The organism is Bradyrhizobium sp. WD16, assembly GCF_024181725.1.
Classification (GTDB): Bacteria; Pseudomonadota; Alphaproteobacteria; order Rhizobiales; family Xanthobacteraceae; genus Bradyrhizobium_A.
On sequence record NZ_CP028908.1, the window covers coordinates 5,163,629 to 5,217,761 of the forward strand.

The following is a 54,133-nucleotide window of genomic DNA, read 5'->3' on the forward strand; positions in this document are numbered from 1 at the left end:
GGCGCGATGGAGTCCACGCCCGCGCCTGCCTCACGTGACAAGACCGGCGACGCCTGCTGGGCGCCGCCGGTCGGATGTCGGAATGAGCGCGAACTGCGCTGGTCGCGCGCAGCGCGGCTCAGGCCGCGGTGAAGCGGCCTTCCGCCGCGATCTCGGCAAGCGTCCGGCGCGGACTGGGCTGTTCGCGCGCCTGCAACCCTTCCGGCAGTTGCGACTTGTCGCCGGGCTTGCCGATGGCGATCGCGGCCTCGACGCGATAGCCGGCCGGCAGCCCAAGCACCTCGGCCGCCTTGGCGAAATCGACGCCGACCATGGCGTGGGCCTGCAGGCCGAGACGCACCGCCTGCAGCGCCAGTGACGCCCACGCCGCGCCGGCATCGAAGGAATGGCTGTAGGACGGCACGTCCTTGTCGGCTCCGGGCGGACGCATCAGCGGATTGGAGGCGACGAAGACGAGCGCCGCGGCGTTCTTCGCCCAGCTCTGGTTGAACTCGTTGAGCAGGCCGAGAAAGGTCGGCCAGTGGCCGGTGCCGCGCCGGGCGTAAGCGAAGCGCCAGGGCTGCGAATTGTAGGAGGATGGCGCCCAGCGGGCGGCCTCGAGCAGGGTCAGAAGCTCGCTCTCGGAAATCGGCTGATCGAGGAACGCGCGCGGCGACCAGCGCTCGAGAAACAGGGGATCGATCGGATGCGCGGCCGCGCGGGAATTGGCGTTTGTGCTCATTGCGTCATCTTCTTCGGTTGGGATGCATGCGGAAGGCATGCGGGCCTGGGCCCGGCGCGCTCTACTTGATGCGGCACCATGGCACAGGCAAGTAGGCTCACGTCAGTGCCTTGGTCACCCGACGGTGACTTCGACCGGCACGAATGTCATCGCCTCGCGCGACCCATTCCCTGCCCCAGCGCCTCGTCTGCGCCCGAGCCGCGGGTCAGATTTTCGGGCCAAACGCCATAGCGCGCCGCGAGGGCACGGGCCGCTTCGCGCATGTAGGCTCGCAGCTCCGGCGGATCGAGCACTTCCGCCTCGGCGCCAAGGCGGAGCAATTCGGCAGCGGCGTGCCACACCGTGGTTCCGACCGGAATCGTGGCAACGCGCCAGCCGTCGTCATCGGCGGCGTCGGCGATCTGCGTACCCGCCCTGACGTAAGGCGCGCTCAGCGCCTCGAGCAGCCTGACCCCACGGGGCGACAGCCGTACCGTCGCGCGATTGGGATGCAGTTCCGCCTCCAGCCGCTCGGTATTGGCGCGCCAATAGGCGCCGAGATCGAAATCCGGCGGCCGTCCGAAGTGCCGCTCCAGCACCTTGCAGTCGAGGATCCGCGCGATGCGGTAGGTGCGGACGTCACCATCGACCTGCCCGGCGAGATACCAGCTGCCGCTCTTGAGGACGAGGCCGAGCGGCGCCACCTCGCGCTGCTTCTCCGCCCGCCAGCTCTGATAGCGGATCTCGATGAGGTTCTGGCTCCACACCGCTCCGGCCACCGCCCGCAAATGCGCCGGCTCTTCCGCCGCGTCGAACCAGGCCGGCGCATCGAGATGGAAACGCGCCTGCATGCGGTCGGCCCCCGCCCGCAGATCCTGTGGCAAGGCGGCCATCAGCTTGGTTTGGGCGGTGGCCATGACCGCTTCCAGGCCGAGCGCCGCCGCAGGACCGGCAAGTCCGGCGAGGAACAGACTTTCCGCCTCGCGCTGCGACAGGCCATTGAGCCGGACGCGGTAGCCGTCCAGCAGGCGGTAGCCGCCTTCGGCGCCCCGCTCGCTGTAGACCGGAATTCCGGACGCAGCGAGCGCATCGATGTCGCGATAGATGGTGCGCAGCGACACCTCGCAGTCGTCGGCAAGCTGCTGGGCGGTGACGCGACCGCGCGCCTGCAGCGTCGTCAGGATGGAAAGAAGCCGGCTCGCCCTCATCTGCCCCCGCCTCGCCCGGATACGGACAGTCAAGCATACCTGACACAGGATGTCAGGTATGGGGGTGTAGAAACCTGCCGCCGCCACTTCTGGCCTCCAAGGAGATCCTTCATGACCGCCACCGACCGCATCACCCTTTACTATTCGCCCCAGACCCGGGCTCTCGGAACGCGGATGCTGCTGGAGGAACTTGGCGCGCCCTACGATCTCCGCATCCTGAACATGAAGGCCGGCGAGCAGCGCCAGCCGGCCTTCCTCGCCATCAATCCGCTCGGCAAGGTGCCGACCATCCGCCACGGCGAGGCCGTGGTCACCGAGCAGGTGGCGATCTACATCTATCTCGCCGACCTGTTCCCGGAGGCGGGGCTGACGCCGGCGATCGGCGATCCGCTGCGCGGCCCGTTCCTGCGCTGGATCGCCTATTACGGCTCCTCGTTCGAGCCGGCGCTGATGGACAAGGCCTTCAAGCACGCCCCGGCCGACCGGAACCAGTCGCCCTATTCCGACTACGACACCATGCTCGGCGCGCTGGCCGCGCAACTCGCCAAGGGCCCCTATCTGCTCGGCGAGCGGATGACGGCGGCCGATGTGCTGTGGGGCGTGGCGCTCAACTGGACCATGATGTTCGGGCTGGTGCCCAAGGTGGAGCCGTTCATCAGTCATGCCGCGCGCATCACCGCGCGGCCGAGCTTCGCGCGCCTGTCCGCCGCCGACGCCGAGATGGCGGCGCAACATGCGGCGGCTGCGGCTGGTAGCGGCCACACCTGATCCAAACCACGCCAGCGCAACGCAGGCCATTTGTCTTGCGATAAGATCACGCCCCGGCGTCACCTGGAGCGCGATAGGCCAAAGTTGAGGCTATCGCGCTCCGGATGTGGTCTTTCCTCCGATCGAACGACCAGCCTTCTCGGCGACTGCGATCAGGCCTTTGACACCGAACGCAAGCTCCACATGCTTGATGCTTAGATGCGACGGGGAAAATCCCGCGCCCTCGAGCAGCTCGGCAAGGTCCTGCACTTCGAAGGTGCGATGGGTTTCCGGCCCGGCGAAGGGCCAGCTCCGCATCGTGTCACGCGATGTCGCGTAAACCACGACCCGGCCACCCGGCCGAAGCACCCGATAGACCTCCGCGATATCCTGGCCGGCCGGGTCGAAGAAATAGACCACATTGACCAGCAGGATCTTGTCGAACGTTCCATCGATCCAGGGTAACGGACTGAACGGCCCATGGACGAGCGTCATCCGCCCCCTCGCGACGGCGGTCTCGTTCAGCTCTTTGGCCTGTTGGAGCATCCGCACCGAGTGGTCCACGCCATAGACCGGACCACGGGTTCGCGCCGCAATCGACCTCAGTCCCCGCCCTGGGCCGAAGCCCAGTTCAAGCACCGTATCGCCTGGACCGATCTCCATGGCGTGGATCGCCAACCGGTTGGGCTCGTCATTGATCACCCCCATCAGCCAACCGGCAATTGCGCCGGCGAGCCCTGCCGGATGCTGCAGCTGCAGGCCGAACGCATGCCAGATCCGGCGCATCGTGCTTGTCTGGCTCCGTTCCCGCCCAAGTGCAGACAGCTTCATTTGCCAGCCTCGATCTTGGCCAGCAGTTCCTCGATCATCAGCCGGCGATTCTTCTCCCAGAGAGGACGGTCCGGGCGTTGAGGTATCTTGAGCGCCTGTTGAAAGACCGCAGCAGCTTTCTGCCGCTCGTTCTGCGAATAGAGGAAGTCACCGTAAAAATACCACGCATCCAACCCGTTCGGTGCGCGCCGGACGGCTTCCTCCAGCAACTGCCGCGCCTTTGCCTTGTCGCCGAATCCGATCGGAAAGCCGGGAACGCGGTAGTACAGGACGCCGAGACTCGTCGTTGCGCCGGCATCCAGCCTCGCGGGATCGATAGTGTAGGCCCGCTCCAGCAAATCGCGAGCACGTTTGGCCAATCCCAGCGCGCTGAACGAGCTTGCCATCGACGCGCGTTCACTGGTGATGATGCCATCCCAAATCAGGGCCTCGGGCATTTCCGGAAATTTCGCCGCGACGGCGTCCGCGTCCTGGCCAAGCGCATTCATCTGGTTTGTCTGATCATCGCCCTCGGGCACGCCGAACTTGATCGTCTCCCACGTCGTCTGGAGACGCCGCACTTCCGGCGACAGGGCATCTGCCGCAAGCGCATAAGGGGATGTGACGAGAGCGACGATGAACAAGAGTGATATCCGGACTGACAGCTTCATAGGATTCCTTCTCGTGGAAACGAGTTTCGTCTTCGGTGTTGGCTGCATTAGTGCGAAGGCGATCGCCGCGACAGCGCCCGATCGATGATCTGGGGAAAGAGCCGTTGAATCAGAACGTAGATGCGCTCCAGACCGGGCGCGTAGACGGACTCGCGGCCGCGCGCGACGGCGCGCCAGATGCGACGGGCCACGACGACCGGCGCATCGACGCCCCCGCTCGGATCGATGAACTCGGCGAGAGCGGCGATCGCAGCCGTTTGCGTCGCCCGGGGCGCGGCGTAGGTCACGTCGATGCCCGCCCTCCTCCATTCGCGGCGCAGCCCGCTCGAAAAGCCGCGCAGTGCGAACTTCGAGGCGGAATAGGCCGTAAGCCCCGGATAGGCGATATCGCCAAAAACCGAGCCGACATTGACGACCCTCGACGGTCGTGCAGCGGCCAGCAACGGCATCAAGTCGCGCGTCAGCGCCATCGGCGCGATGACATTCGTCATGAACGTCTTGATCATCGCTGTGTCATCGACCCGCTCGATGACGCCCCCTTCCATCACGCCCGCATTGTTGATGAGAACGTCGAGCGCGCTCCACCGTTCTTCGATCATCCCGACGATCCGCCTGCGATCGCCGGCATCCGTGATATCCGCCGCAATCGCGAAATGGCGGTCAGGTTCGTTCAGCAGCGCCCGCGTCGCTTCGAGCGCCGCCGCCCGCCTGCCGCACAAAGCGACGATCATTCCGCGCTGCGCCGCCTCGACGGCGAGCGCACGGCCGATTCCGGAGCCGGCTCCGGTGATCAGCACGCGCTTGCGTTCACGCGACATCGCTCAACTCCGCGCCGGTGCCGAGCTCACGAAAAATCGCGCCGTACAGGCCGTAGAACATCGACGCGTTGTCGATGATGAGGCGCTGGGTGTCGTGGTCATCGAAGCCGTCGACCAGTTCGCGAAAAAAGGCGACGTGCTCGTGGTCGAGCGAGCCGTGCGATCGGAGATAGCTGAACCCGCCCTCGCCCCCCAGGCCGATGGCCCCCTTCAACGCATCGGCGAGCTTGTCGGCCAGCAGAACCGACATTCCCTCGAGAACGTGGACGCTGCCGAGGAACGCGTACGGACTGATATGCTCGATCGCGTAGTATGCGTACGCCACCATGGTCCTGCAGGCCGGTCCGCCTCGGCCGTTGCGCACCGCATCGGCATCGCCGCCGAGGGCCCGGATATCGTCGAGGATCCACTTCTCGTGGCCACGTTCCTCCTTCATGTATTCGACCAATGCGTCCTGGTAGCGCTCGTCGGACGTGCGGGACGCTGCCAGCGCCAGCAGAGGAAAGGTGTGCTTGACGTGGTGATAGGCCTCCGCGAGAAACGCCAGATAGAGGCCGCGCGGCGCTCCAACTCTGGTCGCATGGCGAACGAGGGGAATGGACAGGAAGGCGTCGCGGCTGGTGGCCGTTTCGCGCGCGAGCAACTCATGGAATTTCATTGTCTGGCCTTTCATGTGGAAGTCGAAGATGTGACGGCTGAACCCGACGGCGCGGCGGCGCCGTCCTCGAGGAAACGCGCCATGGCTTTGCGAGCCGGGCGCCCGTTGCTGAGCAATCGATGCTTCAGAGCGTCTTCGATGCGGATGACGACGGCGGCGCGCGGTACGGCATACCGCGGCGCACCTTCGCAAAGGATCGCGCAGAGATCGATGATTTCTGCGTAACTCGCCGCGGCAAACCACTCAGCCCCTTGACGAGACGGAATGAGCAAGGCTGTCAGATGCGGCACGCCGTGACCCGCCACGGCACAGAACGCAATCCGCGGATCGGCAAGCAGCATGGTCTCGATCCATTCGGGGCTGACGTTTCTGCCGAACGCCGTCACGATCAGGCTGTCCTTGCGTCCGTGTACGGTGAGGAAGCCGTCCTGGTCGATGGCTCCGAGGTCGCCCGTCCGCCACGGCCGGGACGCCGTGCCGCCGATGTAACCATCCATGATCGAAGGCCCGTCGACGACGATCTCGCCGTCGTCGATCGACACGGCGAGGCCGCTGAGCGGTCGGCCCACCGTCCCCGGGCGACGCTCTCCCGGGCGGTTGACTGCAACCACCGAACAGCACTCCGACAAGCCGTAGCCTTCGAAGGCAGGAATACCCAAACTCCAGGCTGCGTTCGCCACCGCCGTCGGCACCGGCGCGCCTCCCACCGCGACGAGGCGAAGCGACGATGGCGCGGCCTGATCGGCAGCTTTGAGCTCCGCCACCCACTGCTTGAGCAGTTGCGGCACCAATACGCTCGCCGTCGGCCTTAGTGCGTCGAAGGCCTTGGCAATGCCGGTCGCATCGCCGCGGCCGACCCGTTCTGCCAAACCCGCATCGAAGTGCACGTGCGCCCCGAGCGCTGTCGGAATGAAGACCGAGCAGATCGTCTCCAGCAGCAGCGGCAGCGGCAGGACAGACAAATAGGAGTCGTTGGCGGAGGCCTGCGTCGCGGCAATCAGGGTAGCGGCCGACCACGCAATCTGCCCGCTCTGAAGGCGAACGCCCTTCGGCCGACCTGTGCTTCCCGACGTGTAAACGATCTGACCGAAGCCATCGACGAACTCCGGAAAGTCCGTTCCTGTCCCGCCACCGGCGATTGTGCGGGTCGGCAGCCCCGATTGCCCCACCAGCTCCGCCGTCCGCTCGGAGGCGAGGATGAACTCGACAGACGCGTCGCGAACGACATGCTCCAGCTGCGTCGCGCTGAAGAACGTCGGCAGCGGCACCACGGTCTTGCCGGCGAACGCGCAGGCGAGTTGGGCGATCACCCAGTCGATACCGTTCGGCGCGAGGATGCCGACCGTTTTGGGAGCGAGCGCGAGCTCCGACGCGAAACCAACCACCCTCGCGAAGAGCTCGCGCCGCGACAGCGCGGATTCGTCATCGCTGACCGCGATCAACTCGCCGGCCTGCGACGCATGTCCCCTGAAAAATTCAAACAGCTGACGCATTGAGTTCACCATGTTGGGCGCCGTTCCCCCTCACGCTCGGGTTCGGAACGGCATACACTTTGGGATCGGCGGCATAGTAGGTCCCCCATCGCTCGGCATTCGCGATGCGCCGGCGATCGGCGTCGCCTAGACAGCTCAATTCGATGCCTCGCCGGCTGAGCTTGTGCTGAAGTCGCCGCGTCAGCGTAAAGAACGACCAGTCAAACCCGGCTCTTTCGCCGAAAGTCGCGATGCCCTCGACAAACCGGCCGGTCGCCAGCGGCGCCCTGCTCACGAGCGTCGTCACTTCGAAGATCGCATCGCGATCGATGGCTCTGGCGGACAGAGCGCTGAGCGCCGCTTCGATCGAGCTATCGAGATAGGCCTCGGAAAAGAAACCGTCGTCCGCGAAGCGAAGCCCCGCCGCGCACTGGATGCCCTCCCGGCTGTCCACAACGGCAATCAGGTAAGTCGGAAACGCTCGCAGATCGGCGCCATATTGCGCCGCATAGATCGTCTTGATGAGCTCCTCGGCTGAATGCCTTGCGGGATCATCTTTCGTCAGAAGGATCGTATTGAGCATTCCGCCCATCCATTCCACAGATCAGATCGCACGGGGTTGTGGCCGCCGTTTGCGCCGGAACATTGTTCCAAAAGTCGCGGCCTCGTATCCGAATGTTGCTTGAGATCGGCGAGATCGCCGCCCCGCTTCAACCGGCATCCACGTCCAATATTTCAGTGCGAACGCAGATCGCGCTTCGCCGTTCGAACCGACGAGAGGACTGTGGCGCGCTGGACACCATGGGCTGTGGCGGGGCCCTGCCGTGAAGCCACGGCCAAATCGCGCATCATGAAAGTCGTGGCCAAGATGTGGCGAGGCGCGATGCAATGTGTCCGAATATTGCTGCTGCAGCCGATCCGGCTGCCAGCTCATTGAAAGTGTCCAGCGCTTGCCCTATTCACTCCGGCACGGCGTCGACAATTGCGTGACCGCTTTGAGCAACGAACCACATCTTCTGATCGTCGATGACGACCTTCAGATTCGGAAGCTTCTTGGCCGCTATCTGGCCGAACAGGGCTTTCGGGTGACCCTCGCGTCCGACACGCGCAGCCTGCAGACCGCGCTTGAATCGAATGACATCGAGCTGATCGTGCTTGACGTCATGTTGCCGGACGGCTCCGGCCTGGACATCTGCCAGAAGATGCGAGCCGATCACTCGCCCATTCCCGTCATTCTCCTCACGGCGTTGAAGGAGGATGTGGATCGAATTCTCGGCCTCGAGATGGGGGCCGATGATTACCTGGGAAAGCCCTTTAACCCGCGGGAGCTCGCCGCTCGCATTCGAGCGGTGCTTCGTCGCAAGAGCGAGGTGGCAGGGCACGCAGCCACCTCTCATGAATACCTTTTCGACGGGTTCAGACTGCAGCCGGACTTGCGGCGGGTTCTCAATCCGCGCGGCGAGCCGCTCGATCTGACCTCGGCGGAATTCGATCTCCTGCATGCCATGGTAACCAGGTCAGGGCGACTGCTCTCGCGCGAATACCTGATGGATGCCACCCGCCGCCAGGATGGCGATCGTTCGGTGGATGTGCTGCTCAGCCGCATTCGCCGCAAGCTTGGCGACATTGGCTTTGAGTTGATCAAGACCGTCCGGAACGCAGGTTACGTCTTTAGCGGTCGGGTTGAGAGGATTGGAGCGGGCGAATGACCTCGCTGAGAGCCCGCATCGTCCTGACTCTGGTTTCGTCGATCCTCTGTGTCATTCTCGTTGTTGCCGCAATAGCGTTCTCGATGCGGTGGAAACACGAATGGAGGGAGCCGAACAACTTCGCCCAATTGGGGGCCGAGCAGATATTGACCATCGCGTCATTGCTCGATGGTGAAGCGAAGGGCGGCCCCGGGCACCTGGCATCGGAGCCTGCCGCGGGGACTCCCCGACCTGATTTGTCAGGTCCGCTACAATCCGAGTTGCGCCGGGCCGGATCCGCACTTCGCGTAACGGTAACGCAGCCTGTCGGGATCACTCATCCGCTCGTATCCGTCAAATTCGACTCCGGCTGGCTCACCCTTCCGATCAAGGATCCCAACCATACAAAAGAGGTCTTGGTGTCTATCGCCGGCGGGCTATTGCTGGTCGGCGCAGGAACGATCGCCGTGGCGGTGTGGTTCGCCTTCCGCATCACGCGCAATCTCGCGGCTCTCGAACGCGTCGCCGCGACGATCGACGACGACGGCGTCGTTCCGAAGCTGCCGGAGAGCGGACCACCTGAACTGAAAGCCGTCGCGCGTGCAATCAACACGATGACGGCCCGGCTGAAGAGCGCGGCCGAAAGTCGAATGCGGCTTGTCGCCGCCGCGGGGCACGATCTACGGACCCCGATGACCCGCATGCGACTTCGTGCCGAGTTTCTCGACGAGGAAGACCGGTCGATGTGGTTGAACGATATCGAGGAACTCGAGCGCATTGCGGACAGCGCGATCCAGCTGGTGCGCGAAGAGACCCGATGTGAAAGCAGCCAGCTCGTCCGCGTCGACGAGATCATTCTTGGCGTCTGCAGCGACCTCGTTTCGATGAAAGAGCCTGTCAAGATCATGAAGATCGAGGCGGTGACAATTTCGACTCCGCGATTGGCGCTCACCCGGGCGGTCAGGAATCTCATCGTCAACGCAGCGACGCACGGCGGCGGCGCCTTTGTCACCTTGGCCCTTGAGAATACCTCCGCCTCGATTACCATCGACGACGAAGGACCTGGTATTCCCGACCACAGCATGTCACGGGTATTCGAACCGTTTTTCCGGGTCGATCCGGGACGGCGCAAGTCCGGACCGGGAGCTGGCCTTGGTCTTGCGATCGCCAAGGAAATCGTTGAGCGGCACGGCGGTCAATTGACGCTTCAGAACCGGTGGCCAAAGGGGCTCCGGCAACGAATTGTGTTTCCGGCTGGGCGCGCCGAAGCTTCTTAGCGAAGGCGGGCAAACGCGGGCGTCACGACGGAAAGTGGGGCGCACGGCGCCACCACGCATTCCGCTGTCGTCCTCCGCGCGGCTATCGCATTCACACATCGGATCCGCAGGCGAGAAAGCGCCCACTCTTTCAGCCTTTCTATCGTCATGCCCGCGCTTGTCGCGGGCATCCACGTCTTCGTCGCCCAGCATCGGCCTAATCGTTGGCGCCGTGGATCGCCGCGATCACGGCGTCGGTGACTTCGATCGTCGTGGCGCGGCCACCGACGTCGGGCGTGAGAATGCCCTTGGCGCAGACCGCCTCGACCGCCTTCATCAGCCGCGCCGCGGCAGTCGCCTCGCCGAGATGCTCGATCATCTGCGCCGCCGTCCAGAAGCTCGCCACCGGATTGGCGATGCCCTTGCCGGTGATGTCGAAGGCCGAACCGTGGATCGGTTCGAACATCGACGGAAAACGCCGTTCCGGGTCGATGTTGGCCGTGGGCGCCACCCCCAATGATCCCGCCAGCGCGCCGGCGAGATCCGACAGGATATCGGCGTGCAGATTGCTGGCGACAATGGTGTCGAGGCTCTTGGGGTTGAGCGTCATCCGCACGGTCATGGCATCGACCAGCATCTTGTCCCAGGTGACGTCCGCGAACTCCTTCGCCACCTCGGCGGCGATCTCGTCCCACATCACCATGGCGTGGCGCTGGGCGTTCGACTTGGTCACCACGGTGAGCAGCTTGCGCGGCCGCGAGCGCGCCAGCGCGAAGGCATAGCGCATGATCCGCGTGACGCCGACCCGGGTGAAGACCGAGACCTCCATGCCGACTTCCTCGGGCAGGCCGCGATGAGCCCGGCCGCCGACGCCGGAATATTCGCCTTCGGAATTCTCGCGCACGATCACCCAGTCGAGATCGCCCGGACCGACATTGCGCAACGGCGAGGAGATGCCCGGCAGGATCCGGGTCGGCCGCACATTGGCGTATTGGTCGAAGCCCTGGCAGATCGGCAGGCGCAGGCCCCACAGCGTGATGTGATCGGGCACGTCCGGCGCGCCCACCGCGCCGAAATAGATGGCGTCGAACGCCTTGAGGGTGTCCGTGCCGTCGGCGGGCATCATCACGCAGTGCTTCCTGTAGTAGTCGGAGCCCCAATCGAAAGTGGTGAAGCTGAACTTGACGTCGCCCTGCCGCGCGGCCAGCGCCTCGAGCACGCGCACGCCGGCGCCGATGACCTCGGGGCCGATGCCGTCGGCGGGAATGGTGGCGATCCGGTATTCGCGCATCGAGGAACTCCGTCAGTGCGGTGCTACGGCGCGCCGCATGGCCGGCGCGCCATGGGGCTGCTACAATCATCCGCGGCACGACGCTAGTGTCCCGTCTCCGAATTACCGCTTCGTTTGCCTCACCCTCGCACGGACATTCGGAGACATCGGGACACTAGCAAAATCAAAAAGCTAGTGTGGCTTATGTCTCGCAATTGCCTACAGGGGCTTGCCGCAAAGGGCATAGGCAATTGCGAGACGCCACACTAGCACAGAATCCGGATTCACCCCGCGCCACCGCTGCGCCAATGTGAGGCGACGATGCCCGCATCCGTCCCGATCACCACGACCGAGATGCCCGAGGGCAGCGCCCTCGCCGCGTTCGCGGCCGGGGCCGACTTCCGGGATTCCTATGCGGCGCCGCTTCACGAGAGCGATCTGTCACCAGTCGGCCTCGCCCTGCGGCTGATGAGCTCGAGCCCGAACTGGGTATCTCGCCTGATGGACCTGCGCAACGCGCTGGTGCGGCCGTTCGGGATCAAGGACACCGGGCGCCTGAGCGCGCGGACCGACCGGCCGGCGGACGCTTACAAGATCGGCGACCAGCTCGGCATCTTCAGAATCTTCGACATCGGCGCACGCGAGATCGTGCTCGGGATCGATGACCGCCATCTCGACGTCCGCGTCTCGGTGATGACGGCGAGCGGCCCGGCGCGCTACATCGTGACCACGACCGTGACGATCCACAACCTGCTCGGCCGGCTCTATATGGTACCGGTCGGGCGTATTCATCCCTTCGTGGTTCGTGCCCAGATGCGCCGGGCGCGGTTGTGACGGCCGCTACGATGCCAGGAACGCGTCGATCTGGCCGGTGAGCATCCGCTCGCCGGCCAGATCGGCTGCGATGCGTGCGTAGAGATCGGCCGCGCCTTCGAACATCTCCGATTCCGGAAAATCCCGGCCGATGAATTCGGCGATGGCGTGCATCTCCTCGACCCAGCGATAGGCCTTGGGATACATGTCGGGCAGCGTCCGTTCGAACCGCGCGAGTGTCCTGTCTCCGAATTACCGCTCCATTTGCCTCACCCTCGCACGGTAATTCGGAGACATAAGGACACTAGCAAAATCAAAGTGCTAGTGTGGCTTATGTCTCGCAATTGCCTACGAGAGGCTTGCCGCAAAGGCGGTAGGCAATTGCGAGACGCCACACTAGAAGTTGCGGCTGGCTGGCGGCGAGCTCGGCCCTCAAGGCCGGCCCCGCCCCCGCCCGCTCCGCCGCCAGCACCATGGTGGCGGCGATCGCCACCAGCCCCTTGGTGATGCCGGCGTAGGACAGCTTGAGCGCCGAGGCCGCGCCGACCGGCCCGTCGATGACGCGGACGTCGAGCCCATGGCGGCCGAGCACGGCGACCTCGGCGGCCGCTTCCCCCCGCCATGTAAAAGGTCGGGCCCGCGCCGTCCGGTCGCGGCGGCGCGCCGATGATGGCGCCGTCGACCACGCGCGTGCCGGTCGGGGCGAGACGATCGGCGATGCGGATCATGGTCGCTACGCTCACAGCGTTGCAGTCGACGAACACCGGCTTGCGGCTCGCACGCGCCAGCGGCGCGGCGAAGCGCTCGGCGAGCGCGACGGCCTCCGCCGGCGGCACGATGGAGAGAAACAGGCTCGCCTCCTCGACCAGGGACTGATCGTCGACGTGGCGCATGCCGGCGGCCTGTGCCCGGGTCCGGCTCGCCGCGCCCCGCCCTTCGAGCGAGGTCAGCACGGTAGCGCCGTTCCTTGTCAGGCGCTCGGCCACGGCGCTCCCCATCGCGCCTGCGGCAATGACGGCGATCGTAAGGGCCATCGGTCAATCCCTCGGTGGACGCTCGGCGGCATCATCCACCACCGCATGCAGTCTTCGCCAGCGCCAAGATCGCAAGGCAGATCATCGCTCTGCCCCCCTCATCGCTCCGCACGGGGCGCGAGATCACGCGACGATCGCCGCCGTCTTCGCCTCCGCGGCGCGCACCAGGTCCGCGGGGGTGAGCCTGATCTGCAGCCCGCGCTGGCCGCCATTGACGTAGACATAGGGCTCGCCGAGCGCGCTGTCGTCGACGATGGTCGGCAGCCGCCGCTTCTGGCCGAACGGGCTGACGCCGCCGACCTTGTAGCCGGTGAGGCGCTCGGCATCGCCCACCGGCATCATCGCCGCGCTCTTGCCGCCGAAGGCGCCGGCGACCTTCTTCATGCTGGCTTCCCTGTCGGAGGCCAGCACGATGCACGCCGGCTTGCCGTCGACCTTGACGATCAGGGTCTTGAGCACCCGCTGCGGCGCCTCGCCGAGCGCTTCCGCCGCCTGCAGCCCGACCCGCTCGGCGCCGGGATCGTAGTCATAGCCGCGCAACTCGAAGGCGATGGACTTGTCGCGCAGGAACAGCGTTGCCGGAGTCGATTGGGCCATGGCAGGTCTCGCCGGTGACAGCAGGACGGAAGACGATTTGCGTCCGTCCTGAATGTCATCGATGCGTCGGCCTGGCAAGTTGCCTCATGGGCCGCAAGCGTGCCCGCGACGCAACGCGAGCATGACGATGGAATGGGAGGGGGCACGGCGCCAATGCACACTCTGCCGTCACCGCCCGCGAAAGCGGGCGGCCCAGTACGCCGTCTGCGCGAGATGGAGGTCAGCATCGGCGGCATTCCCCGTCATGGCCGGGCTCGTCCCGGCCATCCACGCCTTGCTTGTCGGGATGCCGACAAAGTCGTGGATGCCCGCGTCAAGCGCGGGCATGACGACGGAGTGTGTGGCGGGCACGGCGCCGATGCATCTTCTGCCGTCACCGCCCGCGAAAGCGGGCGGCCCAGTACGCCGTCTGCGCGAGATGGAGGCCAGCATCGGCTGGCATTCCCCGTCATGGCCGGGCTCGTCCCGGCCATCCACGCCTTGCTTGTCGGGATGCCGATAAAGTCGTGGATGCCCGCGTCAAGCGCGGGCATGACGACGGAGTGTGTGGCGGGCACGGCGCCGATGCACATTCTGCCGTCACCGCCCGCGAAAGCGGACGGCCCAGTACGCCGTCTGCGCGAGATGGAGGTCAGCATCGGCGGCATTCCCCGTCATGGCCGGGCTCGTCCCGGCCATCCACGCCTTGCTTGTCGGGATGCCGACAAAGTCGTGGATGCCCGCGTCAAGCGCGGGCATGACGACGGAGTGTGTGGCGGGCACGGCGCCGATGCATCTTCTGCCGTCACCGCCCGCGAAAGCGGGCGGCCCAGTACGCCGTCTGCGCGAGATGGAGGCCAGCATCGGCTGGCATTCCCCGTCATGGCCGGGCTCGTCCCGGCCATCCACGCCTTGCTTGTCGGGATGCCGATAAAGTCGTGGATGCCCGCGACGCAACGCGGGCATGACGACGGAGTGTGTGGCGGGCACGGCGCCGATGCACATTCTGCCGTCACCGCCCGCGAAAGCCGGCCCAGTACGCCGTCTGCGCGAGGTGGAGGCCAGCATCGGCGCCATTCCCCGTCATGGCCGGGCTCGTCCCGGCCATCCACGCCTTGCTTGTCGGGATGCCGATAAAGTCGTGGATGCCCGCGACGCAACGCGAGCATGACGATGGAATGGGAGGGGGCACGGCGCCGATGCACACTCTGCCGAGGCCGCCCGCGAAAGCCGGCCCAGTACGCCGTCTGCGCGAGATGGAGGCCAGCATCGGCGGCATTCCCCGTCATGGCCGGGCTCGTCCCGGCCATCCACGCCTTGCTTGTCGGGATGCCGACAAAGTCGTGGATGCCCGCGTCAAGCGCGGGCATGACGACGGAGTGTGTGGCGGGCGCGGCGCCGACGCATCTTCTGCCGTCACCGCCCGCGAAAGCGGACGGCCCAGTACGCCGTCTGCGCGAGATGGAGGCCAGCATCGGCTGGCATTCCCCGTCATGGCCGGGCTCGTCCCGGCCATCCACGCCTTGCTTGTCGGGATGCCGATAAAGTCGTGGATGCCCGCGACGCAACGCGGGCATGACGACGGAGTGTGTGGCGGGCACGGCGCCGATGCACATTCCGCCGTCACCGCCCGCGAAAGCCGGCCCAGTACGCCGTCTGCGCGAGATGGAGGCCAGCATCGGCGGCATTCCCCGTCATGGCCGGGCTCGTCCCGGCCATCCACGCCTTGCTTGTCGGGATGCCGACAAAGTCGTGGATGCCCGCGTCAAGCGCGGGCATGACGACGGAGTGTGTGGCGGGCGCGGCGCCGACGCATCTTCTGCCGTCACCGCCCGCGAAAGCGGGCGGCCCAGTACGCCGTCTGCGCGAGATGGAGGCCAGCATCGGCGGCATTCCCCGTCATGGCCGGGCTCGTCCCGGCCATCCACGCCTTGCTTGTCGGGATGCCGATAAAGTCGTGGATGCCCGCGTCAAGCGCGGGCATGACGACGGAGTGTGTGGCGGGCGCGGCGCCGACGCATCTTCTGCCGTCACCGCCCGCGAAAGCGGGCGGCCCAGTACGCCGTCTGCGCGAGGTGGAGGCCAGCATCGGCGGCATTCCCCGTCATGGCCGGGCTCGTCCCGGCCATCCACACCTTGCTTGTCGGGATGCCGATAAAGTCGTGGATGCCCGCGTCAAGCACGGGCATGACGACGGAGTGTGTGGCGGGCACTGCACCGATGCACATTCCGCCGTCACCGCCCGCGAAAGCCGGCCCAGTACGCCGTCTGCGCGAGGTGGAGGCCAGCATCGGCGGCATTCCCCGTCATGGCCGGGCTCGTCCCGGCCATCCACGCCTTGCTTGTCGGGATGCCGATAAAGTCGTGGATGCCCGCGTCAAGCGCGGGCATGACGACGGAGTGTGTGGCGGGCACGGCGCCGATGCACATTCTGCCGTCACCGCCCGCGAAAGCCGGCCCAGTACGCCGTCTGCGCGAGATGGAGGCCAGCATCGGCGGCATTCCCCGTCATGGCCGGGCTCGTCCCGGCCATCCACGCCTTGCTTGTCGGGATGCCGATAAAGTCGTGGATGCCCGCGTCAAGCGCGGGCATGACGACGGAGTGTGTGGCGGGCACGGCGCCGATGCACATTCTGCCGTCACCGCCCGCGAAAGCCGGCCCAGTACGCCGTCTGCGCGAGATGGAGGCCAGCATCGGCGGCATTCCCCGTCATGGCCGGGCTCGTCCCGGCCATCCACGCCTTGCTTGTCGGGATGCCGATAAAGTCGTGGATGCCCGCGTCAAGCGCGGGCATGACGACGGAGTGTGTGGCGGGCACGGCGCCGATGCATCTTCTGCCGTCACCGCCCGCGATCTCCTCGCGCGTCAGAACCGGATCACCACCTTGCCGAAGTGCTGGCCCGAGGCGAGATGGGCGTAGGCCGCTTCGGCTTCGTCGAAGGCGAAGCTGCGGTCGATCACCGGCTTGAGGCCGCGGCCGGCGATGAAGCTGTTCATGGCCGCGAACTGCTCGCCGGAGCCGACATTGATGCCGTCGATGCTGGCATTGATCAGCTGCAGGCGCATCAGGTTCGATTGCGGCCCGAAGCCGGTGAAGACGCCGATCTGGGCGATATGGCCGCCGGCGCGGATGGCGCGCAGCGAGCGGTCGAAGGTGCCCGGGCCGCCAAGCTCCAGAAGGTGCGAGACGCCGAGCCCGTCGGTGAGCTTGCGGACCTCGATGTCCCAGTCCGGCGTGGTGCGGTAATTCACCGTGGCGAAGGCGCCGAGCCGCGACGCCCGCTCGCGCTTGTCGTCCGACGACGACAGCACGATGACCCGCGCGCCCAGCGCGGTCGCGATCTGCAACCCGAATAACGCGACGCCGCCGGTGCCCTGCACCAGCACGGTATCGCCCGCCGCGACGCCGCCACGCACCACCAGCGCTTGCCAGGCGGTGAGCGCCGCGCAGGGCAAGGTCGCCGCCTCGGCGAAATCGAGCGTATCGGGGACGCGCACCAGCGAGGCTTCGGGAACGGCGATGACATCGGCGAGCACGCCGTCGCTGTTGCCGCCGCCGAGCGCCGAAGGGCCATAGGCCTCGCGATATTTGCCCGCCGTCCATAGCGGATAGAACAGCGGCGCGACCCGGTCGCCGGCGCGCCACTGCGTCACTTCGCTGCCCACGGCCACCACCTCGCCGGCACCGTCGGACAGCGGGATCAGGCCGTCACGCACCTCGCCGAGCTGGCCGCGCCGCACCATGAGGTCGCGATAATTGAGGCTGGCGGCCCTGATCCGCACCAGCACCTCTCGCCCGGCAGGGCGCGGCACCGCGTCCTCCTGCCGCGTCAGACGATGACCATGCTCGGCCGGGATCAGCCGGTAGACGCGACGCCGCTCTGGCGCAGCCACGGTTGCAGTCACGGGACTCTCCTCGTTGAATTACCTAGCGATCACTATACAAATATGCGATTGCACGCCGGTCAAGCGCTTTTTATATTGATCGCTATGAAAACAGAGACCAAGCGTCCGCGCGGCCGGCCGCGCGTGCTCGACCGCGACCAGGCGCTGGAGGCGGCGCTGCAACTGTTCTGGCGCCGCGGCTACGAGGGCACGTCGGTCGCCGAATTGACCGCGGCCATGGGCGTCACCCCGCCGAGCCTCTATGCCGCGTTCGGCAGCAAGGACGCGCTCTATCGCGAGGCGCTGGACCGCTATGGCGCCTCGCATGGCGCTTTCACCAGACGCGCGCTCGCCGAGGAGCCGACCGCGCGCGCCGCGATCGAGCGCATCCTTCGCGACGCGGTCAGCGTCTATTGCGCGGGCCCGCAACCGCGCGGCTGCATGCTGGCGACCGGCGCCCTGACCTGCTCGCCCGAACACCAGGAGGTCGCCGCCGACCTCGCCCGCCGCCGCCTCGCCGGGATCGCGGCGCTGCGCGCCCGCTTCGACCGCGCCATGGCCGAGGGCGAACTCGCGCCCGCGACGGATACCGCCGCGCTCGCCGCCTATTATGGCGCGGTGATCCAGGGGATCTCGATCCAGGCGCGTGACGGCGTGCCGCGCAAGGTGCTGCAGGCGGTGGCGCGCGCGGCGCTGGAAGGCTGGCCCGGGCCGACCGGCGCGCCGGCCTGATACTGACGAACCGATGCTCGCACCGGCAGTGCAACTGCATTGCCCCGCAATGCCCCCGAGAGCGGGGCCGCGCCTGATTGTCGTGCCTGTCAATCTGCGATAGACACCGACGCCCCTCGCCGGAAGGGGCTGGCCTTATGTCCTCCGCCGCGGCGGATCCTGACGGTCGGGTCGTGACGTAAAAAAAATAGAGCAAAATCTGTGAAAGGGAGAGCATGGCGCGCAATATTCTGATCCTCGGAGCCTCGTACGGCTCGTTGCTGGGAACAAAGCTGCTGATGGCGGATCACAACGTGACCCTGGTCTGCCGCAAGAAGACCGCCGAACTGATCAATCGCGACGGCACCGAAGTTCGCATCAAGCTGCGTGACGAGGCGATGCACCGGGCGGTCTTCTCGCGCGACCTGCCCGGGACCCTGGACGCGACGACGCCCGGTGACGTCGACATTTCCCGTTATGATCTGGTTGCTCTTGCCATGCAGGAGCCGCAATACACCAACCATACCGTCCGGGCGCTGATGGTCAAAATCGCCGAGGCGAGGTTGCCTTGCCTCTCGATCATGAACATGCCGCCCCTGCCCTATCTCAAACGGATCCCGGCATTGGCGGACATGGACCTCGAGGAGGCCTATACCAATGCCCAGGTGTGGGAGCGGTTCAAGCCGGGACTGGTGACGCTCTGCTCGCCCGATCCGCAGGCCTTCCGTCCGCCGGAAGAAGCCGCGAACGTCCTGCATGTCGGCCTGCCGACGAACTTCAAGTCTGCGATCTTTGCCGATGACGAACACAACAAGCTGCTTCGGCAGCTCGAAGCGGACATCGACGCGGTGACGCTGGATGGCCGTGATGTTCCGGTGAAGCTCAAAGTGTTCGATTCGCTGTTCGTCCCGCTGGCCAAATGGTCGATGCTGCTGACCGGGAATTATCGCTGCATCACGCCTCACGAGCCGCGCTCGATCCGCGACGCCGTGCACGGCGACCTGAAGCTCTCGCAGGCGATCTACGACCATGTCGACGCCATCGCCCGGCGCCTGGGGGCCGACCCGAAGGATCAGGTTCCTTTCGAGAAATATGCCAAGGCGGCTGAGAGCCTGCTCAAACCCTCGTCGGCGGCGCGGGCGGTGGCCGCCGGAGCGCCGTTCATCGAGCGGGTCGATCTGCTGGTGAAGCTGATCTCGCACCAGCTTGACGTGCCCAATGCCGAGATCGACCGTACCGTCGAGATCGTGGATCAGAAACTGAATGAGCGGATCGTGGTCGGCGGATCCGGCGCGTCGTGACACGCTCCGTCGCAGTTTGACCACGTGCCGCCTTCGGTCGGCTGCAGCGCGACAGCAAATCGAATTGCCATCGCGCGGCAGCCGACCGATGGGCATGATCCGATCGAAATACGCGGTGCGCCTGGGTCTGGGCACCGGGCTGAGCGCTCCGCCTTTGGACGGCAGCCCACACGATGTACCGGCCGGGTCAGCTTCTAATGTCTCGCCCCATGTCGCCGCAGAAGCACTCTGCGATACAAGCGGCGAGCGGACGATCCGGTTGCTTCGAGCGGTCGCTCGATCGGATCATTTTTCGCCGGACGATCATTTGCGACGCCTCGAGAGTCAGGATTTCTGCGGCGGAGCCATGTCGCGGGAGAGGCTCATCAATTTTTCGACTGAAGTCGTCGCTCCGCCGCAAGCGATAATCAGAACTTGCTCATAGCGAGCCAACCGATCCGAGTGCGAATAGGCAATCGACAGTGCTGCGCCGCAGGCTGGCTCCACGACGACGCGATGGTCATCCATGAACCGCATGCAGGACTCAAGTGCGGATCTGTCACTTACCACGACGCTTTCTACGGGACGTGTTCGCGCGATTTCGAACGCACGCCCACTAACCTTTCGAGCGCCCAGTGACGTCGCGATGCTGGTGATCGCCGGCAGTTCGACTAACTTTCCTGCCTTCATCGACGCCGCCAACGAGGCCGCGCCCTCTGTCTCGGCGGCAATGATCGGAACGTCCTCAAGTCCGTTCCGAACCAGCCCCTCCGCTACGCCGGACAGAAGGCCACCCCCGCCGACCGAGAGAACCACGACGTCGAAAGACACGCCAGCCTCGACGACCTCGTCAATCATTGTCGCATGCCCGGTCCACATGATCGGGTCATCGAAAGGGTGTATGAACGCAGTTTCGCGATCGACTGCTTGGAGCGCGCGCTCATTGGCCTCTTGCCAGGATGCGCCATGGACGACGACTTCAGCACCTTCCTGCCGGATGAGCGACTTCGCCAGTTCCGTTGTGGTTTCAGGAACGAAAACAGTCACCGCGACCGTGAGACGGCGGCCGGCATACGCAACCGCGATGCCTGCGTTACCCCCGGAAGAAGATATGAAGCGCCGCTTCCCCTTCTGGGCGTGATATTGACAGACCGCGCCAATCCCCCGGATCTTGAACGAACCGCACGGTTGCAGCGCATCCATCTTCAGCCATATTGGTCGGCCAGCCGCCGAAGCAAGTGGCCGCGATTCAAGAACAGGGGTTTCGAGATGGAGCGGCATGAATTCCTTCCAGAGGGCGATGGTTGTGAAGCCGTCCGCGGCAGTCGAATAGTCCCGCCCCCAAAAGGTTAGCGTATCGCTGTCAACGGATCCATCGCGACAACTACGGACGGTGTGGCGGCCCGCGCATTGCAGACCTGCTTGTCCCTTTCAACCCGCCCCATCGCGATCACGCTAGTGTCCTGTCTCCGAATTACCGCTTCGTTTGCCTCACCCTCGCACGGTAATTCGGAGACATCGGGACACTAGCAAAATTAAAAAGCTAGTGCGGCTTATGTCTCGCAATTGCCTACGAGAGGCTTGCCGCAAAGGACATAGGCAATTGCGAGACGCCACACTAGAATCATAACGATGCTAGCGCTCGATGGTGCCGGTGCGCCGGATCTTCTTCTGCAGCAGCAACACGCCGTAGAGCAGCGCTTCGGCCGTCGGCGGGCAGCCGGGCACGTAGATGTCCACGGGCACAATGCGGTCGCAGCCGCGTACGACCGAATACGAGTAATGATAGTAGCCGCCGCCGTTGGCGCATGACCCCATCGAGATCACATAGCGCGGCTCCGGCATCTGGTCGTAGACCTTGCGCAGCGCGGGAGCCATCTTGTTCGTAAGCGTGCCGGCGACGATCATCAGATCGCTCTGCCGGGGCGACGCCCGCGGGAAGCAACCGAAGCGCTCCAGGTCGTAGCGCGGCATCATGACCTGCATCATTTCGATCGCGCAGCAAGCGAGACCGAAAGTCACCCAGTAGATCGAGCCCGTCCGCGCCCAGGCGATCACTTCGTCCGTCGAGGTGACGAAGAACCCTTTGTCCGCAAGCTCGCTGTTGATTTCGAAGAACGATGGACCTTCCCCGGCCAATTCCATCGGCGCCTCGCTTCGTTTGCTGTCGACGACCGCTTTCAACGTGCCTGAGATCAACTTCAGGTGTATTGAACGGTTCGGACATGGACCTGCCGGCGCCGCCGGATGCGCAGGAAGCACGATGACGACGACCGCCTCGCAGATCGTCTGGCCGCGTCAGGCGCTCGCGCGCAGCATCTTCTGCATGATCGTTCGGGACACCCGGGGCGTCGCACTCGACCAGGCACAGAGGTTCAACTTTTTCCCGGCGTCGCCGTTCTGCTCGATGGCTAGTGTGGTGGATCTGACGCTCGTTTCAGCATTGGAGCGAGTTCTTCAAACGAGCGTCAGATCCAAAACCACACTAGCATCATAATGATGCTAGTGTCCCCTTGTTTCCAACGTTCGTAGAAGCGCCTGCTGCAAAGGAATACGAACGTTGGAAACGGGACACTAGGATCGTCGCCGGCGACTGGCACCTGATCGAGGAGCCGGAGCAGATGAGGCGCCCCTGGACCGGAGCAAGGCTTCCCAGCCTCACCTTCTCCGGCGCACAACTCACGCCCCCGGTCAGCTGGAATCCCGGCGAGACCTTTACGATCGTGATCGTGTTTTACCCGGACGCGTTTTCCGCGTTAAGCGGACTAGACTTGAGCAAGTTCACGGGGCGCACGACAGCGGCGGAAGAGGTCCTGCCGGAACGGATCCTTGAGCCTTGCCGCAGCTTCATCGAGGACGTTCACCGCCAAGGGGTCGAAAACGCCTTCTCGGCGCTTGAAGACAAGATCGAGACCCTGCTGGCCGGCACCCACCTGGCCGGGAGCCGCCCGGCGAGATGGATCAACGACTGGAGCAGCAGCCTCGTCCGCCGGGCCGCGCTCACCGGTCTCGGCCGCAGCACGCGGCAGATCGCCCGGCGGGTCAGATCCTGGACCGGCGTCAGCGAGCGAGACCTGCACGGCCTCGGGCACACGGAAACTCTTTACGCCAGATTTCTGGAGGCCATCGAGGCCGGCGACCTCGACTGGGCCGGGCTTGCCGCAGCGGCAGGATTTTCCGATCAGGCCCACATGATCAGACAGATGCGGCGGCACACCGGCTTCACGCCGGAGCAGTTCCGCCGGAACGCCGCGCAGGACGAAGCCTTCTGGGGCTACCGGCTCCTCGGGCAGCATTTCACGACGTCGAAATGACGGTCGCACTGGGCGCGCCTACCGCTTGTCGTCGTCCGTGAACGACCGACGTTGACCGGTTTTCAGCCGACGCCTCCCGGCTCTCCGAGCCTGCGGCAGGTGACCATCAATCCGGACGAGGTTCAGGCTATCGGACTTGACTGCGGAGCCCGGATCCAGAGAGTGAAAGGCAATTCCGGAGCAAACGAACGAGTTCTGTTTGGAGAAAGCGATGTTTTCGCGCGAATGGAGAGGTTCAGTCGACGTTGTCATTCCTTGCCACAACGCTGCAACGACTGTTGCGGGCGCAGTATCGAGCGCGCTTTCGCAGGCGGCCTGTCGGCGCGTTATTGTCGTCGACGACGGGTCGAAGGATGATACTCGGTCGATCATCATCAGAATTGCCGAATTGAACCCGACGCGAGTTCTGGCCCTTTCATCAACGGACAATCGTGGGCCGGCGCGAGCGAGGAATTGCGGGGTGAGAGAATCCGACAGCGGCTTGGTGGCATTTCTTGACGCCGACGACGTCTACGAGCACCAGGCACTCGACGCACCCGCGATAGCGCTGCAGGAACTGAAAGAGTTCTCGTTGGTGCGGCTGTCGTTGAAACCGGCAGGAGCCGAGATCCCCTATGCGGCGCACCCGGATTTTGGTCGCGCGTGGCGCACCCTGGAGATGACGGTCGCTGGAAATATCGTGATTCGCCGGGAGATCCTGGATCAGGCTGGAGGATTCCCGGAGGATCCTGTTTTCAGGCAGTTTGGCGGCGAGGATGGAGCACTGAGCCTCGGATTGGCGGCGACATGTCGTGTCGGAACGTTGTTCGATCAGCCAGGCGTATTGTATGCCTATCGGCCACGCGCTCACGCCGAGCAGCTATTTCGATCGGTATTATTCGGAGAAAATCCACCCGGACTGCTCGCGGCATTACCACGCGCAGACGCTATTCGAAGATCCATCGAAGAGCGATTGAGGAAACTCGACGTACCGACGCGCGGTTCGCCGGGAATTGCTCCGGTTTTAGTTCAATGGGGCTAGATCTAGTACCCCCTCGTTCCAGTGATCACATATGTGGCCGCGGCGAAGAGATACGGACGCTAGTGTCCCGTCTCCGAATTACCGCTACGTTTGCCTCGCGCTCGCACGGTCATTCGGAGACATAGGGACACTAGCAAAATCAAAGTGCTAGTGTGGCTTATGTCTCGCAATTGCCTACAGGGGCTTGCCGCAAAGGGCATAGGCAATTGCGAGACGCCACACTAGTGTCCCGTCTCCGAATTACCGCTACGTTTGCCTCGCGCTCGCACGGTCATTCGGAGACATAGGGACACTAGCAAAATCAAAGTGCTAGTGTGGCTTATGTCTCGCAATTGCCTACAGGGGCTTGCCGCAAAGGGCATAGGCAATTGCGAGACGCCACACTAGAACCGGCACACCAGGTCGTTTTCCCGCGAAATGGATACCGGTATCATCTCTGAGCTATCCACTTCCCACTCGAATTGCCGGGTGATGTTGCGGTTGCGGCGCTCGACGCCCCGCGATCGGGTTGATAAGCCCCGTCTCGCGAGGATATTTGAGTCGAGACATGACCGTTGCGATCGAGATGGGACACACAACGGCAGGCGCCTCGGCGACTCTGGACCTCGAGGAACTGCTGGCGACCCGGCTGCTGGTGCAGGGCAATTCGGGCTCCGGCAAATCCCATCTGCTGCGCCGGCTGCTGGAACAGAGTGCCCCCTGGGTGCAGCAGGCCATCATCGATCCCGAAGGCGATTTCGTAACGCTGACCGACCATTTCGGCCACCTCGTGATCGATGCCGAGGGCCATACCGAGCGGGCCCTGCAGGCCGCCGGCGAGCGGGCACGCGTCCATCGCGTCTCCACGGTGCTCAATCTCGAGGGGCTCGACGCCGAGAACCAGATGCGCCGCGCCGCAGCCTTTCTCGGCGGTCTCTTCGAGGTCGCGCGCGACCACTGGTATCCGATGCTGGTGGTGGTGGATGAGGCACAGCTCTTCGCCCCGGCAATCGCCGGGGAGGTTTCGGACGAGGCGCGCAAGCTCTCTCTCGGGGCCATGACCAACCTGATGTGCCGTGGCCGCAAACGCGGGCTCGCGGGGATCGTCGCAACCCAGCGACTGGCGAAGCTCGCCAAGAACGTCGCCGCCGAGGCTTCCAATTTCCTCATGGGCCGAACCTTCCTCGACATCGACATGGCGCGCGCCGCCGACCTGCTGGGCATGGAGCGGCGACAGGCCGATGCCTTCCGGGACCTGGAGCGCGGGCAATTCATGGCGCTGGGCCCCGCCCTCTCCCGCCGTCCCCTGGGGCTGCGCATCGGTCCGACGGAGACACGGCCGCGCAATGCGACCCCGCGACTTCTGCCGCTGCCTGAAGCGACGATCGAGGACGCACGCGCCATCATCCTGGCAGACCCGCCACCGGAGAATAACCGGCCTCAGCGCCGGCCGTCGCCAGACCTCCTCGGCCAGCTCATGGCGGCGAAGTCCGCGGCGCTGGAAGTCCGTCCCGAACCGGTGGAGCAGCCACTCAGCGCCGAGCAACTGACGGAGCGACGTGAGCGGCTCGACCGCATCCTGCGCGCCGTCCTGGCGGAACCCGACGCGAGCTTCCGGGCCATCGGCGTCCTGTATCAGGAGTTCGTGGTCCGCGGCCGAATCGAGGGCCTCGGTGCGGCCGTGCCGGACCTCGGCGATTTCCGTCGCCTGCTGACGCGCGCCCGCGCCGGGCTCGCCACCGACATGGCGGAGGATGACGCGTGGCAGGATGTCTCGCTTCGCGCCGCCATCCTGCCCGAGGACATGCAGGGGGTCTTCATGATGATCGCCCACGCGGCGAAGGACGGGCGACCCTGCCCGGGCGATGCAGCGATTGCGCGCGCCTACGGCACACACTCGCTGGGCCGTGCGCGGCGTGTGCTGACCTACATCGAGGAACAGGGCCTCATCGTTTGCCAGCTTGACGGAGCCGGTCGGCGGATCGTGACACTCGTCGAACTGGCCTGGGCGACGGCACCGGGCGATCCGAATGCCGAGGAACTGCTGCTGCCATCGAACTGACGCTCGTTCCAGCATTGCGGCGAGTTCTTCATACGAAGCGTCGGATCCAAAATTGCACGAGTGCGACGTCTCGCGTCGGATCAGGAGATCTCGCCTCCAGTGCGGTGGATCTAACGTTCGTAGAAGTGCTCGCTGCAAGGGAATACGAACGTTGGAAACAGGACACTAGGATGCAAGCAACACCGACACATCCCTTGATTTAGTGCCGTTTCCGTCGTAGCTACACTTCATGATCAACATCGTGCGCATCGTGACCCGTAAACGCATGACCCGCTTTCGCTGGGCTATGAAAGGAGTCGTGCGCTAGGAATTCGACGACGCGATCTTTTCATCAGGCCCCGCCGGCATCGGACGGGGCCTTTTGTTTGGCCATGCTCCCTGCCGGCACAACAGCAGGAGCATCCGATGCCATCCCAACAGACGAATCTCCCATCCGAGACCGGACGCGATGCCGCAGGGCTCCACCTCGAACCCGCCATCGCCTTGGTGAAAGACGCCAGCGGCGACGCTTGCGCCGCGGCGCCCCCCGATGCCTCCATCGCAGCGCTGACAGACGCTTTCTCGGAAAAGGAAGCAGGACCACCAGCCGCATCGACGCGGAGCGTCTTGAGTTTACTCGAGAGATATTGGCGTGCGTTTCAGGAAAGGCGCCAACGCGACAGGTTGCGCGTGAGCTTGCACGACCTGAGTGACAGAGAGCTGATGGATATCGGCCTGACAGCCGGTGACATCGACTACATCGTCGCCCATCGAACTATTGAGGCTCGGAGATGGACGACGCATCTATGGCTCACGCGTGGCGTGATGTAACTGATGGCAAGTCACCGCCAGTATTGGCAGGTTGTCGCAGCACGCCGTCGGCGGATCAGCGAGGCGTAATCCGCCTGCAATCGTCGTGAATTGGCGGACGACGCCAACGCCAATCCGCCCCCGAGCCGCGAACGCAACCAACACCACGGCTTCATAGCGCCATCTTTCTCGTCCGATTCGGGTCACGGGCCGAAAGTCTAGCACGGAGCAAATCTGGTCCGCAGCACCTCGGATAACCGACATGGATTCAAGCCTTGAAGATTTCTCCGACGGGCCGACAACGTACCCTCTCATCAGAGTCCGGGAATGCCCGTTAAGGGCGATGAACGGACCTGACGGGGCGGTCCGATCAAGTCGTGAATTGGCACGAAACGTAAGTCCCGGAACGGAGAGGGCATTTCCGAAGCTGGGGGTACATCGGCTGTGCCATCTCCCGACCGGCCACAGCCGGATTTAACCCACCACGGAAGTTGGTCGGTAGCTCGCCACGTCGGAACCGACAATTCGGCTAGCCGCCTTTCGCGATTCTTCCACTACTATGTGCACGCCCTAGGTGGCATTAGCAGGCCTTTCAACTTTCGGCGATTCATCATGCACACATGGGCTCCGCTTTTCCTGCTGCCGAACATGCGCATCCAGATTCCGTTCGAGAACGAGTATCTGGCAATTGTTCCGCCTGAAGACGAACGGTGCATCGAGATCAATTCTCGCCACCCGACCTTTCTTCCGTTCCTCGGGAGTTTCACAGATGCGTTCCGTCGCAAGCAAACTCCTAGCGTGATGCTGATGCGCGACGATGCCCCCGGGTGGATAAAGTCATGGGAGGCTGTCAGCGGTTTCCGCGACGTCCTCTCGATCAGTGCGGTGCTCCACAACCGCACCGCGGTCTTGATCCATCATCTGCCGAGAAGCTACCAGTACACCACGTCATTCGATTTCTACGCCTACACGCTCACGACCGACTATCTGAAACTCATCACGAGCAATCCCGCCTTGATGGGCTTCGACATGGTCGAAGAATTCCATGGCCAGACGACCCCCGGCCTTCCGGTCTCGAATTGGGATCGGCTGAACTATGACGAACTGCTCGCCAAAGCCCTTTTGGCGGAGTGGCACAGGCGATTTTATGATTCCGAGCCCTCATGGCGTAGCCTTGCCCTCTTCCGCTCCCTCAACATGGCCCATGCGGCCGCGCAGATACCCGGCGTCGTCGGCGTCACCAACCACTCACTCGGCCGGAACATTGGCCTTTGGGTTAGCGCGTTTGAAATCCTTGTTCATCCGGAAACCGACGACAGCGGTGTGAAGCAGGTGTACGCCCTGCTAGACCAGGTCGATTATCGGACCCAGGCCTGCAAGGAGAAGACCTACTTCTGCTATGAGGGACGCACCAAGAAGCAGGGCCAACCCCGCAATTTGGCTTGCTGGATCTACGGTGAGGTCAACCACGCTCGCATCGATTACCTGCACGGCAATCCCCTGAAGGCCGATCGCCTTACCGTTCCTCCGTACAACAGGAATCTGTTCAACTACGTGCCGACGTTATACCGCTTGCTACTCACCGCATTCCTGGGGCTCAACCACTACGGCCCGTTCAAGCCAAGGGAGTCCGGCGCCTCACCCTACGACGCCGCGGGGATGCTCGAATACCGATTCCATAGCCGTCAGGGCGACTACGAGCGGGCACTCGCGCACATCCTTAAGCCCGTAGACCCAAAGGAGCTTTGATTACGCTCCGAACATCCTCGCGAGAAGATGCACGATTTCCGCCGTAGCAACCTTCATCCCCAGGTCCTTCCCAAGGTCGACAAGACGCCTGCCCCATCGCTTGAGCTTCCCCGCGTCAGGTTCGGCCTTGACCGCCTCCTCTTTCACCACCGCTGCGGTATCGCTGAAGGCTTCTTTCTGCTCTGGCGAGAGCTGACTGAATTCCTGCGAGATCAGCGCGCGGTCGATGGCGGCGACCAGTTCGTTGTGGTTTTGCGTAAAGGCGGTCTGTGAGAAGTTGTCGCCGATCCCGACCTGCTGGATAGCTCCGGGACTGTTCGTCTGGTTATTGATGACGCTCACCACGGGGTCCTTTCTCAGGCGCTCGCTCCCTTGCATACCGTGAGAAAAGTCGGCCAGGGCCTGCTCCTTGAAGCGCTCCAGCTTCGCCCTCACCTTTTCAATCTGGGTTGCGGTCACGGCGCCCAGGTTCAGCCGGTTCGCCGTCTCGGTGATCTCCGCCATAATCATCTGTTGGACGCGGTTGGCAAAGTTTGTCAGGTAGATCAGCGCCTCCAGCTCGTGCCCAGCGGTGAACTCGAACGTGAACTTCGAGGCCTCCGCAACGATCGACTTGAACTGGCTGGCGGCTATCTCCTCAAATGCAATGAGGGTGGCGCCGCTCTGCAACGTCCCGGCCGCCGCGTGCTTCGCCTGCATCGTATTGATCTCCCGAGCCAACGCTTCGTAGACCTCCGGGAGGCGATTATCGAGTGAGCGGCCGAGGTAGGCAGTGTCAAAAGCCATGGTAGCCTCAAAAAATAAGCGCCAATAAAGGCACCATTCTACCCAGCTTTGGGCCCTATGCTACCGGGCGTTGCCGGCTGTCAACTGCTCCCGGATGGGTCTTACTGCTTATGACCCGAAACGTAAGTCCCGGAACGGAGGGGTTATTTCCGAAGCCGGGGAGACACCGGCTGCGCCATCAGCCGACCGGCTACAGCCGCCCTTGACCCGTAGCCCACGTCCGTAAAGGGCTGAATGCGGACGCCGGCGACTTGGTCGCAAAGGTCTGCCTTGGGCCATAAGCGGAATTCAGCCTCGCCGCCATCCGGCGTCCGCTTCACGCCCGAAAGCGGATGTCGCGGGTTGATGAGTCCGCGCCCTTAGCCGGGAGCGATCAACACCGGCCCCGCCCCCTGCTTCGCCAGGCGATCGGCCGGATTGCGCAAGGGACAATCGCTCAAGGACAGGCAGCCGCAGCCGATGCAGTCCTGCAGCTGATCGCGCAACGCCGTGAGCTGCGCGATGCGGCCGTCGAGATCGTCCTTCCAGCGCCGCGACATCCGCGCCCAGTCCGCCGCCGTCGGCGGACGATCCCCCGGCAACGCCTTGAGGACCTCGGCGATCTCGCGCAGCGGCACGCCGGCGCGCTGCGCCACCTTGATGACGGAGATCCGCCGCAGCACGCCACGCGGATAGCGGCGCTGGTTGCCGGCGGTGCGGCGGCTGCGGATCAGCCCCTCGGCCTCGTAGAAATGCAGTGCCGACACCGCGACACCGGCGCGGCGGGCGACTTCGCCGACAGTGAGTTCGCTGGCCGGTACGGAGGCTTTGCGCGACATGGCACACGAGATAGCGCAAAACCCGCTTGACCTCAACCTTGATTGAGGTTGTATCAAGGTGCTCCACAGCGCAACCGGAGCACGAGGCAATGACTCTCCGTCCCGAAATCCCCGTCACCCACATCAACGTCTTCACGCCGAACCCCGGCATGATGGATCAGTTCGTCGCCGCCCAGCTCGACGGCCTGCCGAAATTCGGCGCCATTCCCGGCTCGCGCGGGTCTCATTTCTACTGCGCCGACGACCGCAGCTGCGCTGTGCTGGTGACCCATTGGGACAATGAGGCCGCTCATCGCCGCTTCATGGAGTCTGAGTCCTTCGCCCGCCATCGCGCCAGGCTGCTGCCGCTGATCGCCCGCAGCGAAGGCCGATATCACCGATTGCTATTCACCCGCGCGCCGGCTGCCGTCGCGGACGCCACGCCCGTGCTGATCTGACGATTCGTTCAGTCGGCGATCATGCGGCGGCCACCTCCGCCGCATGATCGACGCTGTCGCACTGCGACAGCATCGACGGCGCGGCGCCTTGCAATCGCGCGAGGTTGCAGCAAGACTCCAGCCATGACGGCAGACAAGACGACAGACAAGACGACAGAGACGCAGATCTACAGCGGCGGCTGCCTGTGCGGCGCCCTGCGCTATCGCGGCGGGACACGATCCGCGCGGATCGCGTGGAGCGCAAAAGACGTTGCGCAATCAGCACGTGTATGGCTAATTGAGCTCGCGGGGCGAGGAAACAGCGAGGCAATTGCCAGCTGTTCGTTGTTTGTCGTCGATCTGTAACTGGACGCTTTCCAATATCGGGACGGGGCATAATGGGGTCAAAAATCGGGGCGCTGCCGCTTTTGCTCGTCGGATTTTTGCTGGCGAGTTGCGCAAGTCCACGTGGCCTCGATGAACCTCCCTTGCAGACCCCGGCATTGAAGCCGGGTTACGGCCGTGTCTACTTCACCCGGCCCGGCGATTTTGGCGGATCGGCTATTCAGCCCGAGATTCGGATGAACAATGAAGTCGTCGGCCGATCTGTGCCCGGCGGGTTCTCTTATGTCGACCGCCCCCCGGGGAGATACGCCGTGACAACGACAACCGAGGTCGAAAATGCGGTTACGTTCCAGTTGGCAGCGGGCGAGACGAAGTACATCAAGACATCAGTGACACCCGGCATACTCGTCGGCCATGTCACGCCGACGCTCGAATTCCCCGAGCAGGGGCAATCCGACATCGGCCGCCTCAGGTACGTCGGCCGCCCATTCTGATTCCTTGCGCGGGACGGAAAGCAATGGGCACTGGCAATCTTATGATTCCAGTACCCTTTTTGTTTCCGAAGATCGTGTCCGGAAGATGCCGCAATTGATTCACGAACTTCGGAAACAGGGTACGGCAAGTGTCAAACCAGATTTCTACTTTTACGTGCAGCCCCTCAAGTGATCATCCGCAGCGAAAGGCCCGATGACGCCGCCGCCATCCGCGCCGTCATCACCGCGGCCTTCGCCGATGTCGTCCACAGCAACCACACCGAGGCGGCAATCGTCGAGGCGCTGCGGGCGGCCGGAGTTCTGACCATCTCCCTGGTAGCCGTCGAGGGCGATCAGGTCGTCGGCCATATCGCCTTTTCTCCCGTCCGCATCGACGGTCGCGAACTCGATTGGTTCGGGCTCGGCCCCCTCGCCGTCAGGCCCGACCGGCAGCTCGGCGGCGTCGGCAAGGCTCTCACTCTCGTGGGTCTGGACCGATTGAAGGCGATGAACGCCAGTGGCTGCGTGGTGCTCGGCGAGCCGGACTATTACGATCGCTTCGGCTTCAAGGCCCGTCCCGAGCTCCGCCTGACGAACGTCCCCCCCGGAATATTTTATGGCGCTGCCATTCAGTCCCGGATTGCCGAGCGGGCAGGTGCAGTACCATCCCGGCTTCGAAGCGCGTGACGCGCACCGCCCGGGCGACTGAACTGCGCCCCCCGCCCCGGCACGAGGGAATTCGTCCGCAACCAACGTCACGCCGCCTCGCCGCGCCCGCGAACCGGCTGGCGCAGGATCGTCCTGAGCTTGTCCGGCGCGGTCTTGCGCGGATCGCTGAGATAGATCTCGTGATGATGGCCGGCCTCGACAAGTCCGTTCGCCGGCGATCGCGAATTGGCCCCTTGGCGGATTGTAAAGAGTTCTCAACGTCCTCTTGACATCAATCTTGTCCACCATGGCCCTCCGTCAGCTGATCGCGTGCGTTGTCGAGCCAGGCGCGCTCCGCCGCGATCATCGCCGCGCTGTAATCGAACATCGCGGCGACGAACGGCGGCAGCGGCTGCTGGGCGGCGCGGCGTCCTTCGAGTTCGGCAAGCCTGTGGGCAAGTGCCGCGGCACGTTCGTCGAGCGCGGCACGGGCCTGTCGCGGCGGCAGCGCCGGCCAGTTGGCGAGGCCGAGCAGGATGGACGGGTGCAGCGTCTCGGGTTGGGCAAGCGCACGGCGGGCTTCATCGCGGTGGGCGCGTGCGCCCGCCTCGGTCAGGCGGTAGACCCGCCGCACCCGCCGGCCCGCCCCGGCCGGCCGTTCCAGCGCGACGAGGCCGCGGGAGGCGAGTTTCTTCAGCAGGAAATAGATCGAGGAGAAGCCGAGCGCGGTCCATTGCCGCATGCCGCGCGCCTCGATGAGCCGCTCGAGGCCGTAGCCGTGCAGCGGCGCCTCGGCGAGCAGCGACAGGAGTGCGAATTCGGCGTTGGTGAGCATCTATTCTAGTACTAGAATATTGTGCTCCGCGAAACAACGCCTGATCTGTTGCGCAGCGAGTTGAAGCCGGAGGCCGCCATGAACCTGCTCACCCGCCTCAGCGAGGCGCGACTGCCGTTCGCCGAACTGCTCGGCATCGAGCTCGTCAGCGCCGAGCCCGACCGGATCGTTGCCGAGATGACGGTGCGGCCCGATCTCTGCACCCGGCCGGATGTGCTTCACGGCGGCGCCGTCATGGCGTTCGCCGATACCCTTGGCGCGCTCGCCACCATCGCCAATCTCAAGGACGGCGCCGGCACGACCACGATCGAGAGCAAGACCAATTTCATCGGCCCGGCGCCGGTCGGCAGCCGCATCACCGGCGAGACCACGCCGGTGCATCGCGGCCGGCGCACCATGGTCTGGCAGACCAAGGTAACGACCGCCGAGGGCAAGCTCGTCGCGCTGGTGGTGCAGACCCAGCTCGTGCTCTGAGGGGCCGAAGGCCCTGCAGCAGGCGTTCGACGCCCGTCAAGGCGCCGCGAACAGCGGCACGACGCCCTCGACATCGATATAGACGCTGCCGTCCTCGACCTTGACGGGATATTCGGCCAATGCGCTCTCCTGCGGCTCGATCGGCGCACCGCTGGTGAGGTCCCAGGTCCAGCCGTGAACCGGACAGGTCAAGACGCGACCATCGAAATCCGCCTCGGACAGCGGCGAATTGCTGTGCGGACAGACGCCCTGGAACGCCCTCAAATCATCGCCACCCTCGGGGCAGGCAAGAATAATGAGCCGGGCGTCGACGATAACGAGGCGCATGCCGCCTTCGGGCACCGTTTCGGCCTTGCACACGCGGGTGAACATGCCAGCGCTCTCCTGACTACCGCAGCTGCTTGATCCAATTAATGCAAGCGACGAGCCAGCCGAGGGGGCGAGCCGGGCTCCGGCGCACATGTCGGGAAACGACGCAAGTCGTCGGCTTTGCGACAGGACGCGAGGACGCTCCTCCACCCTTGCCTGGCATCCTTCTTGCTCCAATCGACTTAACGGGCCGTGCCGCGAGATCACGGTGACTGAAGGCTGACAAAGGCGGACTGCGCACATGACCGACATGGCGGAACTGAGAAGGCGCAAGGAGCCGCTCAACCTGGCGATCGTGCATGTCGACCCGGACGCCTTCATCGCCAATCTGATGGGCTGGCTGGAAATAACCACCTTCATCTCGGCGCTTCGGCTCGGCGAGGCCCAGATGCCCGCCGACGGCAAGACCCCGTCCCTCTGCGCGGAACAGTTGCTCAAGGGCGGCGTCCACGACGTCGGCAACGACGCGCTGTTCGCTTTCTGCATGACGGCGGCACTGAAAGCCGACAAGGCCGCCGTCGACAAGGTCGAGGCAGCGCTGGCCGAGAGCATGGGCAAGGAATTCCCCGGGTCCTTTGGCCTGTGGCATTTCCGTGCGGCCATCGACGCGCCGGTGACGCTGGAGGATTTCGTCGGCCAGGCCGGCAAGAAGATGTTGCTGGGCGACGTCCCGCCGCCGCCGCTGCGCGCCAAGGAGAACTGGACAAGCGGACTGCGCTTCTTCGAGAAGGCCCGCAAGTCCAATTTCATTCACGAGATCATGTATCCGCTGGCGAAATGGACGCGCGAGCGCTGGACCGAGACCTCGGACAAGGGCGTCGCCTTTCTTCATCACATCGAGGACAATGTCCCGGTGCTGCGCGAGGTCCTGGAGGATCCGCGCAACGACCAGGCCTTCATCGCCAATGCGCTGCTCAAGCTCGCCCCCGCGGTCGACATGGAGCTGACCGAGGAATATCAGGGATTTCTCCGCTCACTGGCGCGACGGAATTAGCTCCGGGCGGCGGCCACGCCTCGTCCCCGCAGCCCCGTCGTCATCGCAACCGCACCTCGGCTCTTGCCGCCAGGCAGGCCGCGCTTGGTGGGAAACACCACAGCCGCGAGACAATGACCATGCCTTGAGCTAAGCTCACGGCTGTGGGATCGGTTATCTTCAATTTCCAGTGCCGCCCCGTTCGGTGTTTATCGATGTGGGACATTCGTGCTGTTGTCATCTGCGGACTGATTGCGATGGGTTTTCTCGACACCGCCCGCGCCGATGGCCTGGCCCGGCGGGACTTCGACGTCACGACCGCGGACGGGGTCGGCATCCGTGTTCGCGAACTGCGGCCCGCCGCCGTCGACGCGGGACGCGAGCCTCTCATTCTGATCCATGGTGCGCGCGTTCCCGGGGTCGGCAGCTTCGATCTTCCGGTGTCCGGCGGTTCGCTGGCGGCGGATCTTGCCGAGCGCGCCCGACGGATCGTCTACGTCATGGACGCGCGCGGCTACGGCGGCTCGCAACGACCGGTGGCGCTCGACAGGCCGGCCGACAAGGCGCCTCCGCAGGCACGCGCCTTCGAGGTGGTCCGCGACATCGCCGCGGCGGTGTCGGCCGCAAAGGCGCAGGCAGGCCAAGGAACGGTCACCCTGCTCGGCTGGGCGACCGGCGGGATGTGGGCGGCCTTTTATGCTTCGCTTCACCCCGAGGACGTCGGCCACCTGGTGACGCTGAACGCCCTCTACGGCGGCGCAGCGCAGCATTCCCAGCTCGGGCCCGGCTCAGCGGTCAGCGATCCGCACCATCCCGATCGACTCAACCCGGCGATCGGCGCTTACGGACTCAACGACGCAGCCTCGCTGCTGCCGGGCTGGGACAGGTCGATCCCGATCGCCGACAAGGCCGCGTGGCGGGACCCTGCCGTGCTCGCCGCCTATCAGGACGCCGCCCTGGCGAGCGACCCGCAATCGTCGCGCCGCACCCCGCCCGCGTTTCGCGCGCCGATGGGCGCGATCGAGGACAGCTTCTATCAGGCCGGCGGACGCCGGCTGTTCGATGCGTCCTCGATCACCGCGGCCCTGCTGATCATCCGCTCGGAGCGCGATTTCTGGAGCCGGCCGGAGGATGCTTCGAGCCTCGCCCATGATGCCGTGCACGCCGCTTCGGTGCGGTTGATCACCCTTGCGAATGCGACCCACTACGTCCACCTCGATCGGCCCGAACACGGACGCTCGCAGTTGCTGGACGAAATCGTCGCCTTCCTCGCGTCGCGGCCGGCTGGCTAGTGTCCCGTTTCCAGCGTTCGTATTCGATTGCGGCAGGCGCTAGTGCGAACGTTGAAACAAAGGGACACCGCACGAGCGCCCGACCTGCGCCGCTGGGCGACGAACTCAGGCCAGCAACGCCGCCACGCGCTGCGCCGCGCTGGCTTGACCTGCGGCCTTGGCCTCCGCCCCCATGTTCTGGCCCTCGACGGCAACGACTTCGAGATCGGTGATGCCGAGGAAGCCGAGCACGCCGCGTAGATAGGTGTCCTGGAAATTGAGACCCGCCATGGGCCCCTCGCTGTAAATCCCACCTCGACTGGCGATGACATAAGCCTTCTTGCCGGTGACAAGTCCCTCGACGCCACCTTCGGGCAGGTAACGAAAAGTCCGGCCGGCAATGGCGATCGCATCGATCCAACTCTTGAGCGCCGAGGACACGGAAAAGTTGTACATCGGGGCGCCGATCACGATGACGTCAGCAGCAAGCAGTTCCGTGATCAGCTCGTCGGAGATCGCCGCCGCCTGCTCTTCGCTGCTGCGCTCCGCCGCCGGCTTGGCTGCCCCGGACAACAGCGCCACGCCGAGATGGGGCGGCGGATTGGCTGCCAGATCGCGATGCGCGACCGTGGTCTCAGGGTGCTTTGCCACCCATTTGGCGATGAATTTTGCCGTTATTTCCCGCGACGCGGACGCGGCTTGCGGAAGGATGCTGCTTTCGACAACCAGAAGTTTGGCCATGTTTCTGCTCCAAATGACATACGGTCATTAGGGGCATGACAATTCATCTGCGGAAGCGATAAAATTCTGCATACCTCCATCTAGAGAATAGATAGCCATGCTGGACACGCTCACGATCAATCAGCTGCGTACCTTCGTCGCCGTCTGTGACGAAGCGAGCTTCTCCAAGGCATCACGTCGCCTGATGCGGGCGCAGTCGGCCATCAGCCATTCCATTGCCGCTCTTGAAGCGGCATTGGGCGTGGCGCTGTTCTCCCGCGAGGGACATAAGCCCGTGCTGACGACGGCCGGCCGCCTCCTGCTGGCCGATGCGCGCGCAGTCATCGCCAATACCGAGGAACTCAAGAACCGCGCCCGATCCATCGCGACGACGGGGGTGTCCGAACTCGTCGTCGGCGTCGACCCGCATTTTCCGCGCGGCCCGCTGGTGAAGGGCCTGACCGAACTCAAGGCCGAAGCGCCGCTGCTTCAAGTCAAGCTGTTCAGCCAGATGTCCAGTAAGAGCGAAACCCTGGTACTGGATGGACGGTGTACGATCGCGCTCGTCATGGCCGCGAGCGAGGTGCTCGACGCCGGCGCGCTGGAGCGGCGACATGTCTGCGACGTGCCGTTCGTCACCGTCTGCGCCCCAGATCACCCGCTTTCCGGCCAGGCGGCGCCTGTGTGTGCCGTCGAGCTGCAGCGCCACACCCAACTGGTGATCACCGATCACCACACCGACCGCCATGGCCTCAGCACCTGCGCCATCGGCGAACGGACCTGGTTCGTCGCCGATCTTGCAGCGGCGCGCGACTTCGTGCTGGCGGGGCTCGGCTGGGCTCATATGCCGCTGGAGAACGTTGCAGCCGACATCGCCAATGGGAATCTGCATCAGCTTCACGTCGGCCCCATCGGCGGTCGCCATGTGCCGATGGCTTTCGAAATGTCGTCGCTCCGCGGCCGACGCTATTCGGAGAGCGAAGAGCTCTTTCTGGAGAAGCTGCGGCGCCCCGACGCCGGTCTGACGGCTGCCGCTTAGCCCACCCGCTCGAACAGATGGACAGCGCGATGGCAAACCCAAGACGCCCGGTTCTCATCTCGATCGATATGCAGCGTGCTTTCGACCTCCCCGGCCGACCGCGGCGATGGAACCCCGATCTCGACCGCAACGGCCTCGCCCTGCTCGCCGCCTGGCGGGCGCGCGGCTGGCCGATCATTCATGTCCGCAATGATTCCCCCGATCCGGCGTCGTGGTTTCACCCTGACCATCCCGGTCACGGCTTCCGGCCCGGATTTCAGCCCGTGCAGCGAGAGGATCTCGTCGCCAAGACTGTCAATTCGGCCTTCATCCGCACCGATCTCGACCTGCGCCTCCGTCGCCTCGATCCGGCGAGCCTCGTCATCTTCGGCATGCGCACCGACATGTGCGTGTCCTCGACCGCTCGATGCGGATCCAACATCGGTTGGCGCGTCACGGTGGTGGCAGACGCCTGCGATTGCTGCGACCTGCCCGATCCCTTCGGTGGCGCAACGATCCGCGCAGAGGATGCCCATCGCGTGCATCTGGCCACCCTTGCGGATGAGTTCTCCGAGGTCGTGACCACCAAGGCGGCCTCGCCCTGCTCGCTGCCCGAAGGCGAGCCGATCCGGCAGGAAAGATTCCCGGCCCGCGCCTCTTGACCTTACCGCTAGCGGCAAGGTCGTACAACGCGCCCCGAGAACGCAGCACATGATGATCCAGGAAGCAGCCCGCCGTCTCGGCGTCAGCGCCCGCACCTTGCGCCACTACGAGGCGGCGGGCCTCATCCGCCCTGCCCGCCTTGCCAACGGCTATCGCAACCTGTCGGATGCCGATCTGCGCACCGCCGAATGGATCCGCGGCCTCGTCGCCGCCGGCTTTTCCTTGCGCGAATTGCGGGCGCTCAGTGCGGCGCTCGACCAAGGCCGCGATCGTCCGACCTGTGTCGCGGCGCTGCGCGATAAGCTCGACCAGATCGACCGCCTCGCCGAGCGGCTGCAACAGCGCCGCCAGGCCGTCATCAAACGGCTCGCCGTCCAGGAACGGATGGCCCGAGACGCAGCTCCCCGACCGCAGGAGGTCTCCAACCATGAAGGTTCTCAACATTCTGGTGCGGCGCTATCTGCCGCTCGACCGCTTCGACGACGCCGTCGCCTTCCATGAGCGGCTGATCGGCCAGAAAGCCCGTCTCAGGTTCGACTACCCACAATATCAGCTCAAGCTGGCGGGGGTGGCCTCGATCCTGTTCATCGCCGGCACCGAGCAGAGCCTTGCCCCTTTCACCGCGACCCATGCCACCTTCCTGGTCGACGATATCGAAGCCTTCACGGCCCACCTGCCCACGGTCGGCGCCGAGGTGCTCGAACCGCCGAAACCGGTGCCAACCGGCTGGAACATGCTGGCGCGCCATCCCGACGGCATGCTCGTCGAATATGTCGAGCACCGCCAGAAGCATCCGGCGGATGTGCTGCCCGACGCCGACGGACCCGAGCGGATTTTTTCCTGAGACTGGACGGATGCCTCACCGTGGGAGTAAAAAATTGCCACCCTTGGCTGCGCCGACCGACCACGAGACGAGGAGATCGACGTGCCCGTCGTGAATAAGGTGACGCTCTCGGAGGCCTTCGCCCGATTCGACGAAACCTGGAGCCCACGCGTCGGCGGCGATATCAACGATTTCCAGATCAAGCTGGCAAAGCTCGAAGGCGCCTTCCATTGGCACCATCACGATGAGGAGGACGAGCTCTTTCTGGTGGTGTCCGGCAGCTTGCGCATGCGGCTTCGCAAACAGGATGGCGGCGACGTCGTGCTCGGCCCCGGCGAATACATCATCGTGCCGCGCGGCATCGAACACTGCCCGACGGCCGAACCCACCTGCCAGGTGGTTCTGTTCGAGCGAAATACCACGCTCAACACCGGCAACGTCGAGAATGACCGCACGGTTCGCGAGCTCGCCAGGCTGTAAGTCGTTGCCTGATGCTCGCTTAAGCCGCAGCCATCATTGCGGCTGCGGCCCATTCACTCAGGCGCGCCGAGAACGCATGCCACGAGTTTTTTCGATCTTCGGATTGTCGGCCATCCGCCGATAGCGTTCGGACCCGCAGTCGACGAGAGCGACCCTGCTGTTGGCGTCGTGGTGCAATCCCCAGCCGTAGGATTTCACAAGGGGTGATGCCCGCAGGCAGGCCTGAGGCTTCGAGAACAATGCCTTCCTGAGGTCATCGAGCTTGCTGTCCGGCACGTCCTTGCGCCGAGCCTCGACCGCAAGCAGCAGCTGGTCGCTCGTCAATTTGTAAGGTGACGCCTGCAAGAGCTCGTATTGAATCGCCGCAACCGTCCCCATCCTGGACGGCACAGTCCCTGCCGCCACCGGACAATCGGGCGAGACCATGATCAGGACGTTGGTGTAGTTGGTCGAATGCATCGGGTTCCTCGACGTTTGCGAGGCAAGCTATCGCGGGCCTGGCACCGCCGCAACGAACTCCAGGACGGATCGTACCGTCAGGACGTCAGGCGGCGTCGCCTCCACCAGCAAAAGCAGCGCCAGCCGTTCGGCGGCTGGCTGCGAGATCGATCAGGCTGATCACGCCGCCAATGGCGACCACCGCGCCGAGGAGGCCGCTCACCGCGACGACCGCTCCCTCGCCGGTCCACAACGCCACGATCGGCATCAAAACCAGGAGGACGCCGTTGTTCATCGTCTCGGAGCTCGCCAAGACGAAGCCGGCATCGGCGCCGCCGCGGCTGGCTTGAATCGCCGTATTGGCGGGCGCGGCCAGCCCGCAGCCGAAACCCCAAAGCCCGAGCAGCACCAGCGAAAGACCGAATGGCAGGAAGACGCCGAGAAACGCGACCTCGGTGACGAGGATCAGGCCGATGGCCGGCGGCAGGATGGTCTGCGGATTTCCCAGGCGACCGATCAACAGATTGCCGACGGCCAATCCGGCGCCGAAGACCGCAACCGCGACGCCGACCGCGCCGGTGCCGAGGCCAAAGCGCGCGCGCAGCACCTCGCCGGAGATCAGGAAGCCCGCAATCGCAGCGCCGAGCCATGCCCCCTTGCAGAGATTGGGCCGCAGCACCGCGCCTTCGGCAAGGTGCGCTGCTGACGCGCTCAACGAACCACGCGCCCCCGGTCTCGAGCGCGGCAGGACGACGAAGGCGAGAGCGCACACCGCGAGGCAGCCGAGGCTGACCGCGAGGAACGGCGCGCGCCAGCCGTACAACTCGGTCAGGAGGCCGGCAATGGTCGGCCCGGAGGTGACGCCCAGCGTCAGGCCGAACAGCACGAGCCCCATCGCCCCCGCCTGCTTGTCTTCGGGCACGGTCTCGCTGATGAGTGCGAAGGCGGTCGGCGTCAGCGCCGCGCCGGCAACGCCGCCGAGAACCCGGAAAGCAACGGCGAAAGAAATGTCGGGCGCGATGGTGAGAACGAGCGCATCGGCAGCGAACAGCAGCAGGGCCGGCAGCAGCAGCCGGCGCCGCCCGAACCGGTCGCTCAGGAGGCCGACGAACGGCGCCAGTGCGGCGTAGGACAGGGCGTAGCCCGAAACAAGCCAGGCGGCGCTCGACACCGGCACCTTGAACGCCTCAGCCAGCGGCGCCAGCATCGGCGCCAGCATGAATTCAACTGTACCGACCAGATAGACGGCGAGCGCCAGCGTGGCGAGCAGAGTGGATTGGCGGTGACTTGTGGTCGGCATGGGGCAGCGTCTCCGGCGCAGATGGGTCCTGTCCGGATGCCGCCAACAAGGTGTCGAGCAGCTTGTCCCGTCGACTTTCCAGGTCGGCGATCTGGCGCTCGATCTCGGTCAGCTTCTTGCGATGGGCGCTGGCGACGCTTTCGCAGGCGGTGACCTTGGCGGGGTCGTCGACGATGCAAGCGAGAAAGGTCGCGATCTCGGCGGTGGTGAATCCGAGCCGGATCATCCGGCCGATCCGGCGCACCAGCAGCACCGCATCGGCATCGAACTCGCGATAGCCATTGGCGCCCCGGGTGGAGCTGAGCAACCCGACTTTCTCGTAATGGCGGATCGCGCGCACGCTCGTTCCCGCCGCTCTTGCTACATCTCCGATCTTCATCCGAACTCCTTAAGCTCCCAAGCTTACCCCCTGACATCAATGTCAGGGTCAAGCGTCAGAATGGGCAACTTAGGTCCGGCGGGCAATTCCCGAGGCCGTGATGGCCGACGCAGATCACACGATCGGCGGCCGCGTCCGCCGGCGCGAAGCAATGGACGCCGATCGCCACGCCCTTGGCGCAACCGATGGCGCCGAGACAAGCGGCCGGATCGACGAAGCGCGACCCACCGCCGCGAAACCGTCGCGGCCGGAATCTGGCGGGTCGACGGCTTCGGACGGAGGCCCTGCCGGAGACGGCAGGGCCAGCGTATGCGGCGTTGCCGATCACGCCACTTCGGTGATGAAGTTTTCCCGCGCGCGCCGGACCTTCTTCAGGTTGACCAGCCAGTCCTTGTCAGCCTCGCGATAGCCGAGCGGCATGATCGCTACAGAGCGCAGGCCGCGCTCTCGCAGCCCCAGGATTTCGTCGAGCTTTGCAGGCTCGAAGCCCTCCATGGGCGTAGAATCGACGCCCTCGAACGCCGCGGCTGTCAGGGCGATACCAAGGCCGATATAGGCTTGGCGGGCAGCGTGCTCGAAATTGACCTGGGGATCGCGCGGAACATAGGTGCCTAGCAGCATCTTGCGGTAGTTTTCCCAACCTTCGCTGGTTGAACCGCGCTCAGCATTGACCAGATCGAACATCGAGTTGATGCGATCGGCCGTGTAGTTGTCCCACGCTGCAAAAACCAGAAGATGCGAGCCATCAGTGATCTGGCTCTGATTCCAGGCGATCGGCTTGATCTTCTCCCGAACCTCCGGATTGGTGACGACGATCACTTCGTAGGGCTGCAGACCGCTGGAGGTGGGAGCAAGGCGAATGGATTCCAGGATGCGTTCGACCTTATCCGGGGCCACTTGCTTCGACGGGTCCATTTTCTTCGTCGCATAGCGCCATTTCAGCTTTTCGAGAACCAAGGTGGGATCCTTTCATTTCGGCCGCCACGGACCGCTGCGAGCTCGGGGGCCAGCGGAGGCGGCGTATTGCCCTCGCCGGCCGTTACGGTATATATAAGTGACTTAGTCAACTAAGATAACCTTTGCGCAAACGCAAGAAGGCACGTTGCTGATACCTGGGCACAAGGACGTAACCACGATGTCGACGAACCACGATGTCGCCTGCTGCCGGCGCGTCTGCGACGTTCTCGCGCGGATTGGCGATAAATGGAGCGTGCTCGTGATCATGATGCTCGGCGACGGTCCGCGCCGATTCAATGAGCTGAAGCGATCGACCGCGGGGATTTCGCAGCGCATGCTGACGCTGACCTTGCGTGGCCTGGAGCGAGACGGATTGGTGACACGGACGGCGTTTCCGACGATTCCGCCTCGCGTCGAATATGAGCTCACCGATCTCGGTCGCTCGCTATGGCAGCCGATCGAAGCGCTCGGCGAATGGACCTTCGCCAATCTCGATACGATCGAGCGCGCGCGGGCCGCCTTCGACCACAGGAACGATTCCGGCGAGGCATCAGGCCAGCGCCCTCTTCCGCCACACAGATAAGGCGACGGCCGTAAGGGCGCCCGAAGCCACGCCGGCCGCCGCAGCCAAGGATGAATTAGAAGCGGCTGACACGGTTTTCAGGCGATCCGCTTCCACATGAAAGTGGTGGGACAAAGGGACCCGTCCGGCCACAGGGCATAGTCAGGAATTTCCCCCGCGATCTGCCAGCCCTGCCGGCGATAAAGCCGGTAACCGTCACCGCCTGTGACCGTATCGAGGGTCAGAATCGTCTTGCCCACCCGTCTCGCTGCCGTCTCAGCCTCGTCCATCAGCGCGCCCCCGACGCCGCGATGACGGGCGTCGCGACGCACCAGCATCTTGGCGATCTCGCCGCGATGGGGCTGGTTCGGAGGCGTAGAGACTATGACCTGGACCGTTCCGACAAATTCGCCCTGATCGGGGCCGGCCGCGATGAGCAACCGCTCGCCGCGCCCGACGCTCGCCGCGACGTCATGCCAGAAGTCCTCGGCATCGGCGCGCGTCAGACCGGCCATGAAACTCACCGAGGCGCCGCCGGCGATGCAATCCATCAGAATGTCCGCAAGCGCGGGTGCAGCGGCATGCGCTGTGTCGGCATCGAGACGGTGGATCTCCATCGCTTGCTCTTCTCCAGATCGGCCTTCCCAACCGGCACCACTACTTCCACAATGACCTTAGCTCGCCTCGTTTGCTAGCGCTATGGATCTGACGCTCGTATCAGCATTGCAGCGAATTCGTCGTACGCGCGTCAGATCAAAAACCGCAATAGAATCACCATAATGCTGGTGCCCCCTTTTCCAACGTTCGTATGAGTGCTCGCCGCAAAGGGATACGAACGTTAGAACCAGGACGCGAGCACGTCCTCGTGCCACACCGCGCCCAACAGAGAGCAGAGAAACCGACGTTGGAAATCGTGACCAGCCCCGAGATGATCGTCGCGGGAATACCCATCCAAGCCAACTGGCAGCAGCTGTGGGAAGAAGTCCCCAAGGCCTGGGGAAGCCTGTTCGCGCGCGCCGCCGAGTTCGAAAAACTGAGCGACGGCCCCTTCGTCGACGTCAGCCTCGGACGGAGCGATGTCGCCTATCTGCAGCTCGTCGGCTTTCCCCTGCGTCACGGCGTGCGGGTCCCTGACGGGCTCAAGGCCATGCACATTCCCGTGCAACGATTGCTGCATCACCGCCATGTCGGTGACGTCAAGGGCATCGCCGCAAGCTTCGGCGCCATGGAGGCCTGGGCGGAGCAGCACGCACTTCCTCCGAGCGAATTCAAACTTGACTTTGGTTATACCCTCGCCGGCGACGAGACTGCACATGATCTCTATATCGGCCTCAGGCCCGAGACGCCGTGGCGGCATGTCTAGCACTTGCCGGATTGCCGTCGCCGCAAAGGCAACACTGGCGACGCAAATAGGCACTTTCAATGTTGCCGCGGCTGCCCGACATTGGCCTTGCGCGGCCAACTCAGCACGGTCTCGCGCAGCACTGATCTCAAGGTAGTTCGAACACAGATGAAATTGAAATCGCACTGGTGGTGGGACCTCTCCGCCCAGGACTTCAATACGCTGGACCTCAGCCGGATCGTCGCGGTCCTGCCGGTCGGAGCGGTGGAGCAGCACGGCCCTCACCTCCCGGTCCGCGTCGACGCGGCAATTTGCGATGGCGTCATGCGGCATGCGGTCGCAAGGATGTCCGAAGATTTTCCGGCCTTGATCCTGCCTGCGACGACCATCGGCAAATCCAACGAACATTCCGCCTTTGCCGGCACCCTCACGCTCGCCGCCGAGACGCTGGGCCGGGTCTGGTATGAAATCTGCGAAAGCATCTTCCGCGCCGGCATCCGCAAGGTTCTGTTCGTCAATGCCCACGGCGGCCAGCCGCAGGTCGTCGACATCGTCTGCCGGGAGCTACGCGTCAATCTCGGCATGTTCGCCGTGTCCTCCAAATGGTCGAGCTTCACTGACCTGAGCGACCTGTTCAGCGCCGATGAGCGTAACCATGGCATTCACGCCGGCGAGGTCGAGACCAGCGTGATGCTGTATCTCCATCCGGAGCTGGTGGACATGGCGCGCGCCGAGGACTTCGTCCCGCTGTCAAAGCTGCTCGAGCAGCAGAATGAGATGCTGATGCCGGAAGGCGGCGCTGTCGGATTCGGCTGGCAGATGCAGGATATCCATCCCAAGGGCGCTTGCGGCAACGCGTCGCGGGCGGATGCGGACCGTGGACGGATTGCGGTCGAGCGCGCCGCCGACCGCCTCAACAAGCTGATTGCCGAGATCGCCGCCTATCCGCTGAGCCGCATCCGGCCGGGCCCGGACTTCTCAGCGACGGCCAAGGTGGAATGAGGCCACGCCGCCCGGCACAATGGCGCGAAGGTCGAGACCCGACCGGGAATAGAAACTCGAAGAGATAGCCGGGCCGTCGATTTCAGCGAGCGCGCGATTGCCGCCCTCCAGCCGGCTTTCGTCGGCGTTCGGGGAGAGTTGCGCCGTCATGCTCCAAGCTCTGATCCGGGCCGGCATAGCCGGCGATCTTGATGTCGAGGACGAGGAGACAGGCCTGCAGTTCCGCCACATGGGCGCGGACGCGCTTGCGATGCGCTTCGAGCAACGCCCGACGCTCCGCCGCGGTAGCCGGGCCTCTTTCGCGCAATGCGGCGTAGCGCAGCATCTCCCGGATCGGCATGCCGGTCGTCTTCAGCCTGCCGAGGAATTCGATCCAGACGAGGATCGATGCGTCGTAGTCACGTCGGCTCGATCGATCGCGGACGGCATAGGGCAGCAGCCCGATCCGCTCGTAATAGCGGATGGTGTGAGCCGACAGTCCCGAGCGATTCGCGAGTTCCCCGATCTTCATGTCACAGGCGCTGCTTCCGTCACGACGCGGGAGACACTACAAGTTCGAGCGCGCTCTAAGTCAAGCGCCGAGCCAGGGACCGACGATCCGCATTTCATCGGCCCCGCTGGCCTGCGTGCGCTTGAGCACCGCAAAGATCTCGTCGGTGGCTTTGGCGCTCGCCTCCGCCAGCGCGGCTCCCATGCAGAGCTGGGCGACCAGAAGAGCCGTGAAAAGATCGCCGGTGCCGCAGGGCCGGATCGGCAGCTTCGCGACCGATGTCCGATGCAGGCCCGACGACGTGCAGGCGACCGTCTCGACGCAGCCCGGCGCAGTATCGTCGAGCACGCATCCCGTCACCACGACATCCCCGGTTCCGCGCCCGCGCAAGATTACCGCAGCGTCACCGATCGCGTCGGCCGAACGCGCTTGGCGTCCGGCCAGCAGTTCGAGCTCATACTGGTTGGGCGTGACGATCGACGCCGAAGTCACCAGCCGGTCGCGAAAGAAATCGATCAGCGAGCTTGCGACAAAGACGCCGAGATCATCGTCGCCCATGACGGGATCGCAGACATAAAGAAGGTTCGGATTGCGCGCTTTCGCCCGCGCGACGAACCCGGCAACCACCGCGGCATTCTCGACCGAACCGAGGTAGCCGCTGAGTAGCACCGCCGCACGATCGACGAGACCGCGCTCCTCGACGCCGCGCAGCAGGGCCGCCACCAGCTCCGGCTCCAGCACCCGTCCGTGGACGGTGGGATAGCGGGGATGGTTGGACAACAGCACGGTCGGCACGGCCGCCACTGTCAGTCCCCTCGCCTGCATCGGAAACACGGCGGCGCTGTTGCCGACATGGCCGTGGACGACCTGGCTCTGGATCGAGATCACCAACATAGCCGGCTCTTTACCGCATCTGGCCCATCATGGAAACCGGCCGCGGCCTGGCCCTGACAAGGTCTGTCCGACCTGCCCGCTCGCCGGTCGTGCCCTTCTCGATAGCGCGGCGAGCGCGGGTTTTCCTAGTGTCCCGTTTCCAACGTTCGTATCCCATTGCAGCAGGCGCTCATACGAACGATGGCGGATCGGCGTCAAACGGTTCGCCGCCGCAAATCCGTTCGGCAGCGCTCTTATCGCCCACCACGCCCTCAATCTCTACAAGCCGAGACTGGACGACACCCCGAACGCCGACGACATCCATCCGCTGTTCTGGAAGCATTTGCCCGCTATTGTCGATAGGGACCGGGCGGAGGTCGCCGCATTCGTCGACGAGATGTCCCGGCACAAGGCGAGCCTGCTCGCGCGAATGGGAGAGAACGCCGATCGCGCCAGTTGGGCGACGGCGAAAGCCTCAGCCTCAACGGCCGTCTGATCCAGGTCCTCGACGCGATTGCAATCTACCTGTCGTCGAACCTCATGCAGCCGCTCGGCGACGCGCCCCCCGCGGGCTTTGCGAAATATGACTGGAACATCCTCAACGTACCGATGTCGAGCGTCTCTGACCGCGTGGCCCTCGAGGTCAGCCCGACCGCAGGCGGCGCGCTCAGGCGCACCCCCTATCCGTTCGACATCGACCCGCTGCCCGTTGACGTCCCGGTGCGAATTTCGCCTGGCATTTCATCGCGTGCGGCGTTCGATTTCCACGGGAATGCCATCGAGAAGCGGATGCTCCGGTTCACCTTCACCAACTGAGCGCACCGCGTTCGAGCGAACGGACTAGAATCCATCCGCGATCAGATCCAAGGAGCATGCCAGATGGTATCGCTAACTGAGAAAGGCTTTTCCCGGACACTTGGCTTCGGCCAACGGCCGGCCCTCCTGGTCGTCGACTTCATCAACGGCTTCACGGACCCCGCCTCTCCCCTCGGCGCCGACGTCGCTCGCGAGATCAGCGAGACGAACCGCCTGCTGGCGCGATTCCGGCAACGGCGCCTGCCGATCTATTTTTCATCGATCGAGTACGACGATCCATCGGCGACTGACGCGGGGCTCTGGAGGAAGAAGATTACGGGCCTCGAGGAGCTGATTGCCGGATCGTCCGCGTGCTTGGTCGATCAGCGGCTCGCACGCCGAGCGAACGAGGCGCTGATCCGCAAGAAATTCGCCAGTTGCTTCTCCGGAACGGGCTTCCTCAGCCGCCTTGTCGTCGCCGATGTCGACACGATCGTGGTCGCCGGCTGCACGACCAGCGGATGCGTTCGGGCCACCGTGGTCGATGCCTGTCAAAGCGGCATTCGCCCGATCGTGGCGCAGGATGCCGTCGCCGACCGTCTCGCCGATACACATCGACAGTCGCTGACGGATATTACGCTGAAGTACGGCGACGTCATGCCGGTCGATGACATTATCTCGTCGGTGGATGCGATACGGGACGAGGAAGCGACACGGGACCGGCCGGATCCGGCGTAATCGCCCGGCGCCCTGCCGTTCGACGCGATATTTGAATTGGCCGCGCAACCACAGCCCTGCTGCCCGTTCTATTGATAATCCGCGGCCTGTTCTGTTAAGGAGAGACCGGGACGAGGAAAATGCTCAAATTCTTTGGCGCGAGCAGAAGATGGGTTGCCGTTGGCGCTGCATGGGCGGCCACCTATGCGCTGGTCTTTCAGATTTTTTGTGCCGGCCTGCTGCTCGCCTCGGTCTCCCCGGCATCTGCCGATTTCGACGCCCCACTCTGCATCACCGGCCTTCACAAGCAGGATTCCCACAGCCAGGAGTCCCCAGCCAACCCTGATCTGCCTATCGCAAAAACGGGCCTCTATTGCCCGCTATGCACGGTCCATTTTTTCGGCCACGCGCTTCGGCCCGAAGCTCCGGCGCTGTTTCGCGCGGTCGCCGTCCCGGTCCCGGCTCGCCCGGTCTTCGCGCCGCAAGCCACCGCCTTTACGTGTGTTTACGCCGAACGCGCGCGTGATCCTCCAAGCCAGATCTGACAACCGGCGCTGACGCGCCGCGTCATTGATTGTCAGTTTCGATCTGGTGGAGTTTACCAATGCTTTTCGGCTTTTCCAAGCCGCGCGCGCTGCTGCTCGCGTCGGCCGCCGTCTTCATTTCCGATTCAAGCTCGTTCGCCCAATCCAGCAACTCCCCGCTTCCCGGCATCACCATCGATGAACCGGCGCGATCGCAGCGGCCGAAGAGGCGGGCCTCGTTGCGACGCAGCGACCAAACCACCACCGTCCGGCGCAATATCGCGAGCCAGGGCGACCTTGCCCCCGCCGCAGCGCCCGCCACCGCAAGCGGGACAAAAGCCCTGACCGGCAATCCGGCCGAGCGCAGCGGCAGCCTGACCGTGCCGACGGCGGCGGAGGCACAAGCGGAGATCAACCGCACCCCCGGCGCGGTCACCCTCGTTCCGTCCTCAGTCTATGCGACGTCGACGCCGGCGGCGACCATCAAGGACATCGTCGATTACGTCCCCGGCGTCCTTCTGCGCATGAACGAGCCCGACCAGGTCGGCCGCTTGTCGATCCGCGGTTCAGGCCTGTCGCGTAACGCCGATGTGCGCGGCGTCGCGGTCTATATGGATGGGATCATTCCGCTGACGCGCGCCACCGGCGACACGTCCTTCGACGAGATCGACCCGACCGCCTACCGCTATACGGAGGTCTACAAGGGGGCCAATGCTCTGCGCTTCGGCGCGGCGACCCTCGGCGGCGCGCTGAATTTCGTCACGCCCACCGGCTATGACGCGAGCCGCCTCACCGGGCGGGTCGACATCGGCAGCTTCGGCTTCAAAAAATGGAACGGATCGTCGGGCGGCGTCTATGGTCCCGCCGACTACTTCGTCAACGTCACCCGCCAGCAGGACACCGGCTTTCGCCAGCACACCGAAGGCGAGAACTTCATCGGGTCGACCAATTTCGGCTACCGCTTCACGCCCGATATCGAGACGCGTTTCTATTTCAATTCCGCCAACGTCTCGCGCAACCTTGCCGGCAACGTCAGCAAATCGCAGGCACTCACCAATCCCGCGGCTGCCAATATCGTCCCTGGTCCCAACAACGACAACATCGATTGGAATATCGGCAAGGAGACGGACGCAAAACAGGTCGCCAACAAGACGGCCATCCGCTTCGGTTCGACCACCCTGCTCGAATTCGGCGGCTTCTATCTCAACCGCGACATCAACGCGCGGGTCTTTGCCGTCATCGACACGCAAGCGCACGAGGCCGGGGGCTTCCTGCGTCTCGTCGACGATCGTCTGCTGGGCGGCTTCCGCAATCGCCTTGTGGCCGGCGCCAGTCTCCAGGACGGCACGCAGCGGCGACGCCAGTTCATCAATAACGGCGGCAATCCCGGCAAGATGAATTTCGATGCCGACCAGATCGCCAAGAACAGGATCCTTTATGCCGAGAATTCCTTCTATGTCGTGCCAAACGTCGCCTTGGTCGCGGGCGTCCAATATGCCAAAGCCTCGCGCGAGCAGCGGGATTACCTCGGCAGTCTGTCGGGTATTGCCGAGTACGACCTGACGAGCCCGAAAGCGGGCGTGCTGTGGGAGGTGACGCCCCAGGTTCAGCTCTTCGGCAATGTCTCGCGCAGCGCCGAAGCCCCTACCTTCGGGGAAGTGACCATCACCTCGACCTCGACCGTCGGCCTGAAGCCCCAGAAGGCGACCACCTACGAGATCGGGACGCGCGGCGACTTTGCCGACGTCAAATGGGAAGCCGCGATCTACCGATCACTCATCCAGAACGAGTTTCAGTGCCTGACCAGCGTCGCCGGCACCGGCTTCTGCACCCAGATCAATATCGATCGCAGCGTCCATCAGGGCGTCGAGCTCGGCACCAGCGCCGCGCTCTACAAAGGATTGCTCGCCACCGGCTCGCGGCCGGACGAGATCTGGCTGAACGCCGCCTATACCTACGGCGATTTCCGCTTCGACAACGACCCCGCTGTGGGCAACAACCAGTTGCCGGGGCAGCCACGCCACTACATGCGGGCCCAGCTGCTCTACAAGCATCCGTCCGGCGTCTATTTCGGCCCGAATGTCGAATGGGTGCCGGAGCGCTATTTCGTCGACAGCGCCAACACCGCCTACGCCGACCCCTATACGCTGTGGGGCGCCAAGTTCGGCTTCGACGACGGCGGACCGGTCACGGCCTATATCGAAGGCCGCAATCTGGCAAACACCGCCTACATTTCTTCGGTCGGCGTCGCCAACCAGGCCACCGATCTCAGCAAGCTGTTCTATCCGGGGTCTGGCCGCGCGGTCTATGCCGGCCTGCAGGTCAAATGGTGAGGAGCTGAGGATGCACGGAGCGAGGATCGACATGATGTACGCACGATCGATGTCAGGGCGGGCTTTCCGACGACTGACTGGTGGATTGGCCGTAGGCCTCGTCCTGGCGGCGGCGGGCGCGTCGGCTCAGACGTCAAAGGGGCAGCCCGTAGCCATCTCCTTCGGCCTTGCGGTCGCCGACACGCCGGTCGGCTGCGGGGCGCCGCTGACCGCCCTCGGCACCGGTCGGGTCGCGGCCAGCCTGAACGACGCGAGGCTCTATGTCTCCGACCTCAAGCTGATCGACGCCAGGGGGGGCCGCGTCCCCGTCAAGCTGACGCGCAACGAATGGCAGTTCGCCGATGTCGCGCTGATCGACTTCAAGGACGGTCGCGGCGGCCGGACTGGCTGCAGCAAGGACAATCCGGCGAAAAACACCACCGTCGTCGGCACTGTCCCGAAGGGGCGCTATGCCGGGATCGAATTCACTGTCGGCGTTCCGGCGGCGGCGGAGGTCGATGGCAAACAGGTTTCGCTCAACCACAGCAATCTCGAGACCGCCCCCGCCCCGCTCGATATCGCGGTCATGAACTGGAGCTGGCAGGCCGGGCGGAAATTCATGCTGGCCGAAGTCAATCCCGCCGGCGGCTTCAAGCGCCAAGACGGCAGCCCGGCCCGCACGTGGATGGTTCATCTCGGCTCGACCGGCTGCAAAGGCAATCCGGCGACGGGAGAGATCATTGCCTGCGCGCGTCCGAACCGGTTCGTCGTCACCTTCGAGCGGTTTGATCCGCGCTCCCAGCTGGTCGTGCTCGATCTCGCCCAGCTCTTTGCCGGCAGCGATCTCGCAACCGACAAGGGCGGCGCCATCGGCTGCATGAGCGATCCGTCCGATCCCGAATGCACCGCGATCTTCCAGGCGATCGGTCTCAATCTGAACGAGACGAAGCCCGGGGCCGGCGACGAAGGCCGGCAGACCACTCCCGGCCGGTCGCCGATCTTTACTGTGCGAGCCAAGCCATGACGAGGCTCGGCCGTACCAGACGCGGCCGCGTCCGCGCTCCTGCCGCCGCGTTGGCCATTCTCGCCGGCGCGACGGCATCGCTCGCTGTCGTGGGGCTCGGCACCGCCGACACCGCCAAGCTCAAGCCATCGACCAAGGCGCCGGCCGTTGCCGACGACTGGATCTGGGACCTGCCCAGCTATGTGCCGGTGCCGCGCGTCCCCGCCGACAACCCGATGAGCGAGGCGAAATTCGAGCTCGGCCGGCACCTCTTCTACGACAAGCGCCTGTCCGGCAACGGCACGCTCGCCTGCGCCTCCTGCCACCTGCAGGACTATGCCTTCACCGACCGGCGGCCGGTGTCACCCGGCTCGACCGGCGAACAGACGCCGCGCAACGCGCCGACCACCGTCAACGCCGCCTGGCACGCCAGCTACACCTGGGCAAATTATTCGCTGGTCACCCTCGAGAAGCAGATGGAGAATCCGCTCTATGGCGAACGCCCGACCGAGATGGGTGTGACCGATGCCAACAAGGACGAGATCCTCGCCCGGCTCGAGAGCGATCCCCGCTATCGCGATCTGTTCCGCGCGGCGTTTCCGGCATCCGAGAAGCCATTCACATTCGACAGCGTGATCAAGGCGATCGCCGTGTTCGAGCGCGGCATGGTGTCGTTCTCGAGCCGCTATGACCGCTATCTCCAGGGCAAGGAAAAGCTGACCGAAGCCGAGCAGCGCGGTCTCGACATCTTCTTCGGCGAACGTGGCGAATGCCATCACTGCCATGGCAGCCCGAATTTCGACGATCAGTTCGTGCACGCCAAAAGCCGCGACGTCGAACTGCCCTTCCACAACACCGGGCTCTACAATATCGACGGCAAGGGCGCCTATCCGGCGGCCAATCGCGGCCTGATCGAACTCTCCGGCGAAGCGTCCGACATGGGCCGCTTTCGCGCCGCCAGTCTGCGCAATATCGCCGTGACGGCGCCCTACATGCACGACGGCAGCGTCGAAACTCTCGAAGAGGTCATCGACATTTATTCGGACGGCGGCCGCGACATCGCTCACGGCCCTTTTGCCGGGGACGGCCGCAGCAATCCGTATAAGAGCGACCTGATCGTCAAGGGCAATTTCAGCGCCCAGGAGAAAGCCGATCTCGTCGTCTTCCTGAAGGCGCTGACGGACACCGAGCTGCTGACCGCGCCGCGGTTCGCTGATCCGTGGAAGCGGTAAGATACGGATGGCGGCTGTACAATGGCGAGTGCCGCTCCCGCCCCCAACGTCCCACCTTGTCTCACTCGAGACGAATGGGAGCTCGAAATGACAATCGCCCTCAGAATGTCGTCCTGCGCCTGTGGACGCGTTCGTTGCGAAGCCTTGGGCAAGTCAATATTGAGCGGGGTCTGCTATTGCGCGGATTGTCAGGAAGGCGGCCGTCGGGTCGAAGCTCTGCCGAATGCCGCACGCATCCGCGACCCGGACGGCGGCACCCCCTATCAGACCTATCGCGATGATCGATTTCGCTGTGTGTCGGGAGAGGAGCTCTTGGTGGACTACCGGCTCAAGCCAGCGTCCTCCACGCGGAGGGTGGTCGCGTCCTGCTGCAACTCCGGGATGTTTCTGAAATTCGATCCAGGATTTTGGGTTTCGACCTATCGATTCCGATATGATGGCGAGCTACCGCCCATCGAGATGAGGACCCAGACACGGCACCGGAGGTCGGAGACGGAACTACCGCGCGATGCGCCTGCCTACCGACGATTTCCCTTGAAGCTCTTCTCGAAACTGATCGCGGCGCGCATCGCGATGTTCCGCG

Annotated in this window: 63 protein-coding genes and 4 pseudogenes (1 of these 67 only partly in view); 34 read left to right on the forward strand and 33 right to left on the reverse strand. The window is 64.5% G+C overall.

The features are described 5' to 3' along the window. Positions 1-118 precede the first annotated feature (118 nt). Positions 119-721, reverse strand: coding sequence for a nitroreductase family protein (locus DB459_RS23775; RefSeq protein ID WP_253708742.1), 603 nt, complete (start codon positions 719-721; stop codon positions 119-121). A gap of 146 nt (positions 722-867) precedes the next feature. Beyond that, entirely contained in the window at positions 868-1,908 is a 1,041-nt protein-coding gene (locus tag DB459_RS23780) for a YafY family protein (RefSeq protein WP_253708745.1), read from the reverse strand. 111 nt (positions 1,909-2,019) lie between these two features. Between DB459_RS23780 and DB459_RS23785 the strand changes: the two genes are divergently transcribed. After that, entirely contained in the window at positions 2,020-2,676 is a 657-nt protein-coding gene (locus DB459_RS23785) for a glutathione S-transferase family protein (RefSeq protein WP_253708747.1), read from the forward strand. Between the two features lie 90 nt (positions 2,677-2,766). On the opposite strand, the gene DB459_RS23790 is transcribed toward DB459_RS23785, so the two are convergent. From DB459_RS23790 to DB459_RS23815, 6 genes are all read right to left on the reverse strand, one after another. Then, the gene (locus tag DB459_RS23790; RefSeq protein ID WP_253708750.1) at positions 2,767-3,441 is read right to left on the reverse strand and encodes a class I SAM-dependent methyltransferase; all 675 of its coding nucleotides are present in this window, start codon (positions 3,439-3,441) and stop codon (positions 2,767-2,769) included. Positions 3,442-3,482: 41 nt separating this feature from the next. Continuing rightward, positions 3,483-4,109, reverse strand: a complete 627-nt coding sequence (locus DB459_RS23795) for a tetratricopeptide repeat protein (RefSeq protein WP_253708753.1) — start codon at positions 4,107-4,109, stop codon at positions 3,483-3,485. Between the two features lie 74 nt (positions 4,110-4,183). After that, the gene (locus DB459_RS23800) at positions 4,184-4,954 is read right to left on the reverse strand and encodes an SDR family oxidoreductase (RefSeq protein ID WP_253708756.1); all 771 of its coding nucleotides are present in this window, start codon (positions 4,952-4,954) and stop codon (positions 4,184-4,186) included. Continuing rightward, positions 4,944-5,597 (reverse strand): TenA family transcriptional regulator, encoded by a 654-nt coding sequence (locus DB459_RS23805; RefSeq protein ID WP_253708758.1) that lies wholly within the window; start codon positions 5,595-5,597, stop codon positions 4,944-4,946. Before DB459_RS23805 ends, DB459_RS23800 begins: the two co-directional genes overlap by 11 nt. A 26-nt stretch (positions 5,598-5,623) precedes the next feature. Beyond that, positions 5,624-7,105, reverse strand: a complete 1,482-nt coding sequence (locus DB459_RS23810) for an AMP-binding protein (RefSeq protein ID WP_253708761.1) — start codon at positions 7,103-7,105, stop codon at positions 5,624-5,626. Then, a complete protein-coding gene (locus tag DB459_RS23815; RefSeq protein WP_253708764.1) occupies positions 7,089-7,667 on the reverse strand; it encodes a thermostable hemolysin in 579 nt (192 codons plus the stop codon). The genes DB459_RS23810 and DB459_RS23815 overlap by 17 nt, the downstream gene beginning before the upstream one ends. 412 nt (positions 7,668-8,079) lie before the next feature. Between DB459_RS23815 and DB459_RS23820 the strand changes: the two genes are divergently transcribed. Both DB459_RS23820 and DB459_RS23825 read left to right on the forward strand, forming a co-directional pair. Beyond that, positions 8,080-8,793 carry a response regulator gene (locus tag DB459_RS23820; protein WP_253713683.1) on the forward strand — a complete coding sequence of 238 codons (714 nt, stop codon included), beginning with the start codon at positions 8,080-8,082 and terminating at the stop codon, positions 8,791-8,793. Next, on the forward strand, positions 8,790-10,049 hold the full coding sequence (locus DB459_RS23825) for an ATP-binding protein (RefSeq protein WP_253708766.1): 1,260 nt from the start codon (positions 8,790-8,792) through the stop codon (positions 10,047-10,049). The genes DB459_RS23820 and DB459_RS23825 overlap by 4 nt, the downstream gene beginning before the upstream one ends. Before the next feature lie 196 nt (positions 10,050-10,245). Here DB459_RS23825 and DB459_RS23830 read toward each other — a convergent pair whose 3' ends face one another. Then, complete coding sequence (locus DB459_RS23830; RefSeq protein ID WP_253708769.1) at positions 10,246-11,319, reverse strand: tartrate dehydrogenase; 1,074 nt, start codon at positions 11,317-11,319, stop codon at positions 10,246-10,248. A 300-nt stretch (positions 11,320-11,619) separates the two neighbouring features. Here DB459_RS23830 and DB459_RS23835 point away from each other — a divergent pair, with 300 nt between their 5' ends. Next, positions 11,620-12,132, forward strand: coding sequence for a DUF2867 domain-containing protein (locus tag DB459_RS23835; RefSeq protein ID WP_253708771.1), 513 nt, complete (start codon positions 11,620-11,622; stop codon positions 12,130-12,132). Positions 12,133-12,138: 6 nt separating this feature from the next. Here the strand turns inward: DB459_RS23835 and DB459_RS23840 are convergent. The 10 genes and pseudogenes from DB459_RS23840 to DB459_RS23885 all read right to left on the reverse strand — a co-directional run. Next, a pseudogene (locus tag DB459_RS23840) lies at positions 12,139-12,339 on the reverse strand (DUF1932 domain-containing protein); the annotation flags it as partial. Positions 12,340-12,442: 103 nt separating this feature from the next. Next, positions 12,443-12,703: a hypothetical protein gene (locus DB459_RS23845; protein ID WP_253713756.1), complete on the reverse strand. Its 261-nt coding sequence runs from the start codon at positions 12,701-12,703 to the stop codon at positions 12,443-12,445. A 52-nt stretch (positions 12,704-12,755) separates the two neighbouring features. Beyond that, positions 12,756-13,145 (reverse strand): annotated as a pseudogene (locus DB459_RS23850) (NAD(P)-binding domain-containing protein); the annotation flags it as partial. 123 nt (positions 13,146-13,268) lie between these two features. Then, positions 13,269-13,742, reverse strand: coding sequence for a Cys-tRNA(Pro) deacylase (gene ybaK, locus DB459_RS23855; protein ID WP_253708775.1), 474 nt, complete (start codon positions 13,740-13,742; stop codon positions 13,269-13,271). Between the two features lie 168 nt (positions 13,743-13,910). Then, on the reverse strand, positions 13,911-14,174 hold the full coding sequence (locus tag DB459_RS23860; RefSeq protein ID WP_253708777.1) for a hypothetical protein: 264 nt from the start codon (positions 14,172-14,174) through the stop codon (positions 13,911-13,913). A gap of 147 nt (positions 14,175-14,321) precedes the next feature. After that, positions 14,322-14,789, reverse strand: a complete 468-nt coding sequence (locus tag DB459_RS23865) for a hypothetical protein (protein WP_253708779.1) — start codon at positions 14,787-14,789, stop codon at positions 14,322-14,324. Between the two features lie 555 nt (positions 14,790-15,344). Continuing rightward, on the reverse strand, positions 15,345-15,605 hold the full coding sequence (locus DB459_RS23870) for a hypothetical protein (protein ID WP_253708781.1): 261 nt from the start codon (positions 15,603-15,605) through the stop codon (positions 15,345-15,347). Between the two features lie 146 nt (positions 15,606-15,751). Further along, positions 15,752-16,012 (reverse strand): hypothetical protein, encoded by a 261-nt coding sequence (locus tag DB459_RS23875; RefSeq protein ID WP_253708783.1) that lies wholly within the window; start codon positions 16,010-16,012, stop codon positions 15,752-15,754. A 146-nt stretch (positions 16,013-16,158) separates the two neighbouring features. Next, positions 16,159-16,416, reverse strand: a complete 258-nt coding sequence (locus tag DB459_RS23880; protein ID WP_253708785.1) for a hypothetical protein — start codon at positions 16,414-16,416, stop codon at positions 16,159-16,161. 171 nt (positions 16,417-16,587) lie between these two features. Continuing rightward, positions 16,588-17,628, reverse strand: coding sequence for an NAD(P)-dependent alcohol dehydrogenase (locus DB459_RS23885; protein WP_253708787.1), 1,041 nt, complete (start codon positions 17,626-17,628; stop codon positions 16,588-16,590). Between the two features lie 84 nt (positions 17,629-17,712). Between DB459_RS23885 and DB459_RS23890 the strand changes: the two genes are divergently transcribed. Both DB459_RS23890 and DB459_RS23895 read left to right on the forward strand, forming a co-directional pair. Further along, positions 17,713-18,339, forward strand: a complete 627-nt coding sequence (locus tag DB459_RS23890; RefSeq protein WP_253708789.1) for a TetR/AcrR family transcriptional regulator — start codon at positions 17,713-17,715, stop codon at positions 18,337-18,339. A 215-nt stretch (positions 18,340-18,554) separates the two neighbouring features. Then, on the forward strand, positions 18,555-19,619 hold the full coding sequence (locus tag DB459_RS23895; protein ID WP_253708792.1) for a ketopantoate reductase family protein: 1,065 nt from the start codon (positions 18,555-18,557) through the stop codon (positions 19,617-19,619). 324 nt (positions 19,620-19,943) lie between these two features. On the opposite strand, the gene DB459_RS23900 is transcribed toward DB459_RS23895, so the two are convergent. Together DB459_RS23900 and DB459_RS23905 are read right to left on the reverse strand one after the other, a co-directional pair. Further along, positions 19,944-20,879, reverse strand: coding sequence for a pyridoxal-phosphate dependent enzyme (locus DB459_RS23900; RefSeq protein ID WP_253708795.1), 936 nt, complete (start codon positions 20,877-20,879; stop codon positions 19,944-19,946). A 354-nt stretch (positions 20,880-21,233) separates the two neighbouring features. Next, positions 21,234-21,716 (reverse strand): annotated as a pseudogene (locus DB459_RS23905) (NADH-quinone oxidoreductase subunit B family protein); the annotation flags it as partial. A 145-nt stretch (positions 21,717-21,861) separates the two neighbouring features. Between DB459_RS23905 and DB459_RS23910 the strand changes: the two are divergent. From DB459_RS23910 to DB459_RS23935, 6 genes are all read left to right on the forward strand, one after another. After that, entirely contained in the window at positions 21,862-22,095 is a 234-nt protein-coding gene (locus tag DB459_RS23910; protein WP_253708800.1) for a hypothetical protein, read from the forward strand. A 124-nt stretch (positions 22,096-22,219) separates the two neighbouring features. Continuing rightward, positions 22,220-22,912: a helix-turn-helix domain-containing protein gene (locus tag DB459_RS23915; RefSeq protein WP_253708803.1), complete on the forward strand. Its 693-nt coding sequence runs from the start codon at positions 22,220-22,222 to the stop codon at positions 22,910-22,912. Between the two features lie 211 nt (positions 22,913-23,123). Further along, positions 23,124-23,933: a glycosyltransferase family A protein gene (locus DB459_RS23920; RefSeq protein WP_253708806.1), complete on the forward strand. Its 810-nt coding sequence runs from the start codon at positions 23,124-23,126 to the stop codon at positions 23,931-23,933. A gap of 547 nt (positions 23,934-24,480) precedes the next feature. Then, the gene (locus DB459_RS23925) at positions 24,481-25,974 is read left to right on the forward strand and encodes an ATP-binding protein (protein ID WP_253708824.1); all 1,494 of its coding nucleotides are present in this window, start codon (positions 24,481-24,483) and stop codon (positions 25,972-25,974) included. 405 nt (positions 25,975-26,379) lie between these two features. Further along, positions 26,380-26,784, forward strand: a complete 405-nt coding sequence (locus DB459_RS23930; protein ID WP_253708827.1) for a DUF1127 domain-containing protein — start codon at positions 26,380-26,382, stop codon at positions 26,782-26,784. A gap of 591 nt (positions 26,785-27,375) precedes the next feature. Next, the gene (locus DB459_RS23935; protein ID WP_253708830.1) at positions 27,376-28,512 is read left to right on the forward strand and encodes a hypothetical protein; all 1,137 of its coding nucleotides are present in this window, start codon (positions 27,376-27,378) and stop codon (positions 28,510-28,512) included. Here DB459_RS23935 and DB459_RS23940 read toward each other — a convergent pair whose 3' ends face one another. Then, positions 28,513-29,298 (reverse strand): hypothetical protein, encoded by a 786-nt coding sequence (locus DB459_RS23940; protein ID WP_253708832.1) that lies wholly within the window; start codon positions 29,296-29,298, stop codon positions 28,513-28,515. A gap of 359 nt (positions 29,299-29,657) precedes the next feature. Then, positions 29,658-30,116: a redox-sensitive transcriptional activator SoxR gene (gene soxR / locus DB459_RS23945; protein ID WP_253708835.1), complete on the reverse strand. Its 459-nt coding sequence runs from the start codon at positions 30,114-30,116 to the stop codon at positions 29,658-29,660. Between the two features lie 89 nt (positions 30,117-30,205). On the opposite strand from soxR, the gene DB459_RS23950 reads away from it, so the two are divergent. The 4 genes and pseudogenes from DB459_RS23950 to DB459_RS23965 all read left to right on the forward strand — a co-directional run bounded on the left by DB459_RS23950 (position 30,206) and on the right by DB459_RS23965 (position 32,059). After that, positions 30,206-30,553, forward strand: a complete 348-nt coding sequence (locus DB459_RS23950; RefSeq protein WP_253708838.1) for an antibiotic biosynthesis monooxygenase — start codon at positions 30,206-30,208, stop codon at positions 30,551-30,553. Between the two features lie 123 nt (positions 30,554-30,676). Further along, positions 30,677-30,898, forward strand: a complete 222-nt coding sequence (locus DB459_RS23955) for a hypothetical protein (protein WP_253708841.1) — start codon at positions 30,677-30,679, stop codon at positions 30,896-30,898. Positions 30,899-30,930: 32 nt separating this feature from the next. Next, positions 30,931-31,371, forward strand: a complete 441-nt coding sequence (locus DB459_RS23960; protein ID WP_253708843.1) for a DUF2846 domain-containing protein — start codon at positions 30,931-30,933, stop codon at positions 31,369-31,371. Between the two features lie 168 nt (positions 31,372-31,539). Then, positions 31,540-32,059, forward strand: a pseudogene (locus DB459_RS23965) (GNAT family N-acetyltransferase). 231 nt (positions 32,060-32,290) lie between these two features. Here the strand turns inward: DB459_RS23965 and DB459_RS23970 are convergent. Beyond that, positions 32,291-32,833, reverse strand: a complete 543-nt coding sequence (locus DB459_RS23970; RefSeq protein WP_253708846.1) for a PadR family transcriptional regulator — start codon at positions 32,831-32,833, stop codon at positions 32,291-32,293. A 78-nt stretch (positions 32,834-32,911) separates the two neighbouring features. On the opposite strand from DB459_RS23970, the gene DB459_RS23975 reads away from it, so the two are divergent. Beyond that, a complete protein-coding gene (locus DB459_RS23975; RefSeq protein WP_253708849.1) occupies positions 32,912-33,307 on the forward strand; it encodes a PaaI family thioesterase in 396 nt (131 codons plus the stop codon). A 36-nt stretch (positions 33,308-33,343) separates the two neighbouring features. Here DB459_RS23975 and DB459_RS23980 read toward each other — a convergent pair whose 3' ends face one another. Next, on the reverse strand, positions 33,344-33,679 hold the full coding sequence (locus DB459_RS23980) for a Rieske 2Fe-2S domain-containing protein (protein ID WP_253708853.1): 336 nt from the start codon (positions 33,677-33,679) through the stop codon (positions 33,344-33,346). A 238-nt stretch (positions 33,680-33,917) separates the two neighbouring features. Between DB459_RS23980 and DB459_RS23985 the strand changes: the two genes are divergently transcribed. Next, the gene (locus DB459_RS23985) at positions 33,918-34,670 is read left to right on the forward strand and encodes a hypothetical protein (RefSeq protein WP_253708856.1); all 753 of its coding nucleotides are present in this window, start codon (positions 33,918-33,920) and stop codon (positions 34,668-34,670) included. A gap of 236 nt (positions 34,671-34,906) precedes the next feature. Beyond that, positions 34,907-35,941 carry an alpha/beta fold hydrolase gene (locus DB459_RS23990; RefSeq protein WP_253708859.1) on the forward strand — a complete coding sequence of 345 codons (1,035 nt, stop codon included), beginning with the start codon at positions 34,907-34,909 and terminating at the stop codon, positions 35,939-35,941. A gap of 105 nt (positions 35,942-36,046) precedes the next feature. Here DB459_RS23990 and DB459_RS23995 read toward each other — a convergent pair whose 3' ends face one another. Continuing rightward, positions 36,047-36,661: an FMN-dependent NADH-azoreductase gene (locus tag DB459_RS23995; RefSeq protein ID WP_253708861.1), complete on the reverse strand. Its 615-nt coding sequence runs from the start codon at positions 36,659-36,661 to the stop codon at positions 36,047-36,049. A 97-nt stretch (positions 36,662-36,758) separates the two neighbouring features. Here DB459_RS23995 and DB459_RS24000 point away from each other — a divergent pair, with 97 nt between their 5' ends. The 5 genes from DB459_RS24000 to DB459_RS24020 all read left to right on the forward strand — a co-directional run bounded on the left by DB459_RS24000 (position 36,759) and on the right by DB459_RS24020 (position 39,624). Further along, positions 36,759-37,679 (forward strand): LysR family transcriptional regulator, encoded by a 921-nt coding sequence (locus DB459_RS24000; RefSeq protein WP_253708864.1) that lies wholly within the window; start codon positions 36,759-36,761, stop codon positions 37,677-37,679. A 29-nt stretch (positions 37,680-37,708) separates the two neighbouring features. Next, a complete protein-coding gene (locus DB459_RS24005; protein WP_253708866.1) occupies positions 37,709-38,320 on the forward strand; it encodes an isochorismatase family protein in 612 nt (203 codons plus the stop codon). 49 nt (positions 38,321-38,369) lie between these two features. Continuing rightward, on the forward strand, positions 38,370-38,822 hold the full coding sequence (locus DB459_RS24010; protein WP_253708869.1) for a MerR family transcriptional regulator: 453 nt from the start codon (positions 38,370-38,372) through the stop codon (positions 38,820-38,822). Then, on the forward strand, positions 38,749-39,165 hold the full coding sequence (locus DB459_RS24015; RefSeq protein ID WP_253708872.1) for a VOC family protein: 417 nt from the start codon (positions 38,749-38,751) through the stop codon (positions 39,163-39,165). The genes DB459_RS24010 and DB459_RS24015 overlap by 74 nt, the downstream gene beginning before the upstream one ends. An 81-nt stretch (positions 39,166-39,246) precedes the next feature. After that, on the forward strand, positions 39,247-39,624 hold the full coding sequence (locus tag DB459_RS24020) for a cupin domain-containing protein (protein ID WP_253708875.1): 378 nt from the start codon (positions 39,247-39,249) through the stop codon (positions 39,622-39,624). Between the two features lie 57 nt (positions 39,625-39,681). On the opposite strand, the gene DB459_RS24025 is transcribed toward DB459_RS24020, so the two are convergent. The 4 genes from DB459_RS24025 to DB459_RS24040 all read right to left on the reverse strand — a co-directional run bounded on the left by DB459_RS24025 (position 39,682) and on the right by DB459_RS24040 (position 42,698). Beyond that, positions 39,682-40,083: a DUF6157 family protein gene (locus tag DB459_RS24025; RefSeq protein WP_253708877.1), complete on the reverse strand. Its 402-nt coding sequence runs from the start codon at positions 40,081-40,083 to the stop codon at positions 39,682-39,684. A gap of 85 nt (positions 40,084-40,168) precedes the next feature. Next, a complete protein-coding gene (locus tag DB459_RS24030; protein ID WP_253708879.1) occupies positions 40,169-41,362 on the reverse strand; it encodes an MFS transporter in 1,194 nt (397 codons plus the stop codon). Further along, positions 41,286-41,741, reverse strand: coding sequence for a MerR family transcriptional regulator (locus tag DB459_RS24035; RefSeq protein ID WP_253708881.1), 456 nt, complete (start codon positions 41,739-41,741; stop codon positions 41,286-41,288). Before DB459_RS24035 ends, DB459_RS24030 begins: the two co-directional genes overlap by 77 nt. Positions 41,742-42,065: 324 nt before the next feature. After that, a complete protein-coding gene (locus DB459_RS24040; protein ID WP_253708883.1) occupies positions 42,066-42,698 on the reverse strand; it encodes an NAD(P)H-dependent oxidoreductase in 633 nt (210 codons plus the stop codon). 148 nt (positions 42,699-42,846) lie between these two features. On the opposite strand from DB459_RS24040, the gene DB459_RS24045 reads away from it, so the two are divergent. Continuing rightward, complete coding sequence (locus DB459_RS24045; protein WP_371927005.1) at positions 42,847-43,281, forward strand: winged helix-turn-helix transcriptional regulator; 435 nt, start codon at positions 42,847-42,849, stop codon at positions 43,279-43,281. Positions 43,282-43,358: 77 nt separating this feature from the next. On the opposite strand, the gene DB459_RS24050 is transcribed toward DB459_RS24045, so the two are convergent. Continuing rightward, a complete protein-coding gene (locus DB459_RS24050) occupies positions 43,359-43,877 on the reverse strand; it encodes an N-acetyltransferase (protein WP_253708888.1) in 519 nt (172 codons plus the stop codon). Positions 43,878-44,173: 296 nt separating this feature from the next. Between DB459_RS24050 and DB459_RS24055 the strand changes: the two genes are divergently transcribed. Both DB459_RS24055 and DB459_RS24060 read left to right on the forward strand, forming a co-directional pair. Next, positions 44,174-44,623 (forward strand): hypothetical protein, encoded by a 450-nt coding sequence (locus DB459_RS24055; protein WP_371927006.1) that lies wholly within the window; start codon positions 44,174-44,176, stop codon positions 44,621-44,623. 147 nt (positions 44,624-44,770) lie between these two features. Beyond that, complete coding sequence (locus DB459_RS24060) at positions 44,771-45,604, forward strand: creatininase family protein (protein ID WP_253708892.1); 834 nt, start codon at positions 44,771-44,773, stop codon at positions 45,602-45,604. 82 nt (positions 45,605-45,686) lie between these two features. Here the strand turns inward: DB459_RS24060 and DB459_RS24065 are convergent, their stop codons facing one another. Then, positions 45,687-46,115, reverse strand: a complete 429-nt coding sequence (locus DB459_RS24065) for a MerR family transcriptional regulator (protein ID WP_253708895.1) — start codon at positions 46,113-46,115, stop codon at positions 45,687-45,689. 60 nt (positions 46,116-46,175) lie between these two features. Continuing rightward, positions 46,176-46,988 (reverse strand): pyridoxal kinase, encoded by an 813-nt coding sequence (gene pdxY, locus DB459_RS24070; RefSeq protein WP_253708898.1) that lies wholly within the window; start codon positions 46,986-46,988, stop codon positions 46,176-46,178. 435 nt (positions 46,989-47,423) lie between these two features. Between pdxY and DB459_RS24075 the strand changes: the two genes are divergently transcribed. The 7 genes from DB459_RS24075 to DB459_RS24105 all read left to right on the forward strand — a co-directional run. Further along, positions 47,424-47,783 carry a hypothetical protein gene (locus DB459_RS24075; RefSeq protein WP_253708900.1) on the forward strand — a complete coding sequence of 120 codons (360 nt, stop codon included), beginning with the start codon at positions 47,424-47,426 and terminating at the stop codon, positions 47,781-47,783. Between the two features lie 63 nt (positions 47,784-47,846). Then, positions 47,847-48,500 carry an isochorismatase family protein gene (locus tag DB459_RS24080; RefSeq protein ID WP_253708903.1) on the forward strand — a complete coding sequence of 218 codons (654 nt, stop codon included), beginning with the start codon at positions 47,847-47,849 and terminating at the stop codon, positions 48,498-48,500. A gap of 119 nt (positions 48,501-48,619) precedes the next feature. After that, positions 48,620-49,024, forward strand: coding sequence for a hypothetical protein (locus DB459_RS24085; protein ID WP_253708907.1), 405 nt, complete (start codon positions 48,620-48,622; stop codon positions 49,022-49,024). A 59-nt stretch (positions 49,025-49,083) separates the two neighbouring features. Beyond that, positions 49,084-51,336, forward strand: a complete 2,253-nt coding sequence (locus tag DB459_RS24090) for a TonB-dependent receptor domain-containing protein (protein WP_253708910.1) — start codon at positions 49,084-49,086, stop codon at positions 51,334-51,336. A gap of 85 nt (positions 51,337-51,421) precedes the next feature. Continuing rightward, entirely contained in the window at positions 51,422-52,339 is a 918-nt protein-coding gene (locus DB459_RS24095; protein ID WP_253708913.1) for an MbnP family copper-binding protein, read from the forward strand. After that, the gene (locus DB459_RS24100; protein WP_253708916.1) at positions 52,336-53,550 is read left to right on the forward strand and encodes a methanobactin export MATE transporter MbnM; all 1,215 of its coding nucleotides are present in this window, start codon (positions 52,336-52,338) and stop codon (positions 53,548-53,550) included. The genes DB459_RS24095 and DB459_RS24100 overlap by 4 nt, the downstream gene beginning before the upstream one ends. Before the next feature lie 87 nt (positions 53,551-53,637). Further along, positions 53,638-54,133: the 5' portion of a GFA family protein gene (locus DB459_RS24105; RefSeq protein WP_253708919.1), read on the forward strand. It continues 8 nt past the right edge of the window; only the first 496 of its 504 coding nucleotides appear in the window; its start codon is at positions 53,638-53,640; its stop codon lies beyond the right edge, outside the window.

What these genes read in the sequence shown, in the direction of transcription:
- DB459_RS23775 (WP_253708742.1), bottom strand. Translation starts at nt 721, where the DNA reads ATGAGCACAAACGCCAATTCCCGCGCGGCCGCGCATCCGATCGATCCC.
- DB459_RS23780 (WP_253708745.1), bottom strand. Translation starts at nt 1,908, where the DNA reads ATGAGGGCGAGCCGGCTTCTTTCCATCCTGACGACGCTGCAGGCGCGC.
- DB459_RS23785 (WP_253708747.1), top strand. Translation starts at nt 2,020, where the DNA reads ATGACCGCCACCGACCGCATCACCCTTTACTATTCGCCCCAGACCCGG.
- DB459_RS23790 (WP_253708750.1), bottom strand. Translation starts at nt 3,441, where the DNA reads ATGCGCCGGATCTGGCATGCGTTCGGCCTGCAGCTGCAGCATCCGGCA.
- DB459_RS23800 (WP_253708756.1), bottom strand. Translation starts at nt 4,954, where the DNA reads ATGTCGCGTGAACGCAAGCGCGTGCTGATCACCGGAGCCGGCTCCGGA.
- DB459_RS23810 (WP_253708761.1), bottom strand. Translation starts at nt 7,105, where the DNA reads ATGCGTCAGCTGTTTGAATTTTTCAGGGGACATGCGTCGCAGGCCGGC.
- DB459_RS23815 (WP_253708764.1), bottom strand. Translation starts at nt 7,667, where the DNA reads ATGCTCAATACGATCCTTCTGACGAAAGATGATCCCGCAAGGCATTCA.
- DB459_RS23825 (WP_253708766.1), top strand. Translation starts at nt 8,790, where the DNA reads ATGACCTCGCTGAGAGCCCGCATCGTCCTGACTCTGGTTTCGTCGATC.
- DB459_RS23830 (WP_253708769.1), bottom strand. Translation starts at nt 11,319, where the DNA reads ATGCGCGAATACCGGATCGCCACCATTCCCGCCGACGGCATCGGCCCC.
- DB459_RS23835 (WP_253708771.1), top strand. Translation starts at nt 11,620, where the DNA reads ATGCCCGCATCCGTCCCGATCACCACGACCGAGATGCCCGAGGGCAGC.
- ybaK (WP_253708775.1), bottom strand. Translation starts at nt 13,742, where the DNA reads ATGGCCCAATCGACTCCGGCAACGCTGTTCCTGCGCGACAAGTCCATC.
- DB459_RS23860 (WP_253708777.1), bottom strand. Translation starts at nt 14,174, where the DNA reads ATGCTGGCCTCCATCTCGCGCAGACGGCGTACTGGGCCGCCCGCTTTC.
- DB459_RS23865 (WP_253708779.1), bottom strand. Translation starts at nt 14,789, where the DNA reads ATGCTGGCCTCCACCTCGCGCAGACGGCGTACTGGGCCGGCTTTCGCG.
- DB459_RS23870 (WP_253708781.1), bottom strand. Translation starts at nt 15,605, where the DNA reads ATGCTGGCCTCCATCTCGCGCAGACGGCGTACTGGGCCGCCCGCTTTC.
- DB459_RS23875 (WP_253708783.1), bottom strand. Translation starts at nt 16,012, where the DNA reads ATGCTGGCCTCCACCTCGCGCAGACGGCGTACTGGGCCGGCTTTCGCG.
- DB459_RS23880 (WP_253708785.1), bottom strand. Translation starts at nt 16,416, where the DNA reads ATGCTGGCCTCCATCTCGCGCAGACGGCGTACTGGGCCGGCTTTCGCG.
- DB459_RS23890 (WP_253708789.1), top strand. Translation starts at nt 17,713, where the DNA reads ATGAAAACAGAGACCAAGCGTCCGCGCGGCCGGCCGCGCGTGCTCGAC.
- DB459_RS23895 (WP_253708792.1), top strand. Translation starts at nt 18,555, where the DNA reads ATGGCGCGCAATATTCTGATCCTCGGAGCCTCGTACGGCTCGTTGCTG.
- DB459_RS23900 (WP_253708795.1), bottom strand. Translation starts at nt 20,879, where the DNA reads ATGCCGCTCCATCTCGAAACCCCTGTTCTTGAATCGCGGCCACTTGCT.
- DB459_RS23910 (WP_253708800.1), top strand. Translation starts at nt 21,862, where the DNA reads ATGACGACGACCGCCTCGCAGATCGTCTGGCCGCGTCAGGCGCTCGCG.
- DB459_RS23915 (WP_253708803.1), top strand. Translation starts at nt 22,220, where the DNA reads ATGAGGCGCCCCTGGACCGGAGCAAGGCTTCCCAGCCTCACCTTCTCC.
- DB459_RS23920 (WP_253708806.1), top strand. Translation starts at nt 23,124, where the DNA reads ATGTTTTCGCGCGAATGGAGAGGTTCAGTCGACGTTGTCATTCCTTGC.
- DB459_RS23925 (WP_253708824.1), top strand. Translation starts at nt 24,481, where the DNA reads ATGACCGTTGCGATCGAGATGGGACACACAACGGCAGGCGCCTCGGCG.
- DB459_RS23930 (WP_253708827.1), top strand. Translation starts at nt 26,380, where the DNA reads ATGCCATCCCAACAGACGAATCTCCCATCCGAGACCGGACGCGATGCC.
- DB459_RS23935 (WP_253708830.1), top strand. Translation starts at nt 27,376, where the DNA reads ATGCACACATGGGCTCCGCTTTTCCTGCTGCCGAACATGCGCATCCAG.
- DB459_RS23940 (WP_253708832.1), bottom strand. Translation starts at nt 29,298, where the DNA reads ATGGCTTTTGACACTGCCTACCTCGGCCGCTCACTCGATAATCGCCTC.
- soxR (WP_253708835.1), bottom strand. Translation starts at nt 30,116, where the DNA reads ATGTCGCGCAAAGCCTCCGTACCGGCCAGCGAACTCACTGTCGGCGAA.
- DB459_RS23950 (WP_253708838.1), top strand. Translation starts at nt 30,206, where the DNA reads ATGACTCTCCGTCCCGAAATCCCCGTCACCCACATCAACGTCTTCACG.
- DB459_RS23955 (WP_253708841.1), top strand. Translation starts at nt 30,677, where the DNA reads ATGACGGCAGACAAGACGACAGACAAGACGACAGAGACGCAGATCTAC.
- DB459_RS23960 (WP_253708843.1), top strand. Translation starts at nt 30,931, where the DNA reads ATGGGGTCAAAAATCGGGGCGCTGCCGCTTTTGCTCGTCGGATTTTTG.
- DB459_RS23970 (WP_253708846.1), bottom strand. Translation starts at nt 32,833, where the DNA reads ATGCTCACCAACGCCGAATTCGCACTCCTGTCGCTGCTCGCCGAGGCG.
- DB459_RS23975 (WP_253708849.1), top strand. Translation starts at nt 32,912, where the DNA reads ATGAACCTGCTCACCCGCCTCAGCGAGGCGCGACTGCCGTTCGCCGAA.
- DB459_RS23980 (WP_253708853.1), bottom strand. Translation starts at nt 33,679, where the DNA reads ATGTTCACCCGCGTGTGCAAGGCCGAAACGGTGCCCGAAGGCGGCATG.
- DB459_RS23985 (WP_253708856.1), top strand. Translation starts at nt 33,918, where the DNA reads ATGACCGACATGGCGGAACTGAGAAGGCGCAAGGAGCCGCTCAACCTG.
- DB459_RS23990 (WP_253708859.1), top strand. Translation starts at nt 34,907, where the DNA reads ATGGGTTTTCTCGACACCGCCCGCGCCGATGGCCTGGCCCGGCGGGAC.
- DB459_RS23995 (WP_253708861.1), bottom strand. Translation starts at nt 36,661, where the DNA reads ATGGCCAAACTTCTGGTTGTCGAAAGCAGCATCCTTCCGCAAGCCGCG.
- DB459_RS24000 (WP_253708864.1), top strand. Translation starts at nt 36,759, where the DNA reads ATGCTGGACACGCTCACGATCAATCAGCTGCGTACCTTCGTCGCCGTC.
- DB459_RS24005 (WP_253708866.1), top strand. Translation starts at nt 37,709, where the DNA reads ATGGCAAACCCAAGACGCCCGGTTCTCATCTCGATCGATATGCAGCGT.
- DB459_RS24010 (WP_253708869.1), top strand. Translation starts at nt 38,370, where the DNA reads ATGATGATCCAGGAAGCAGCCCGCCGTCTCGGCGTCAGCGCCCGCACC.
- DB459_RS24015 (WP_253708872.1), top strand. Translation starts at nt 38,749, where the DNA reads ATGAAGGTTCTCAACATTCTGGTGCGGCGCTATCTGCCGCTCGACCGC.
- DB459_RS24025 (WP_253708877.1), bottom strand. Translation starts at nt 40,083, where the DNA reads ATGCATTCGACCAACTACACCAACGTCCTGATCATGGTCTCGCCCGAT.
- DB459_RS24030 (WP_253708879.1), bottom strand. Translation starts at nt 41,362, where the DNA reads ATGCCGACCACAAGTCACCGCCAATCCACTCTGCTCGCCACGCTGGCG.
- DB459_RS24035 (WP_253708881.1), bottom strand. Translation starts at nt 41,741, where the DNA reads ATGAAGATCGGAGATGTAGCAAGAGCGGCGGGAACGAGCGTGCGCGCG.
- DB459_RS24050 (WP_253708888.1), bottom strand. Translation starts at nt 43,877, where the DNA reads ATGGAGATCCACCGTCTCGATGCCGACACAGCGCATGCCGCTGCACCC.
- DB459_RS24060 (WP_253708892.1), top strand. Translation starts at nt 44,771, where the DNA reads ATGAAATTGAAATCGCACTGGTGGTGGGACCTCTCCGCCCAGGACTTC.
- DB459_RS24065 (WP_253708895.1), bottom strand. Translation starts at nt 46,115, where the DNA reads ATGAAGATCGGGGAACTCGCGAATCGCTCGGGACTGTCGGCTCACACC.
- pdxY (WP_253708898.1), bottom strand. Translation starts at nt 46,988, where the DNA reads ATGTTGGTGATCTCGATCCAGAGCCAGGTCGTCCACGGCCATGTCGGC.
- DB459_RS24080 (WP_253708903.1), top strand. Translation starts at nt 47,847, where the DNA reads ATGGTATCGCTAACTGAGAAAGGCTTTTCCCGGACACTTGGCTTCGGC.
- DB459_RS24085 (WP_253708907.1), top strand. Translation starts at nt 48,620, where the DNA reads ATGCTCAAATTCTTTGGCGCGAGCAGAAGATGGGTTGCCGTTGGCGCT.
- DB459_RS24090 (WP_253708910.1), top strand. Translation starts at nt 49,084, where the DNA reads ATGCTTTTCGGCTTTTCCAAGCCGCGCGCGCTGCTGCTCGCGTCGGCC.
- DB459_RS24100 (WP_253708916.1), top strand. Translation starts at nt 52,336, where the DNA reads ATGACGAGGCTCGGCCGTACCAGACGCGGCCGCGTCCGCGCTCCTGCC.